Source organism: Peribacillus huizhouensis (assembly GCF_014138605.1).
In the GTDB taxonomy this organism is placed as follows: Bacteria; Bacillota; Bacilli; order Bacillales; family DSM-1321; genus Peribacillus; species Peribacillus huizhouensis.
The window spans coordinates 57,672-115,342 of the sequence record NZ_JACJHX010000012.1 but is presented as its reverse complement, the minus strand read 5'-3'; the positions used below and the strand labels follow the sequence as shown (position 1 = coordinate 115,342).

Below are 57,671 nucleotides of genomic sequence, written 5' to 3'. Positions count from 1 at the left end.
ACTCGAGAAATCATTGAGCTTACTTCAAAAGGAAAGTAATTGTATATTGGGGAGCTTTGAGGAGATTAAAAATCGATTTGTTCAAGTACAATCAAGTGCAGCTGGCTTTTATATGAATTGTTATTTATCTGAATACACAGCAAAGTATGAAGATATTTCAAGAAGTATTCAACACCTTTCCTTGATTCGTCACGGGGCTCTTATTGTTATTGAACGATCAATCGCTGTAGATCGTTTCATCCAAAAAGGAACGATGATTCGTGCTGAACTGACACCACAATTATTAGCTACCATCTTTTATCCTGGAAATCCGTTACATGATGGGGCTGTCCTTATTCGCGGTAATGAAATTTTCTCAGCTGCCAACATCCTTCCTTTAACTAAACAACAGGTTGGAGATAAGAAAATGGGTACAAGACATCGTGCCGCTTTAGGATTGTCCGAACAATGTGATGCAGTAATTCTTGTTGTATCTGAAGAAACAGGAAAAATTTCCTTCGCTCTCGATGGTGAGTTTTACCCGCTAAGTACGAGCATCATCTAATATAAGGCCTTATTCTATTTTTCCTTCTTCTTTTAGGACAGATTCCAATGCCTCTACGACATTGATATCATAATGGGTTCCGGTTAACCCTTTAATTTCTTCCATTGCAAATTGGGCAGAGAAAGCTTTACGATATGCGCGATCCTCTGTCATCGCATCAAACGTATCGGCAACACCAATAATTTTAGCTGGCAAAAGGATTTCATCTTCCTGAAGAGCGTTTGGATAGCCTGAGCCATTTAACCGTTCGTGATGCTGCTCAATGATATCGGCTAAATACTTATAACTTGTCTCACTGACTATGTCAGCACCATCTTTGGAATGCTTCTTTATAATATCAAATTCTTCCTTCGTCAGCTTGCCAGGTTTCTGTAAAATTTCAAGCGGGATATTGATCTTTCCTATGTCATGAAGTTCAGCAGCTAAATATAAATCCTTCATTTGATCTTTAGAAAAATTCAATTTACTAGCAATTTTCACAGAGTAATTTGCTACTCTTATTCCATGATTATATGTATATTTGTCTTTAGATTCCACATTTAAGACAAGTTTTCTTAAGTTTTCAATGTCTTCACTTATGTGATGAAATGTAGGCTCAGTTATAATCCATAAATAACTCACATCTGTTTTAGCTTCAAATAAAATAGGCTTTTTAATATTTTTTGCTGAAAAATAATCATTCTTTTTTAGATTCGTTTTTCTTCCATTTTCTACATACTCTATTTGCCCTGACAAAATGTAGATAAATTCAAATACTTTTGGATTATCACTTGGATAAAGATAAAATACGCGATCTTTAAAAACGGTTTGTAACATAACTTCAACATTACTATTACTCTCTAAAAGACTAATAATCGTGGAATTATTCGTCACTTGTCCGATATATGAGCCCTCTTTCATTAATCTAAGACCTTCCACAATTGTTCATCCTTTCAAAAACAAAAATAGAGGGTGTCCCCGTAAGAGTCTAACCTCGCACTCTAAATCAGTATGTTGTGTTTCGTATACTGTCTTTAGTTGTTGCGGGGTCTAACCCTTTACTTTTGGGACACCCACTTGTTTAATTTTACTCCACTACGAAGGATAAACTCAAGACAAATTTATGATCCAACCACTTGAATCGGATCAATCCATGCCCACTTATGAGCGAAATTTACATATTTCCAAACACATTCTGCTTTGACGCCTAATTCAGCGGCTTTTGCAATTCCTTCAGCAGATAGTTCTCTAGTCAGCACGTCGACATCATGGATAATTAAATTCAATGATTCGTTGTATGTAAGCGTGAGCTCTGCAAACTCTGATGATTGTTCACTAAGTACTGCCTCAAGACTAGTAACTTCAGCTGTTAATGTAGCTACTTGCTCTGAAAGACTAGCAATCTCACTTTCTTCCGTTGCTACTATCAGTGCCTTTTCAAGATTTATTAATTCACTTCTTAATGCAATAATCGCTTCTGTACCTTCTATTGATTGTATATCAGCGAAATATGCGTCTTGAAGTACTCCAGCAGAATTTTCCGCTTGGACAATTTCCGCATCGATTACCGCGTTCGTTTCATCAATGATACGCAATGCCTTTTCTACATTTTCATTATCTGTTTCTGCTGCAAAAACACTGGTTCCGACAGTTAATGATAATAAGAATAGCAATACGCTTACACTTCTTTTTAACATTTTTGTTCCCCCTGTTGAAATTTTTCATGACGAGCTTAACAATTGCTCTCGACATTTATTAGTATTAATTCCCATTATATCTGGTATTTGGACATTTTTCTACATTTTTATAGTAAGAGGAGAGGAACTATGATTATTTTTGAATGCTAGCGAAAATCAATAGATGAAGATAAGCCCCAGATCACTTACCTACTCACCTAGAACTCATTTTAATTACTGGATCATTGAAAAAGGATCGTATCAAGTAGACGGAAATCCACTTGATACGATCCTTTTTTCATTTGACTCTGTTTTCCTTAACGTTTGGTTTTTCGATATTTTTTGGTATTTCCAGCATATCAATCACAAAGATAAAGATTGGGATCCCAATGATCAATCCCCAAGCACCAAGGAAATGTTCAGATAAAAGCAATACGGCTAGAGTGAAAAATGTAGGTAAGTTTGTCTTGACTGACATGAACTTAGGATTAAGAACATAAGCTTCAATTGCATGAATTACAGCAATCATCACTAGAACCGCGATAACCTTTGAAAGGTCCCCAATGCTATAGGCGATCATGCAAAGAGGAATTAAGGAAATAATTACACCTGCTACCGGGATTAAACCAAGAAAGAATATCATAATTCCTAGCCCCAGTAACTGCGGAAAACCTAGAATCCATAAAAACAAAACAGACAGAACGGAATTCGTTATCGCAATCAAAAATTGTACTTCAATAACTTTTCCAAACGAATTCGTAAATTTTTTCCCAAAGTGTTCAAGATTTACGAAAAACTCGCCGAACTTCCCATACTTAAATTTTGAAGTGAAGCGAATTATTTTATCTTTTTCAAGCAATATAAATAAGCTTAAAATGATGGAGATAAGTACTTGAATGGCGAGTGAACCTATTCCAGATAAATAACCGTATAGGGCATTGAATTGCTTCGGAATATCAAAAGACGAGTCAGGACTATTAATGATATCTTTTATATAGCGAATCACTTGGTTATCTGGTGGGTGCTGATAAAAATGAAAAATTTGGCTAATTAATTCGGAAATTTGCATTGATATGACAGGCAGATATTTGTAAAGTACATAGGCGAGCGCAAGTACAAATAATGTGTATAATACGGCTAGAATCAGCTTAGGGTTTATTCTTACGTATTTATTTGCATAGGCTGACAAAAGGTTTTGAAGACGCCCCATAAGAAAAGTAAAGATAAACGTAAATAAGACGAGATTTACCATACTTCCCATACTATAGAGCACAATAATCAATATTAATAATGTTAAGAACCTGGTAAAACCTTTACTTTTTAAAAAATTCATTACTTCATTCACTTATCTATCTCCTTATCTCTACGGTGCTTACTAGTTTTTCCATTTTCAAATTTTTTACACATTTTATGGATATAGAACTGTATGTAGTACAATTCGTTTATATGTTAAAAGCTGATTTCCGTTTTACTTGTTTAGCAGCAGGCTTGTATTTTCGCATCGGCCCGCGTTTAAGTATTTCCTGCAAATATAAGTCACCGTAAGGATTCTGTTTTTTGATAAGTTCTAGTAAATATGTAATGTCATCCATTGCTCTATGAGATTGAAAGTCCGATATAGAGTGATGTTTCAATAATGTCAATAACTTACTGTTATACATGCCATAATCTTTCCAGGCGACACCTCTCATTGTGCAGTACCACTTCAGTTCATTAACATCCGGATACATTCGAACTAAAAAACTGCGATCAAACGATGCATTATGGGCAAAAACTGCATTTGCATGATTAAAGTATGTCTTAATCTTTACATCATAAAAACTTTTTCCACGGACCAGCTCGAACGGGATTCCGTGGACTTCATAAGCATGATCGTAGTTCCGCCTTGCACTCGTAGACATGGGCTCCCTAAGGAAGGTGTCTTCATCAATTACTTCCAAGACTTCCCCTGTTAACTCATTAAAAGAAAACAGCTTCATGGCAAGCTCAATCATTTCATCTTCATTTGGACTTAACCCAGTCGTCTCGACATCTAGAACCAAACCTACCTTTTTTTGAATGCTCAAACTAGACCCCCCTCGTATTTAATCTTCGTCCTTAATATCCAAATCCTCATGGATCGGTTCACTCAAATATTCCTCATACTGTTTTTTGTATGTCTCAAGCTGTTCGAAATGAGTCTTGAACTGATCCTTATATATTAAATATTGCTGACCGTCATGTACGGTTCGAATTTTATTTTGCGAAATCAAACTTTCAATATAAGATTCAGGCATTGATAAATATTCAGCTGTCTCTTTAATCGTTAAATACATGGCCTTCACCTCTTAATTTTCTATATTACTACTATACTAAAAATTATAGAGTAGGACTAAATATTTTGAACAAAAACTTTCTGGAAAATCGAAAACTCGCTATCTTTTATAGGTCATTTTATGCCCTCTCTTAGTTTAAGCAGACAAATGTAACTATTATTCTTTTTCAAAATAAGCATTGGCGTTCACCTCTGTTTTATTTTTCACCCTTCATGTAAACTAGCAAGTAGCTGCTTCAGCTCTTCGTTTGTTAGCTCACGATAGTCCCCGCGCTCTAATCCAGTTAATGTAAGATTCATAATTCGTATCCGTTCAAGCTTCGTTACTTTATATCCAAACGCCTTGGACATTCTCCGTATTTGCCGGTTAAGTCCTTGTGTAAGAATGATCTTAAACTCATAATCATTCATTCGTGTTACTTCACATGGCTTCGTCTTTACGCCTAGAATTTCGACACCACTAGCCATTTTCTTAATAAAATCGTTTGTAATAATCCGATCAACTCTGACCAAGTATTCCTTCTCATGGGCATGTTCCGAGCGCATCATCTTATTCACGATTCCGCCATCATTCGTTAAGAGAATCAAGCCTTCTGATGCCTTATCCAATCTTCCTACTGCAAAAATCCTTATCGGATGGTTGACGTATTCAATAATATTACCTGCTACATCGGGTGCAGCAGTACAAGTAATACCGATTGGTTTATTCAGCAAAAGATAGACCGGATCTTCTTTTTGAGGTATAGCCTTTCCATCAATCAACACGATATCACCTGGAGCTACCGTATCTCCTGGCTCACAAACTACATCGTTAATCGTAATTCTCTTTGCAGCAATTAATCGATCCGTTTCCCGTCTTGAACAGAAACCTGTTTCACTTATATATTTATTAATTCTCATTTCAGAGTAAATTCCCCCTAATCAGGACCTTTTTTACATATATCAGCCGTTTCTGAACATATATCGGCCGATTTTTTATTATATCAGGCATTTCACATAAATATCAGCCGTTTTACTATTATATCAGCCATTCTCATTGTTCAAATGATAAACCCTTCCTTCTGTTGGTCAACTGTTTTTCCTGACGCTGGATTTGTAGGAATGGATCTGGAAATGCGGTTTCCTTTTCATTATATGTTCGAATCATTTGTTGAAAATTTCCATCAAAATACAAGGTACCTGATATATTTTTAATTTCAAGTAAAAGGATAAAGTGATACTTCAATCAGTGGTTTTTTTTCATCCCCCACTGATTGTTAGTCCCGTTCTACTGTCGCTAAGATCTTCGCTTTCGCTTCGATCAATCGACAGTATGAACCTGATTGGTTCAACTAAACCGCTGAAGATCACAGCGGTAAGTTTCACTGTATCTCACCAATCGGGCTTATACGGGCAGTTTATCCCCCACCTACGCTTCTTCGATACCTCTAAGCATTGAGGTGGGGGTTTTACTGCCCGTTAATGCGGGATAAATGATTGCGTGAGAATAATGGTATCAAGTTGGAAATAGTGGGTGCGAGCCTTCAAGCGGAGATCATGTAAAATGAGGGATTGTTTTTTCGAAACTTCTGTTAAATGGTAATCAACAGCCTTTTCGCCACGATAACCTGCCAGTCGTTTCGCCAAATCCTTTTCTACTAGCGGTCTTTTCGGATGATTTTCTGGCAATCTTCTTACTAAAGCATCTAATTTTTGCACAATCAGCGGTAGTTGTCTTTTTTTTAAATCAATTGAACACGTCCATCTACATCAAATATTTGTTTTCCTGCTTTTAGAAATAATTCTCCAATATCATTTCCTTTTAAAAAAGCGAAACTTCAATTAATCGGAATGAAGATGTCCCCCACTGATTGAAGTTTCACTTTGTTTATCTTACCTGTTTCACCAAATTTATTAAACTATCTTTATACGGAGGATAAGCAATTCCTTTTTCGGTAACAATCCCAGTAATCAGTTCATGGTCGGTTACATCAAAGGCTGGATTGTATGCTTTCACATTTTTAGGTGCCATTGGCTTTTCATACCATGACTTTGTTATTTCATCTGGATTTCGAAGCTCGATCGGGATGTCGTCTCCCGTGTCACACTCGATATCAACTGTAGAGAGCGGGGCGCATACATAAAACGGAATCTGATAATGCTTAGCTAAAATCGCCAAGCCAGATGTACCTATTTTATTAGCTGTATCGCCGTTAGCGGCTACTCGATCACAGCCTACTAACACAGCCTGAACTTTTCCTTCCTTCATAACAATTGAAGCCATATTATCACAAATTAAAGTTACATCTACTCCCGCTTCTTGCAATTCCCATGCAGTTAATCGAGCACCTTGCAGGAGGGGTCTTGTTTCATCTGCAAAAACTTTGAACTCATACCCCTGCTCCTTTCCTAAATATATTGGAGCCAGCGCTGTACCATATTTGGCGGTCGCTATTGTTCCTGCATTGCAGTGGGTTAGAATTCCAAAGCCGGGTTTTAATAGAGAAAGAGCATGCTCGCCAATCGAACGACACACAAGCTCATCTTCCATTCGAATCTTTTCCGCTTCTTCCTTAAGTGCGTTTTTTATTTCCGTTATACTTTTTTCTGTTTCTTTTAGCAAACGTTCTTCCATTCGATTCAGTGCCCAAAATAAATTAACTGCTGTCGGACGGGAAGAAGCTAAATATTGTTTGTTTTTTTGAAAATCATCATATAACCCTGTAAATGTAACTGCCTTAGATTTTTTTGTTTCTAAATAAATTCCATATGCAGCGGCAATTCCTATTGCTGGTGCTCCCCGTACTTTTAAATGATAAATGGCATCCCAAATTTCTTTAATGGTGGAAAGATGTAAAAAAACTTTTTTATTTGGCAAGAGAGTTTGGTCTAAAAGAATCAGCTCATCTTCTTTATTGAGCTGCACCGATTGTATCGTTTCTACTGGTGATGTCATCGTTGTTGTTTGCCTCCTTAACTTTTTGAACACTTTCTAGCAAGACCTTAACGAAGTCTTCACCTGTTTTGATTTGGGACCGCTCGAGAATAAATGTCTTTCCTACTGTTAAGCAAATTTTTTCTGCTTGAACACGGTCGTTCGAATTCGATATGGATGTAATATCTTTAACATGAGCAATCCCAATAATTCTTCTGCATAGCTCAAGACCAGTAACGGCTGCTGCATCATTCATAATGGAATTTACATATGTCTCTTTAAAGCCTGGTACCATCGCTGTTTTTTCTGCTACTTTTTCATCCCACAACTGTAAAAACTTTTCTTGAAACAATCGAATAACATCCTCAATTGTTTGTTCCAAATAACCCAAATATTCTTCTCGTTTCGATTCATCTACGATTGTGAAACTAGCATTCACATAAGCAAAAATTAGATTAGCCACTACATTGCCGACATCATAGCCAGCTGGACCATAAAAGGCAAATTCAGGATCAATAATCTTCGTGGAATTTTCCTTGATAAAAATAGATCCGGTATGGAGATCACCATGAAGCAATGACTGGGTATTCGTCATAAACTCGAACTTCAACTTGGCCGTTTCTAGTCCTAGTTGTTTATCATTCCATATATGATCTCGAATAAATTCTTTTGTCCCTTCAAATACATCATTTTGCTCACAATCGTAGAATGGTTCTGTATAGACTAAATCCTCAGTTATTTCACACAACTCTGGATTAATAAATTTCTTCACTAATTCTTTCTTTTCCTTATGTCCCATTACAACATCCGATGTTAGCAATAATGTATTAGCTAAAAATGTACTAATATGCTCCGCAAATAACGGGAATTTTTTATAACTCAAAAGTGCTGTTCGCATAATTTCATGATCCGATAAGTCCTCCATTACACAGCAATTCATAATAGGATCATACGAATAGAAAATGGGAACAAAACCTGGAGCCAGTTCGTCATGAAGTTTCAATAGTTCACTTTCAATCCGATTGCGGTCAGGAGAAACTTTAAAACTATCAGAAATACGGGCTACCGGTCCCGCTTGTTTAATAATAATAGATCTACCACTCTTTGGCTCAACTACTCTAAACACATAATTTAAGTTCCCATCGCCAATTTCACGACATTCAAGCTCGGCATTATGTGCAAAGAAATCCAGTTTACTTTGCACATAATCTACGACATCTTGTTCATTCATCGTAAAATAGCTAGTCGTAAAGTCCTTCATATAAACCCCCTCCTAAACAGCCACACTCAATGAAAAATTATTTGAAACTAGTAATATGACTACTTTAAATATTATGATAATTTAACGTGCAGCTTCTTCCTCGTAAACAGGCACCCAACCTTCTGCTGTGACAAAAACTCGTATGGCAACTACTCTGCGATCGTCATCTAACGTGAAGTAATGACGAACCCCGACAGGAACAGAAATGAGGTCTCCAGGATGTAAGTGAACCTCAAAAAACGGGCCATTTTTTCCTTGAATAATAAAAACGCCATGCCCACTCACGATAAATCGTACTTCATCATCTGTATGGTGATGCTCACGCTGGAAATTCTTTAATAACTCGTCAAGATTTGGCGTATGCTCTGCAAGTGAAATAACGTCCCAAGCCTTGTAGCCTCTTCTGTTTGCGATATCCGTAATTTCAGGTTGGAAAACTGTTAATATCTCTTGTTTTTCTTCATCACTTAACACATACTTCTCTTGTAAGTGAACTGGTAATTTTGAAATATCCCATGATTCATAAATCACGCCTTGTTCTTGCAAAAATGCAATTACTTCCTCTTGGTTATCAATTACTTCATTAGTTCCTTGAATAACAATCGTTGTCATCATATTTCCTCCTAAAAATTTATTAGATAAATCGAACTTATTAGACTTTTCAAGTCAAGTGTCTTGCTCCATAAAGTCCGGCTTTTGCCTGAAGTAATGAGAGCTGATACTGAAATAAAAACTCACAGGCTTCGAGAATTTTTTTAGCTTCAAAGCCATCTTTCCCCCATGCAGTGATTCCGTGATTACGAATCAACACGGCTCCTTTATTTTCATTCGCAAAGGAAGCAAAGGTTGCTGCTAATCTAGGAATATCCGCATAGTTCCGGATGATTGGAATGATTAACTCTGCATTCTCATCCCACCGGTCAAATGCCTTTATTAGCTCCTGACCTTGAAAAACCACTTTCCCCACGTCGCCATACAATTCAGAAATCACATTGTTCGCTACTGTATGAACATGGAGACTGCAGCCGGCATCCGTTCTTTTGTATATTTCACAATGCAGCAGCGTCTCAAAAGAAGGCTTCACATTCGTGCTTCCGACAGGATTTCCATCACCATCCACAAGCAGAAAGTCTTCATTTGTTTTTTTTCGTTTATCTTTTCCGCTTGCCGTGACAAGAAATTGCAATGGATCATTTTGTACTTTAATCGCTAAATTACCGCTCGTGCCCATAAACCAATCTCTCTCGGCCAATTCAGCTTTTATCTCCATAAGCTCATGATGACGAGTAAGTAACACACTCATTTTCCAACCCCCTTCGTTTGACTACTTATTTGTAATTTCTCTAAAATGTCTATGCAATCATAAAACGTATCAAAAGGTTGAAATGGAATCGAAAGCTCTCCGCATTTTTCAGCTAAATAATCTCTTGCTATGACAGTATGAGAAATTTTCGCAGCTTCCAAATCTGTTACAGAATCGCCAATGACTATTGCATGCGTCTTGGCATTCGATAGTTGTCGGATTATCGCAGGTTTGCAACAGCCGCAATTTTGATTCGTACATGTCTGATCACAAGGATGTGGCCATTGTATTTGAATCGTTTCACCTAAGAAATCAGCCTGATTACAAAACACTCCGGCAATAGAGTCAAACGGGGCGAGAATTGGTCTAACAAAAAAATCCATCCCTCCACTTACGATATAAAGGGGGATCTGTTGCTTTTTCGTATATTGAACAAATTCGCTAAACCCTTCGCGAATCTCACTATTTTCTAAAACAAACTTAGTAATCTCCTGTTTTCGTGAAGTTGGAAGGAGACGAAACATGTTGCCTACCCCTTCTTGGATACTGACCGAACGAGATAAAACTTGATCCTTCCACATCTCCCATTCTGGTGGAGCAAATTGCTTCATTATACTAACAATATTGTCTTTCTTTGTTACCGTACCATCAAAGTCACAAAAAATGATTGGATTATTCACTTCGCAACCACATCCTTCCAGCCCCATAGCCGGACTGCCTCCTGAAGTTCAAATGCAGCAGTTTCTTCTGAAAACGAAGTCCCAGAAAGTACCAATTCAATTGCTTGATGAAACGCCTTTCCACCACCCTGCGCTCCTTGTGGGTGTCCATGAACGCCTCCACCTGCATTAATGACACAATCCTTTCCGAAATCTTGGATCAATAAAGGTACGAGACCTGGGTGAATCCCAGCTGATGGTACAGGAAATACCGATTTAATCTGTGTTTTCTTTATTAACTCCTCTTTTATCGCTATCACCTTATCTCTGTCCAAAGCTACACTGCCGTATGGTGAAGGAAACAAGGAAAAGTCCGCTCCTGCCAATCTTTCCAATTTCCCTAAGAGTAAGGCATGAGAAAGCCCATATTTTTCTGATGAAGTGAATGCACCGCTAACGGCAGGGTGAGCCATAATTGGAAGAGCAATTTCCTCATCTTCTCGTAAACTTTGTAAGACATCAAGACCATAAGCAAAAACGTTAAATAACAAAACATCCGCTCCTAAATCTCTTGCTTTTCTAGCTCGATCCCTTAATTCGAACGTTCTTCCTGTTAAATTCACGGCATATAACGTTCTATGACCAGTTTCTTCATACACTTGATCAAGTACTTTCTTTCCTTCTGTTACTCTTTTTTCAAGAGGAGTGAGAGGGTTTTCAAAGAGGATTTCATCGTCCTTCACTAGGTCAACACCACCCAATGCCTGTTCTCGTAATTGGTTGAGCAGATAATCTAAATCCCTCCCAATAACTCCCTTGAAAATACTCATAATTAAAGGACGATCAAAGACTTGAAGCTTTTCGCGAATGCCTGCAATTCCAAAACGAGGTCCTGGAAAATGGCTTAAAAGGTCTTGATCAAACTTTAAATCTACTAATTTAATTTCTCCATCTAGCGATAATTTTCCGAAAGTTGTCGTCAGGATAGCAGGAATATCTTTTGAAAAATTAGCCGCTGGAAAAGCAATGTGAAGTTCGCCAACGTTTTTTCCAGATACCTTCTCTTCATCCACTTCTTTGACCGTGACAACTCGACCTTTATGATTTTTTAATTGTTCTTGTTCGAGTAGCGGCAGGTTCGTCCAAGAACCAACCGTTAGACCAAGCGCTATTTCTTCGGCTTTTTGTTCCAAGCTTGATGAATCAGTTATTATGCTGTACACAGCTGTTACTTCGCTCATTTTTGCCACTTCTTCCTTTCAAAAAATATAAAAAACCCCTTCAATAAGAAGAGGTTTCCGAATAAAAAACAACTTCTTATCTATCAGCATTTCTGCTGCAAGAATTAGCACCGTGCTTAAAAATAAGTCGGTTGCCGGGTATCATCGGGCTTGTCCCTCCACCTGCTCTTGATAAGATTTTGTATATAAAAAATTTAAGTTTATTGTAATTTCGTATAAATTATGTCATTTTGATTGATTAATGTCAATGTATTATTAATTATTTTTATATTCAGATTTATACAAGAGTAAAACTTCAATCAGGCTTTACGGACAGTAGTCCCCCACCTATGCTTCTTCAATTCCTCTAAGCCTTGAGATGGGGACTTGACTTCCGTTAGTGCGCATAAAAGTGGTTAAAAACCTGCCTTCAGGATTTTAGTAAATAAATTCCCACTGCCTTATTCATCCGTCTATTACCTCACTAATAATCTTAAGCTGAAATATGGGAATGGACACTTTTTTGATTTTCCCACTTATGCAGCAATTTAAAAATCGGCGGCATCACGAGACAAACTACGATAATTCGGAGCACCTGCACAGCCACAACAAATGTGGAATCAGCATCTAGCACGACTGCTGTTGTCGCCATCTCTGCAACGCCACCCGGTGCGAACGCAAGAGCTGTGGTCATAAACGCCATTCCGGTGATTTCTGAAACAAAATAAGCACACACAAACATCGCCACGATTAACATGACCGTACTGATGAAGGCAACAACTAATGTTTGTTTTAAACCAATAAACATTTCTTTGCGAAAACGGGAGCCAATCGATACGGCAATTAAAATCTGCGATACGACCATGAAACTATGTGGCCAGAAGGCAATCATATCGTGTCCAGTAGTGGTAGATGTGATGGATTGAACAACGGCGACTCCAACCATGCTTCCAAGGAGCCACGGAGCCGGAAATTTCAAATATTTACCTACATGATATCCCCAATAGGCAACGACAGCAAGCACCAGGCTCCATAATAAGTGATGGATTTCAAAAACAGCGCCTGGCGATTGTACGATAACCGGTGCCGTCGGAATTACCACCATTAAGGACACGACAATCGGAATAATTAAAATAACAAGAAAAACACGCATCGTTTGGATAATGCTAACGACCGCTGTGTTGGCACCGACTTCCTCAGCCATTCCTGGCATAGCCGATAATCCACCCGGTGCCGTACCGAAAAAACTAGTCAGCATATTAGTTTCGCTAAATTTCCAAAGTGCCAAACCTGAAAGTAATGAAAACATAATTGAAAGCAGTAGCATGACTATAATAACCATCCAATGTTGCTGAAAGACTGTAAGAACTGATAGATTAATTTTTTGACCTAGTTCAATACCTAAAATACACTGCCCTATATTTAGCCAGTATTTCGGTAGACCTTTCGCCCCTAGAAAATTTGGTGATACGAAAGAAATGAGTGCAGCGAAGATTAATGTTCCAAGCATCCATCCGATCGACAGACCTGTCAATGAAAGTAAAAAACCACCTGCGCTACTTAGAACAATAAACATCCATATATTTTTATTCAATTTTACATCGTCCTTCTTTCCGCTCTCTATATGAATAATTATAATGAATGGACAGTTATAAATAAAATATAATTTTGATATGACTAACCATAAGTAAAGATTATATTAGCTCCGTAATTGTTTCGAACTTGCCAAAGCACTATTATCTTGAAGCACTCTCCAGTTTGAACAAGTACCAATAAAGTGGAACTTCAATCAATGGGGGTTTTTCTTCATCCTCCACTGATTGTAGTCCCGTTCTAGTGTCGCTAAAACCTCCACACAGTGTGGGTAAAGCGACACTACAAACCCGATTGAGCTTTTACGGGCAGATGTCCCCCACCTACGCTTTTTCAATTCCTCTAAGCCTTGAGGGGGAAGTCTTGACTTTCCGTTAAAGCAAGAGAAAGCATTTCGCAATAGACAAAAAGACGTGTATATACAGAAAACTTGATTTCTGTAAGATACACGTTAGGCACATCTGCAAAATTTAATAGTATGAAAAGTGTAAGCTACTGCACAAAAACTCCTAATAGTCCTCCCTTTCATATCTTTCGCGAGTTTAAAAAGGGATGATTCCTAATACAATAGCTACAATAATCATGACAGCTGTTGAACCACATGCCCACTTCAAGAAGGAACGCTGTAATGCTCCAAAATCTTCTCCAACCATCCCGACCAATAGATAGGTAGAAGGAACAAGAGGACTTAATAAATGAACAGGCAATCCTAAAAGAGAAGCTCTTCCAATCAAAGCTGGGTCGATTCCATAAGCAGCTCCAGCCTTAGCTAGTAATGGAAGTACTCCGTAGTAAAAGGCATCATTGGACATGAAGAACGTAAACGGCGCACTAATAACTGCCGTGATTACAGCAAAGTGCGAACCCATAACATCTGGAATATGCTGAATCATCGAATTTGCCATAGCATCCACCATTTCCGTTCCTGCAAGAATTCCAGTGAAAATTCCAGCGGCAAAAATCATCGAAACAACAGATAAAGCATTATCAGCATAATTTGCTACACGTTCTTTTTGGTCACTCAATTTCGGATAATTTATCGTTATGGCTATGGCAAAACCAATCATGAACAAAACGGCTGATGGCAGTAATTCCATGATTAGTGCTACTAATAAGGTAATCGTTAAAGCATAGTTAAATACAATTAATTTAGGGCGTTTTACATACAATTCCTCAGTTGTAGCCGCTTGTTGAGCTACTCCCTGATAGTCAAACTCTATGACACCAATTCTTTTTCTTTCTTTTTTCCCGAGACAATAAGCCATGAACAAAACGAATAGAACACCGCCAATCATAGAAGGAATAACAGGTGTGAATACGTCTGACATTTCAAGGTTCAATGCGGTCATCACCCTTGCTGTCGGCCCTCCCCAAGGTAGTAGATTCATAACGCCTGAAGCGGAAACAGCAATCCCTGCTAAGAGAAGTGGTCTCATGCCGATCCTTTTATAAAGGGGAAGCATTGCAGAAATTGTAATCATATATGTGGTCGTTCCATCTCCATCCAGTGAAATTAGCAGAGCCAAAATAGCTGTCCCTATGGCAATTTTTACAGGATCTCCTTTTACCAACTTAAGAATTGTCTTAATTATTGGGTCAAAAACTCCAGCATCAATCAAAACACCAAAGAATAAAATCGCAAATAATATCATGATTCCCGTTGGAGCAACACTTTTGATTCCCTCTAACGCCATTGGACCCATCTCACTCCCGAAACCACCTATGAGTGCAAATACAATTGGCACGACAATGAGAGCAATCATAGCTGAAAGTCTCCCTGTCATTATTAAAATCATAAATACAATTATCATCATATATCCAAGTAAAGCGAGCATATTTATCACTCCTAATCTTATATATAGATAAATTGTACTCTATGCTCTCTTTGTTGTAAGCGTTTGCAAATTAAAGTGTTTTAAAACAATTGTGATAATTTTGTTCATTTTGTTCACGAAAGGTTTTTGGCTTTCCGTGAATACTTAAGGATTCGTTCTTTTACACAAAACGAATCCAGCGTTAAACAGCACAATTTACCATGAAGGATATATCATGAAGCACGCTACACTCGCCTAATTACAATGATGACGGTGCGGAGTCGGAATTTTGGATGTTTTCTCGATAAAATCAGTATACCTGATAAAGTGAAACTTCAATCAGTGGGGGAGTACTTCTTCCGCCAGAGAAAGACCGAACTCTATCAATATTATTCAGCCCTTCTTAGAAACAAGATGGGATTTCCTCTAAATTTTACAATATCTTCGTTCTGGGCGCCCTACAACTCCGTATACCACTTCAGCTTTACATTCCCTGACAGATATCAAATATTCCAAATATCGCCTTGCGGTTGTTCTCGAAGCACCAATTTGAACACTCACTTGTTCCGCCGACAAACCCGTGTCACTCATTTCAAGAACAGTTCTCACTTTCGATAATGTGATTTCATCGACTCCTTTAGGTAATATAACACCGTTCTTTTCCTTGGTTGGGGATTTTTTTTGAAAAATAAGATCTACAAAATCTTGGTCTAAATCACGCTTAGTTTGCAAAAGCTGGGACTTATTAAGATATTCTTCAATCGTTTGATAAAAACGCTCCATTTTTACTGGTTTGATCAAATAGTACTCCACACCATAGCGAAGCGCATGTTCAAGTATTTCTTTATCGATTGCTGCCGTAATCATGATAATATCCACTTGCGGGAATTTTTGACGAATGATTGGTAGCAAATCGGAACCAAGTTTGTCTGGCAAATACACATCTAGGAGGAGCAAGTCAGGTTTTTTTTGCTCCAAAATTCGTATCATCTGTTTGGCATTTAGTGCTTTTCCTATTACATCGATTTCTGCAAATTTATTCAGAAACTTCTCATGAATATCTGCTACGCGAAAATCATCTTCTACAATAACCGCTCTTATTTTCCCCATACTTCTCCTCCTCTTTTTTCTTTAGGCAGATAAACGGTGAATACCGTGTTTTCTGCCTCGCTATGTACTTCGATTATGCCTCCAAGTTCCTTTACTGCACTATCAGCGTTGTATAGTCCGTATCCTCTTGGTTTTTCACTCGTCTTCGAAGTGAAACCACGTTCAAAAAGCACGACCATTTCTTCTTCCGTGATTCCTTTACCATTGTCGCTTACTTCAAAGATGATATCTTCTCCAATATCAGTCGCGAATAACTTTACAATCGGTTCCTCTATGTCATAAACCGCCTCAAAGGCATTATCTATTAAATTGCCAAGTACGAGTGTTATCTGGAACAATTTGATATGATCCGGAAGTTTGTCGATGTAGCTTTGCGAATCTATTTCAAATCTAACTTTTTTTTCAGATGCTTTACCTAATTTCCCTAACAAGATTGCCTGGACCTTTGTATCCTTTATTTGTTCGAATACAATCTGATTGAGAAATTGAAGCTCGGAACTTTCACTTTGAATCATGTTTATCGCTTCGTCATATTCGCCCAGTTGGATTAATCCGGATAGTACATATAATTTGTTCGTATATTCATGTGTTTGTGCTCTTAGATCTTCTGAATACATTTTTACTTCTGATATTGTGTTCACCATTTGCTCGATTTCCGTTTTATCACGAAATGAAGCAACTACACCACTTACTCCATCATCATCAAAAATCGGGGTGATGCTCACAATAATCGTTTGATGTTTCCAAGTCATTTCACGATCGATTTGCGGCTCGCCTGATTTAAGAACATCATATAATTGACTTGAAGGAAATAATCCATCTACCTTCAACCGGCGAACAGTTCCTTTAACGTTCAACAGTTTTTTTGCTGGTTTATTCATGGAATTAATCATGCCGTTTTTATCAACGGAGAGAATTCCTTCTTTCACAGAATGAAGCACGGCATTTTTTTCTTTATATAAATTAACGATTTCATATGGCTCTAATCCCATCGTATCTTTACGTATACTTCGTGCAAGCAAATAGCTGCCTATTATTGATATAACAAGAGCTAGGAAAGAAACAAACAACTCTTTGGACACATTTCTTACGATTTGTTCTTTAACATCCTCTACTAAATATCCTACCGAAACAACACCAATTATGTTTCCTTGCTTATCGAATATCGGCGATTTCCCTCTCATCGAAAGACCAAGGGAACCACGTGCTTCCGAAATATAATATTCACCATTTTGAATCGCCCGCTCGTTATCTCCACCTATCATCCGCTTTCCAATTTCTGATGGCAATGGGTGGGAATAACGAATACCATCCTTATTCCCTACTACAATAAATTCAGCACCCGTTTCATTCTTGATTTTTTCGATGATAGGTTGGATTTCCTCAGATGGATTTTCTAATTCAAATGCCTCGATAATAGATGGCATAAATGAAATGACTTTAGATATCTCTAAAGCAATAAGCCCTCTATCCTCTGCCATTTGCTTACCTTCCATATAGGTAAAGTAAGACGTTAATAAGATAATCAGAAATAAGCTTAATGTAAGTACTAACCCATGAATCTTTGTTTGTAGTGATACCCTTCTCATATTCAACAGCATCCTCAATTTTCGTTCACTTTTTCTTTAAGTTTATCGGAATATGAAAATTTTATCATCTCAAATTACTAAATAACATTATGAATAATGTTATTCGTTTATAGTTTTTTTGATATGAATACGAATATATCCAAAAAGCCACATCATAATTTAAACGAAAAAAGATCAGGCAACTTCCGACGTAATAGAAGCTACCTGACTTTGTATACACATATTATACTTTCTTAAAATAGGATTTTAGATAAGTAAACAACAATCGCAACAGTAATGCTACTAAAAATGGTTGTCACAAGAACGGCCTGAGAAGCATATTCAGGGTAATTATCGTATTCTAGCGCCAACATCGCGCTATTTCTTGATGTAGGAAATGAGCTTGCTATGAATAATGCCTGTGCGGACGTATCCGATATACCAAGTAAGAAGATGATCAGCAGAGCGACAATGGGAGAAATCAATAACCTGCCTATCACGATCAAAACAAGCGGCATAGAAATGTGGGCAACTTTTATATAAGCAACTTGGGCACCAAGTGTCACTAGTGCAACCGCCAAAAAAGCAGCAGATGTATTCTCAATCGGTTTCCATAGGAAAGACGGGATATCCACATGAAACAAGCGAAGTAAAAAAGCAAGAATGAGCGCATGAATGACCGGAAGCTGTATAATCTTTCGAAAAACTGTTAAACCACTGCTTTCTGCGGAAACATAATTATAGAACCCATATGTATAAGTAAGTAAACTTTGAAAAATAGAAACAATAATCTGAATAGACATGCCGACTGGATTCGTAGCAAATACAAGTTCACTCACTGGAAGTCCATAATTTCCTGAATTGCTCAATACCATGCTGTTTTTAAAGGTCGCTGACAGCTTTCGCTCAAATTTGCATACTTTGGCAATCAAGATACTAATTAAGATAAGCAAGAAATTGAACAGCACCAAAAATACTATCGTATGACCTACTAATTTGCCTGACATTTCACTTTGATAAATATTGGTAAAGCAAACTGCTGGTAATAAGAAGTTCATTGTAATTTTCGAAAGAGTAGATAAATCAAGTTGAACGAATCGTTGCAGTAGTGCACCTACTCCAATCAATAAAAATAACGGAATAATAATATTAAGCACTATCTGATAGAAAATGGCCAATTGAAAACCTTCTTTCAAAGAAAAGCGAAAACACTTTGTAAGCTAAATTCAGCTTTATCCCCAAAGGGGCTCTAACCCCTTCTTATTCTTCATCATTAATGACCACATTTCGTCCCATCCACTTAAGGATCAATGGAATAAGAATCCACAATACTCCAATTACTAAAAAGAACAGCGAAATTGGTCTTGTAACAAAAATCGAAAAATCTCCGTTTGAAGAAGTGAGTGCCCTGCGCATATTATTCTCAATCATCGGTCCTAGGACAAGGGCAAGTACCAATGGGGCGACCGGATAATCTTGTTTTGCAAAGAGATAGCCAAACACTCCACAGCCAACTAATAGCAGTAAATCAAACGTATTCATTTGAACAGCATATACACCGAAAATAGAAATGGCAATAATAATCGGCAGCAAATATTTAGCAGGTGTTTCAATAACCTTTGCAAAGACTTTAACGAGTGGCATATTTAAGATTAAAAGCATGACGTTGCCGATAAACATACTAGCAATGAGCCCCCATGCCACTTCAGGATGGTCATCAAACAAAAGCGGACCCGGCTGTACATTGTACATAATTAAAGCACCCATCAAAATAGCTGTTGTGCCGGAGCCTGGAATCCCCATTGTCAATAAAGGAATCATTGCTCCCCCTGATGCAGCATTATTGGCGGATTCTGGGGCAGCTACTCCCTCAATTGCACCTTTTCCGAATTTTCCTGGATTTTTACTTATCTTCTTTTCAGCAATATAAGAAAAGAAAGAAGCTAGTGTTGCTCCAGCACCTGGAAGAACCCCTATAAAAAAACCGAGAAGCGATCCACGAATAATTGGTTTCGTACTATCTTTCATATCTTGTTTTGTAGGTAAAATCCTACCTACTTTAGCTATTTTTCCATCACCATCATCTTTTTCCAATATACTCCTAAACACTTCACCTAAAGCAAACAATCCTACAGCAACAGTTAAAAATTCAAGCCCTGAATATAAGTAAATATTTCCATACGTAAAACGGGATACTCCTGACACATTATCGATCCCAATCGTTGCGAGCAGTAACCCTAAGACTGTCATGATAAGAGCCTTCGTAATTGATTTCCCTGCCAGTCCACTCACTGCACAAAGACCAAGTAACATTAGAGAGAAATACTCGGGCGGGCCAAACGATAGAGCCAGTGCTGACAACGGTTTTGCCAATAAAACCAGCCCTAATAATGAAACAATCCCTGCAACAAATGACCCGATAGCAGCAATCGATAAAGCAGCTCCTGCCCTGCCTTGCTTGGCCATTTGATAACCATCAAGCGCTGTCACAACCGAGGAGGATTCCCCTGGTGTATTTAATAAGATTGATGTAGTCGATCCGCCATACATCGCTCCGTAATAAACACCTGCAAGCAAGATAATCGAGCTCGCTGCTGCATTTTGCGCATCAAGGCCTGATGTTAAAGTAGCTGTTATCGGGATTAATAGCGCCACCCCACTCATCGGCCCAATGCCCGGAAGTACACCTACTGCCGTCCCGATTAAGACCCCGAAAAAAGCAAAAAGCAAATTTCGCCATTGCATCGCAACACCAAATCCATCTGAAAGAAATTGTAAAGTTTCCATTTATCCACCTCCTAAGTCAATTACATGGGGAATCCAGGCAAAGATCCTTGCAACACTTCGACAAACACATAATAAACACCGAAAGACAAAGCAGCAGCAATAATTATCGATTTCAACCAGCCACCACGTTCCATCACTTGAAAACTTGTTAATAAGAATGCAAATGTAGTAATTACATAGCCTAACGTCTCAAGAAGGAGCACATAAAGCACCGTTGCAATAAAAATCACCAAGAAGCCCTTGTAATCTGGTTTGCTCTCCTTTTTTCCTTGCTTATTGTATTTCAATGTTTCATACAACAGTCGAATACTTAAAAGGATCAAAACAACGCCAAGACCGATAGGAAAAATATCGGGCCCTACATTACTGCCATAGCTACTAGCAGAAATCCTTCTGCTCTCCATTATGAAAAAAACGCCAATTAATAGAAATACGATACCTGCATAACGATCAAACGTTTTATTCAATTCATCTACCTCCATATTTTTTTCGCCAACCGCATTATTGAAACCGCTTTCTTAAAAATTAGCAGAATTCTACTTTTATTAGAAGATTTAAGTTCATAACCAAAATACTTTTTATTTTTTACATTATTTTCATATTTCTCACATGTGTTTGTGAAAAATATGAAAAAAAGATAGATTAATCATCTTTATTTATTTAATATTTATTAACTGGTCACATCTATATAGACATGGTACGATTCACAAATGAAAGCGTTATCATTATTAAAGGGGGAAAAGTAATGAATTCTACATTCAGCTTCAAAAAGTGGGGATTGGTCTTTGCAACTGGTGCTTTAGCTCTTAGTCTTACAGCTTGCGGAGGTACAAATTCAACTTCAAAATCAGGTGATGTAAGTAAGAAATCTTCTGCTTATCCAGAAAAGCCGCTTGTTATCAATGCGCCATCTGGTGCTGGAGGTGGGCTTGATACAACAGCACGTGCTTTATCAAAAGTATTAAGTGACACAAAGTTAATGGAAAAGTCGATGACCGTTGAGAACAAGCCAGGTGGTGGGCAAGCAGTAGGTATTGCTGATTTTATCAGCCAGGATCCTAAAGATCCATATCGTTTGCTCCTCCCTTCTGTGCCATTAATTATTAACAACTTAAAAAAGGAAGGAAACAGTCAACATTCTTTTCGAGACATTACACCTTTGGCGCAATTAACAAAGGATTATGGAGCCATTGTGGTACCTGCTGATTCTAAATATCAAGATTTGAAATCTTTATTTGCAGATTTAAAGAAAGATCCTAGCAAACTTACATTGGCCGGTGGTTCAGCTCCCGGTTCACAGGACCATCTAGTCGCAATGCTACCTGCAGTAAAAGCTGGTGTGGATGCTACAAAAATAAAATTCATTTCCTATGATGGCGGCGGCGAAGCCATGACGGCCTTGATTGGAGGAAATGCTGACGTTCTTGCCACCGATATTTCTGGTACTGGAGAATATCTAAAAGCTGGAAAGGTACGTGTACTTGGTCTATCTTCTCCTGAAAGGTTAAAAGGCATATATGCAGACATCCCAACCTACAAAGAAGAAGGTATTGATGCAGAATTCACCATCTGGCGCGGACTTTTTGGACCAAAGGAAATGCCGGAATACGCAGTAGATTACTGGAATAAAACATTAGCCGAGATGGTTCAAACACCTGAGTGGAATAAAGTTCTTGAAACAAATGGCTGGGAAGATGGCTATAAAAACTCTGAAGACTTCCAAACATTTTTAGAAGAGCAAGAAAAGCTGGTACAAGAAATATTAGAATCATTGAATATGCAAAAATAACCTGTCATAGATATCACTAGGTTATTACTGTTATGAAAAGAGAAGATTATCTTCTCTTTTCTTTGGTAAATGAGGGGTGCTTCGCAAAATCAGCTCCGCACCGCCACTTTCATAAAATGGTAAAGTTTGAGATCCTGAGCCTTTTTCATCGTTTAATTGGGAACATACGCTCATCGATATTTTATATCTACTTTTAGAGGGGGAAGTGTTAAATGAAAGAACAAGCTAATTCCATCAAACAGAAAGTACAAGAACAATTCAGTAAGCATGCAGAAAAATATGTAACAAGTAGTACGCATGCGAAAGGTTCCGATCTTAGTCTCATCCCTGAATGGCTGGAACTCCAGCCAGAATACATCGCACTCGATATTGCTACAGGGGGTGGACATGTCGTTAAAGCAATCGCTCCACATGTTTCCTTTTGTTTTGCAACAGATTTAACGTATCAAATGCTTGAAACAGCGAAGCGACATTTAGATCCACTACACTCAAACATTTTATATGTAATAGCCGATGCAGAGTCTCTGCCGTTTTTAGAAAATACATTTGATGCTGTCACTTGTCGGATTGCACCACACCATTTCCCTCATCCCGAGAAATTTGTCAAAGAAGTAGCACGCGTATTAAAACCAGGCGGTAAATTTTTACTCATTGACAATATTGCTCCTGAAGAAAAACAATTGGATCTATTTGTAAATCGTCTGGAAAAGCTGCGTGATGAAAGTCATGTGCGAAGCTACTCTATAAACGAATGGAAAATATGGTTTAAGGAAGCCGGGTTAACGGTAATAAAAGCTGAGAACCGCAAAAAAATATTTACTTATCCAGAATGGGTTAAGCGCACAACAACATCTCAAGAACAGATCAGCAAAGTCGATACACTTCTACTATCCGCCAGTGAAGACATCAGAAATTATTTCTCGATTCAATCATCTGGTGATATGATTCATTCACTAACAATTGATGAATGGATGGCCCTTTCGGAAAAAAAATAAGCATCTAGCGATTCTAAACAAACCGATTGTCAGCAGATGTCTTCAGTCGCTGTCAGCCGGTTTGTTTAATAACCTTTTACTTCGTTATCGCCTTTTATTTACCACCTTTGTTACCTCTAGTTCCTTCTATTCCGATATCTGCGCTCAGGTCGACCGATTGTTCCGTACCTGATTTCTACTTCTATTTCATTGTTAGATACTAAGTATTCCAAGTATCGCCTAACAGTTGAATGACTTGCTCCAATCGTGCCTGCTAGTTCTTCCGCATTCTTGCTACCATTCGTTTCCTTCATTTGCCCTCTAACTTTCATTAACGTATGCTTATCTATCCCTTTTGGCAAGCTGCCTTTCTCTGCGGGAACTGGTTCTTCAACTGTTTTCATTCTGAAAAGGCTGTTCACATCTTTTTGTTCCACAGTTGTTAAATTAAATAATTTTGCTCTTGTCTCCTTATACTGCTCGAGTGTTTCAAGGAACTTATCTATCATAATTGGTTTCATTAAATAACTAAATGCACCACCTCTAATAGCTTCCCTTACTGTATCAACATCATTGGCAGCAGTTATCATGATTATATCGACACTTTTTAACTTCGTTCTAATTTTCCACAACAAATCTGTACCTTTCATATCTGGTAGAAACACATCGAGTAAGATCAGATCAGGGACGAATACATTAAACATCTCTAGTGCCTGCTTTCCTGTACTGGTAGATGCTACTACTTGAAACCCCTCTACCTTTTGAGTAAATTTTTCATAAATTTTTGTTGCTGTTTCATCATCTTCAATGATCATCACTTGAATGGATTGATTTGCCATTGTGATCCCCCCTTTCACACTACTTCTTTGGTATGGCAATCGTAAATCGTGCACCACCAAAATCACTAATTGATAAATAAATCTCACCTTGTAAAAAATCGATTGTGTTCTTTACGATAGCCAGTCCAAGTCCGTGATTCTCCCCATCCTTCGTAGTAAAACCTTCTGTGAAAATGACTTCTTGCCACTCTTTTGGAACACCTTTACCATTATCTTCGACATCAAAAATGATATCGCTTCCAAAATCAGTGAAAGATACTTTTACATACGCTTCTTCCCCCTTGAATTGGCTTGCTGCTTCCATTGCGTTATCAATAATATTTCCAAGAACTGTAACGAATAACTTTGTATTCAATGAAGATGGGACACGCTCCAAATTACTGTCCTTATCAATTTCAAGCTGGACCTTTAATTCTTTTGATCGGTTAATTTTCCCGATCAGGCAGGCTGCAATAAACGGGTCCTTCACAGAAGATGTTAAGAATACAACGATATCCTGACGTTCTTTCACTTCTTCGGTGATTAGCTCCCTTACTTCTTCATACTGCTCAAGAGTAATGAGTCCATATATAGTGTTTAATTTATTTAAATACTCATGATTTTGGGCGCGGATATTATCAGAAATACTTTTTATTTTTGAAATTTCTTCTGTTATTTGTTCTATTTCCGAAGTAGGACGAATTGTCAAAACAGCCCCACTTGTTTGCTGTTTCTGCATAATTGGTGCCGCATCTACCAAGTAGAGGTGATGACCAATCAGAAATTTTTGATTAATCAGACTTCGTTTTGTATAGATAACAGATTCAATCATCATGATAAGCCGCCGGTTGATGATTTTTCTTCCCTTTTCTATTTGATCATCTTTTAGTACTTCTCTTGCTCGTTTATTAATAGATGTGACTTCATACAGTTGATTGACCGCTACTGTCGCGTCCCTTATAGATTCGATCGTTGCTTCCTTTTCTTTAAATAAAAATGAAATTTCCTCAGGCTCCAGGTTAAAAATTAATTTTTTCACCCTTCTAGCAATAATAATTGCTCCTGTTATCCCAATTAAAATAACGAACACTGAAAATTTGAACAAACTCAAGCGATATTCATTCACCCTCTTTTCCGCTTCAATTGTTAAAAAACCTACAGATGACACACCAATCACCTTTCCGGACTTATTGTAAATCGGCGTTTTTGCTTTGATGGCTGGACCTGATATTCCAGTTCCCTCATATAAAATGGAAGCACCGTCTTCAAACACTTCTCTATTGCTCGTCCCCATCATTTTCCCAATATTCTTCTCAATCTGATGCGAATAACGAATACTTTCCAGATTACCAATTACCACATAGCCTGCACCTGTTGATTTGCGAATCTCTTCGGCAATTGGCTGGATTGTCAGCGCAGGATTGGGCTCCTCAAAGGCTTGGATAATTTTTTCCTTTTGTGCTGTCATCATTGCTACCGTCATCGCCTGATTCCCTAGTGACTCTTTGGTAATATCATCTATCATAGACGAAAAGATAACGCTTACAGAAACCACCATAAAAAAAACCACAATAGAAATAAACCCGATCATCTGCGTTAGTAATCTTGGTTGTTTTAACATTTTCCTCACTAACTTGCCCCACTTTCTCTACTCTCCTCTATTAATTAACTCTTATTCTACTTTCTACTGTCAACCTTTGTTTTATCATTTTGGTAGGTTTTCCTATAATTCGGATGAAATAGGAATATAAAACACCTGTTTTCTTGCACTTTTTAAAAACGCTTCATAAAAAGAACAGAACAATCCTGAATCTTAAAAAGAGGATTAACCTGTTCTCTCCATTCATATTTTGATTTACAAGTTAGGCCCAATTCTCCAAGTAAAATTTCTTCACCTCTGGGGCTCTTCAATAAAGCCCCTGTAGAAAACCACAGTTTCTTGCGGATGTAAATGTTTTTTGAAGGGAAGTAGTTCCATATTTCAGATGTTTTTTTCTAGTTTTTTGCAGGAACTCTTCATATGATCGCAGTTTTCTAGTTGTTATCATGGAAGGCATATTACTTCGCCCCTTCATATGCATCAATGGTTTGTAACACTGTTCTTGCTAAAATCTCTGCTCCTATATAGATGCAATCATGATTAAAAGTCATTTGTGGATGGTGTAGCCCTGGTTGTAAATCACAACCTAAGCCAAGCATTGTCGTTTTTATATGAGGCTTTTTTAGTGAATAAAAATGAAAATCTTCGCCTCCTGAAGAAACAATCGGCTCCTTTATATGCTTCGCTCCAATGCTTTCAACAATCGCTTTTTCCATATAGCTTCTTGCCTCATGATTCACAACTGCCGCTGCAACATGTCCCTTTGCTTCCAAATGGATTTTCACCCCATATAAATTTGCCAATGCGCTTGCTATTTTCTCAACTTTTTCAGTTAGCTCATCTAAAACTTCATTCGTTTGCGCCCGTAAATCTATGCAAAACGAAGCTTTCCCTGGAATTAGATTCCCAGAATCACCGCCCGCTATAAATTTAGTCATTTTCGCTGTATAAGGAACCATTGGATCGAGGTGAATACCTTTGATTTCTTGAATAAGGGAGGAACCGATTTCAATCGCATTCTGCCCAAGATGAGGACGTGCACCGTGAGCATCCTCTCCAATAATTTCTCCTTCAATAAACTTCGCGGCTCCGTGGTAAATCGCGGCAACCGCTTGACCGTTTCTTAACTCTTGAATGGGTCTTAAGTGAACACCATAAAGAAAATCAACATCGTCCACCACGTGTTTTTCAACCATCTTTAGTGCGCCAGTCCCTTTCTCTTCTGCAGGCTGAAAAATAAACTTGAATCTTCCTCTTTTAAAAGCGTTCATTTTTTTTAGTAGTAGCATGGCTCCTATCGTCATCGTCATATGTGCATCATGACCACAGCTATGATTGGCTTGGAATTTTCCATTCACTTCTTGCCAAAGCGCATCCATGTCTGTTCTCAAACCCACACAAAAATCACCGCTACCCATCTCTGCAAAAAGCCCTGTACAATCAACAAACATACGGACTGGAAAACCATGTGCTTCGAGTACTTGCTGAATATACGCAGTTGTTTCATATTCCTTCCAACTAACCTCTGGATTCTGATGCAAGTGCTGAAATATTCTATCAAGAGTCGGTTTAAGCTGTTCGATGTATTTTTTCACGTTGTTATACCTCCCTCTCCGAATTTATCTATTTACTAATATCATAACATCTTTCCATTCTGATCGTTTTGAAGCATATCATAAGAGAATTTTTCTTCTTACAGACCTAGTTCCCCGCACTGAACTTCATTAAAAGAACTACATCAGCCTAAATAAATTTTTCATTTTTTCCAATATATCCAATACCTCTTCATAAATCGATATGTTTAATCGGGATTATGTTAAAATTCAAAATAAATCAATTGAGGGGATTATAATGTTTGTACATAAAATTGATGAAGACGTTTGTTTACGAAGTGACAGAAACGTATCACGGTTTACGCTTATCAAAATTCTCTATATAGTGCTTATTTAACTTTTAGACACTTTCAGACAGTATAGTTGAAGAAGCAAATGTATTAATTATGCTATTTAGAGCACTTACATAATTAATGGGAGGATAATGAAGGTGAGCAAAAATTATTATTATGGTGAGGGTTTCTGGGATGAAAAGGACCCACCTGTAAGTGATGAAATAGTAAAAAATGCAGAATGCAAGTTAGGTATAAAGTTTCCAAAAGAATATATTGAATTGCTTAAAAAAAGTAACGGTGGAACATTACACTTTAAAAAAGTATACATAAATCGTTATGGAAAATGTGAAATCCCCTATTTACTAGGTATTGATTTAGAAAATGCAAATGAAGATGACAACGAAGGAATATTTTCATTTAGTGAAGACATAAAAGAATTTTCCCTACCTGAAAAGATTGTCATATTAGCTTGGGAAACATATCCTCATTCTTGTTTTGCATTGGATTACACGAATTGCACAGAAAATCCAGCCGTTGTTTATTTTTATGAAAATTATCCTGAAGATAATGTTCCTTATTCCAAAGCAATCGTTGCACCAACTTTTAAAGAGTTTTTGCCATTGTTGTATCATCAATCTACATTAAAACCTTCGCAACTTAAAACAAGTTGGAAAAGAAAAAGCTAATTTGTATATTAAGATAATCTGTTTTTTAGATATCGGGGCGCTAGTTGAAGAAGACGGGGAACCTCAACAAATGAAGGGTTCCCTAATTTTTATATAAAAATTAACATTTAATTTAACAGAGCCTATGTTTATTGTGAAATTATATCAGAATACTGATTTTTAATAGTGATGGTTTGTACGAAAAAGTAGGCTATGTTATATGAAGACATTGTATTTGCTAAAAATAGACAAAAAATAAAAATAGTCGAACCATTATTGTTTCATAAGAAACACCCGGTTCTACCCCACTATCATCCTACCTCTGAAGTAGTGAGCTTTCTCATTCAGGATAGTCTGTAAAAAAAAGCAGTAATTTGACCTAGTAATTGGCCAATACATGTAAATAGTTATAAGAAGATTCCTGTATCGGCAAAAAAACAGCCGCCTTTAATAGCGCAGCCAGTTACCCTTTTTATCCTTTTACTGGATCCAGCTTCTCTTTTGAAAAAAACCAGCCACCTAGTGCGATCAAAATCAGTACGACATAAAAGATTATCTTCCAAGCCGCTGAATGGGCAAACGATTCAGGCAATATGGCTAGCGCTGGATGTGATAACGTGTAAATAGCTAGTTTCACTCCGACCCATCCGACGATCATAAATGCAGCAATTTCCAAGCCAGGTCGGGTTTGCAGCAGCTTCACAAACACATTGGCCGCAAAGCGCATAATAATTAATCCGATTAATCCACCTGCGAAGATTACGATAAACTTCCCACCGTCTAAGCCGCCAATATTCGGTAAATTCGTATTAGGAAGCGCCATTGCCAAGGCTACGGCGGCAAGGATCGAGTCTACCGCAAATGCAATATCAGCTAGTTCAACTTTGAATACTGTCGCCCAAAAACCAGATTTCTTCGTTTCCTTTTCCTCAGAAACGTTTTCTCCACTCTTCTTTACAAGAAGCTTTCTAAATATATGGTTCAAAGCGATAAATATTAAATAAATAGCTCCTATCGCTTGAACCTGCCATACATCGACAAGATATGAAATCACAAATAGCGAACCAAAACGGAAAACAAACGCTCCTGCAAGACCATAGAATAACGCTTTTTTTCTTTCTTCTTCAGGTAAATGCCTCACCATAATCGCTAACACAAGCGCATTATCCGCAGCTAAAAGCCCTTCAAGTGCAACCAACACAAGTAGCACCCAACCATACTCAAGTAAAATTGAAAACTCCATATTTCCTAACTCCCCTTCTTTCCTTTTTAATAGGTTACCCCTTTAACTTGTGTCTTTCCTTAAGGGTTTCCGGTGAAAGCTGAATCAGCCAATTCACAACAATTCCAAAAATCATCACATCATCCACTATTCCAATGAGCGAGAAGAAATCTGGAATCAAATCAAATGGAAATACTGCATATCCAATCATGAATACTATACCCAACATTTTTTTATTAAACTGAACTTCGCGTGAAATGAAGAAATCCTTTAGAAACGGAAGAACCCTCCAGAACTTAAATATAAACAGGAATCGTTTAGCAAAATTACCGATAGAACTCACCTCACTTCTGTTGAAAGTTGAAAAAAATCAAACAAAAAACCTTTACCAAAATACGGCAAAGGTTTAAAATTCTATGGATATACCTTTACCCTTCTTCGGTAAAGGTCTTGCTAACAACATTATGCTGCCAACAAAGCCGAGAGATGATCCTCTGAAATGACGACTTAGTTGTAAAAGCTACTCCCCTTTAGGAGAATATTCAATTATTTAAAATTATTATACTATACGTATTGCAGTTTTGTCAATTAAAGCAAAACTTCTGTCAGTGGTTTTTTTCACTGATGGTTAGTCCCGTTCTAGTGTCGCTAAATCGCAAGCTAACGCTTCTATTAAGCGACACTACGAACCGATTGGTTTACTAAACCTCTGCTCACACATCGGTAAGTTTCACTGTATCTCACCAATTGGCGATTTACAGTCTGTTTATCCCGCACCTACTTTTATGTTGATTCTCCCACAAAAATTGAGGGCGGGAGTTATTACAGCCTGTTAAGCGGCGATAAAATAATCTTTAGAAACTTATTACAATACTACCGTTGAATTTAACATGATCTCAAGGGATGATAAGATAAAATGATATTCTGTTGCGTAAAATATAGAATGATTAGGGGCTGGATAATGAATAGTAAAAAATTGAATTATTTTAAAACACTTACAGAAGTCCTCTTCATTTCTACAAGACTTGGGCTTACCTCGTTTGGCGGACCTACCGCCCATTTAGGGTATTTTCGAAATGAATATGTAGAACAAAGAAAGTGGATCGATGAAAAAAGCTATGCGGACTTAGTTGCTTTATGTCAGTTCTTACCTGGACCTGCAAGCAGTCAGGTTGGCATTGGCATTGGGGTCATGCGAGCAGGTGTATTAGGTGGAATCCTAGCATTTTTAGGTTTTACTTTGCCCTCCGTTATCGTCATGATTCTATTGGCTATCTTACTTGATGGTTTTCACCTCGGAAATTCTGGATGGATTCATGGATTAAAAATTGTTGCTGTAGCAGTAGTCGCACATGCTATTTTAGGGATGGCAGAAAATTTAACACCAGACGTCAAACGAAAAGCCATCGCTTTATTTGCGTTAGTCGGAACAATCATCTGGCAGTCTGTGTTCAGCCAGATTGTCGTCATCCTCCTGTCTGGTCTATTTGGCTATTTCATTTACAAACAACATAAAGAGAGTGATGAACCCACTACATATTTTCCTATTTCTCGTAGGTGGGGTTTCGTCTGTTTAACTTTCTTTTTCGGCCTGCTTATTCTCCTCCCCGTCTTAAGGGAAGCAACTTCATTAAATTGGATTGCAATGTTTGACAGTTTTTATCGGTCAGGTTCTTTAGTATTTGGCGGCGGTCATGTTGTATTGCCATTACTGGAACGTGAATTTGTCACTGGAGGCTGGATGGATAAAGAAGCATTTCTCGCTGGCTACGGCGCTGCACAAGCAATGCCGGGTCCGTTATTTACATTTGCTCCGTATCTTGGTGCGGTTATTAATGGCTGGCAAGGCGGAATACTGGCTACTATTGCAATATTCATGCCCGCTTTTCTTCTGATTTTGGGAACGTTGCCTTTCTGGGATAACTTACGTCGTAATCCAAATATTAAAGGTGCTTTGCTTGGGGTAAATGCTGCAGTTGTCGGCCTTTTACTTACAGCATTTTATCAGCCAATCTGGACAAGTTCTATTTACACTCCCATGGATTTTGCTTTAGCAGCCCTATTATTTAGCATGCTTGCTTTTTGGAAGCTGCCTCCTTGGATCATTGTTGTGATCGGAGCAGTTGGCGGATACCTCATTTCACTTTTATAAAAGTATCTATATTATGCAAAACCTTCAGAAAAAAATTGAAACACAAAAGAAGCAGAACGCCCTGACACAATGGCGTTCTGCTTCTTTGTCGTTCAATATGTTTAATTAGTACCAAAGACTATTATATTAGCCCTCAGTAGAAGTTGCCGACTTACGCTCATTTCTTTTATGAATAACAATCGTAATTAGGAACGCAAGGATGATAATACCAAAAAATACTGTATGTGGAACATGGATGTTAAATACACTTAATAACATTTTTAATGCAATGATGCCAATTAAAATGAAAGCCGTATTTTCTAGTTCAGGAATTTTATCAATTAAAGTTAGAAATAATCGAGCTACTGTACGCATTAATAAAATTCCAATCATACCACCCAATAATAGTACCCAAACTTGATCCGAAATTGCAAATGCTGCAAGAATTGAATCAGCTGAGAAAGCAATATCCATTCCTTCTACCATAATAACTGTCGCCCAAAATGTTCCAAACGTACGGACTAACCAAGAATTTTTATTGAATTCTTTGACTTCATCTTCCTCGCCAGACTTTTTCCGAAAATGGCTGAAAGAGATCCATCCAAGATAAAGTGCACCTAATACTTTAATCCACCAGAAGTTAACTAAGTATACGCCAATACCAATGAAAATGAATCTAAAAACATAAGCACCTAATAAGCCATACATTAATGCTTTCTTTCGTTTTTCTTCAGGAAGATGTTTTACCATGACTGCCAGCACTAATGCGTTATCAGCTGATAGTAACCCTTCCATAATAATTAATGTCCCGATTAATCCCCAAGCAACAGGATCCGTTAATACTTCTCCCCACATTTTCCAGTCGAAAAATAAAGCGTAAGTACTAAACATTTGATTTAAAATTTCCAAAAAAAGATAACCTCCCTAAAATATTGGACTCTAAAATCAGCTTTAATATGGAAATGCAGGATCCTTCTTATTATCAAGAAGACTTCACAATCCACATTACATCCTCTAAAATCACGCCAACGTGATTTCTTATAGTCTAAATAATAACATGAGTAATGGAGTAGGACAATTATTAATTACTTTTTTACAAAAAAATAACTCTGCTTCCTCTAATTTGTGGTGTCACATTTAGCATTTTTCCAACGACAAAATTCATTATTTCTCAACATTAAAAACATTCAGATTCCTTTTATCACTCACATTCGGATAAAGTGAAACTTTACTCAGGAAGTCTTCATGTACCTATTAAGATTGCGGTGGGGGGGTTACTGCCCGTTAATGCAGGATAAAAATTCCCTCTTTACTTCCTATTATTACAACTTATAATAGGAAGTAATAGTCATATACTAAAAGCTGCAATGCAAGTTGGCGGCAGGTGGATTTTTCTTAAAGTTAACAACTTTACTTTTCGCCACCCATCCCTAAATTAGGGATGGGTGGCTTTATTGTTTTACAGGAGGTTTTTTTACAATGGGTATATGGAAATATGCGTTTCTAGTCTTTCTTGGCGGCTGTTCATACGGGGTTATATCGTCATTTGTTAAATTAGGCTATCGGGAAGGTTTTGGAATAGGTGAATTGTCAGGCAGCCAGTATTTGCTTGGAGCCATTATGTTATGGATCATTACGATCTTTGTTCCCAAAATTAAATTGAGTGTTAAGCAAAAGCTGATCTTATTGATAAGCGGGATGCCAATGGGGGTTACCGGGGTTTTGTATAATAAATCACTGGGGTATGTAGATGCTTCATTTGCTATTATCCTGCTATTGCAATTCACCTGGATTAGCATAATTTTACAATATGTTTTTGATAAGAAAATTCCAAACCGAAAGAGTATAATTGCAACAGCGATCATCCTTTGTGGCTCCGTTTTGGCTTCAGGCTTTTTGAGTAGTGAACTCTCCTTTTCAGTTGTTGGAATCGGTTGGGGACTACTTTCGGCATTGTCCTTTGCCACCTTTATTTATGTAAGCGGTCGTGCAAGTCTTCCGATTCACCCAATCTACAAAAGTGCAATCATGACAACCGGAGCGGCTCTACTCGTGTTTATTGTACTTCCACCAGTATTTCTCCTAAACGGAGCATTTGCAGATGGATTGCTTAAATACGGTCTGCTTATTGGCTTTTTCGGTTCACTTGTCCCTCCACTTTTATTTAATATCGCCATGCCAAAAGTAGGTAGCGGCCTGGGCACAATCTTAAGTGCATCAGAACTGCCAACAGCCGTTCTCATGTCCACACTTGTGCTGCACGAAGTCGTAACCTTCTCTCAGTGGAGCGGTGTTGCCGTAATTCTATTCGGGATTGCTTATCCTAATTTTCAGGGGCGAAAGGTCTCCTCTTATTCATAATATTGAGTCTATCTCATAACAATGGGTTCAGAACCACATCTACTACTTAGCGTTGTAAGGATGTGAGGTCTGACCCTTTTTCCAAATTTCATTTCATTTTTAAAATCCAGTCCATAAAATTATTCATGACTGTATCTAAAAATTGAATTGTCGGTTCATGGACTAACTCTCCAGATTCATCGATTTTTTCATGTACGGCTCCGATAAATACTTCGTTTCCAGGCAAAGTTAATGCAGCGACTCCAGGAGAGTTTAAGATTTGACGGAGTTGTATTTGAGCACGGACTGTTCCTAGTGCCCCAGGAGAACAGCCAACGATCATGACGGGCTTATTCACCATTACTTTGTCTCCTCTTGAAAACCAGTCAATTGCATTTTTCAAGAACCCCGATATGGAATGATTGTATTCTGGTGTTGTTATTAAAATTCCGTCACTATTGGCGATCTTTTTCTTAATGTCTATTACTACGGACGGCGGGTTTAATTCTTCGTCTTCATTGTACATAGGAAGATTTTCTAATGGCAATATTTCCATTTCAACCTTATCCGTATATCTTTTTTGCATAAAAGCAGTGATTTTTTTGTTATAAGATTCTTTGCGGTTACTTCCTACAACAGCTACTATTTTCACAATAAACTACCTCCCTATTTTAAGTGTTGGCTCTGTTAAACTTGCCAGTTGATTGGAACGTAAGGCGTTCGTTCCAATCAACATTGTGCCCAAAATCAATAATGAGCCTTAACATAGCCTAAATGTTAGCAATGCGAACGTAACGGTTAAAGCAATATCTCATTATTAGCTTGTCTCACATCTTCTAAATTAAATCATGTAAAAGACTAAGTTTTTAAACAGGTGGAAGTGTTGAAAAGAAACGAAAACGTCATCTTATTCGACATTAAACTTTATGTATGAAAGCAGTCAAAAAAATTGCTCTAGCCACATTTACACATCTTTTATATTGACTCTTTTCGTAAAGTTTGATGTTTTTAGCAAGTAACCAATTCGAGCAGTTGTTAATTGTAGTGGAAGGTGCGAGACTCTTGCTTAGAGAAGCTCGTTGTGGGAGACCGCCCGCGGGAAGCGAGTACCTGTAATGGAAATCAACTCAGGATAGTAGTGTAAATATAATTTAAAGCAACAAAGTATATGAAAACAGCCTTTATATTTGACAGTTTTGAATAACTCTTATTTCATGACACATACTATAGCCGAACGTCTTTTTCAAACAAAAAGGAGGAATGGGAAATGATGCAAAACCAACAAGGACCTATCCATCAAAATATGCATACAGGCGCAGTGCCTCAGCAACTAAATCATGGCGGTCATGAAATGTTTGATGTTCATGAAGTGTTATCAGGAACAATAGGTACACTTAATCAATATATGCTTTTACGGCAACATGTAAAAGATCCGGAACTTATGGATATATTGAATCGCCAATATCAATTTATCCAAGATGAATACAATATTACGGTTGATTGTTTCACAACTGGCCGGGATCCATCGAAGCGGACTCAAAGTTATAAAATGAAGCAAGGCAATGACTTCGTCTATGGGTTAACACCAACCCAACCGAAGAAACCGTTGCAGTCTGTTACAGAAATTACCGATGAGTGTATCTCCGGGTTAATGCTTGGTTCTGCAAAGTCTTCTGCAGCCATGAAAGCAATGGCTGCTTGTGAAGTTACAAATCCAGTAGTTCGTCGGGTACTAGCAGATTCAATTCCAAACTGCATTGAAATGGCTTATGAAATATCCATTTATCAAAATAAGCATCATTACTATCAAGTCCCACAATTGGCACAACAAGATATGCAACAAATGATAAATGCCTATGCACCTAGTCAAATCCCCCCGAATAATGGGATGGCTCATTGACCATTAATTAGATTGTTTTCCCTTTATCCCAGTAGGGTATTCCCTATTGGGATTTTTTATATTACACCTACCTTCCTTAAAACTTTATGAAGTACTTCTATTTAGCGTTAGTTGCCAATCGGTTTAGCCATTAATGAAGTCATGAAACCAATAATCATAATTGTTAAGCTAGAAAATAGAAATACTTCCAGACCCAATGCGTTAAAGGCAACAGCGACGATTAGGCCATCTATGATGAAAATAACAACCCCAATATTTAAAGAAAAAGCTTTCGCAATAAATTGAGCTAACAAGTCGGTTCCTCCCGTGCTTGTTTGGTATCTGAGCATAAGCCCAATTCCAATTCCGATGGATATTCCCCCCAATAGCACACTTGTAACAATAGACAGTGAAAATTGGTTCCGTAAAGGGGCTAACCAATCAATGAATATCGATGCGACAATTAATCCAAGAAAACTATTATAAAAATAGTTTCTTTCACAACACCAAGCATATATGCAAAGTGGAATACTTAACAACAACATGCAAAGTCCGGTCGGATATTCAAAGTAATAATGAAGAATGAGGGCAATCCCCGTAATTCCTCCATCCAACAAATGATAAGGTACTAAAAAGCCGTTAATTCCAATCGCTATCAATAAACTACCAATAAGAGTAGCTACTATTTTCTGAACAATACCAATCACCTTTTTTTGGATTATTTGACATTTAAAGATATGTCCAAGCTCGAAATTTCAGAATAAAAAAAGAGTGTGTCTCATTAATAAGTCAAACCCGCAACTACGATACAGTATTAAGCACGTGTTTATAACACGTAATACTACATGTAGAGGGATCTAACCCTTTAAAGACAAACTCTGATTAATTGATTTTTCCTATTCTTTTAATAAATAAGCTACTTTATCAATCGCTTCTTGTAGTTTTTCACTATTTAAACTATACATCTTCTTCGCTTCTTTATTTTCCGTTCCAAGAGCGAATAACTCAATGTCCGCTTGGCATTTTTTCATGGTTGCATATAATATCGGTTTTTCTTGAGGGGCTGGCACTTGAAGTTTATCATCATAAAGATCAACGGTTAATTGGCCATACATATCGACTTGTCCAAGAAATACGTTATCAAGGAGCACCCCGATTTTTTCCAGTTCCGTTTGTAACCATAATCTACTTTTACCCGCAGTAGACAATGGCTCATTCAGTATTTTTCCATCCATAATAACAGCCTGGGGTTCCTTAATCGGGGCAACAGCCATATGTAAATCTTTCGCAGTCAATGGGTGATTTTCTTTCTTCAACAATACACTTAAATCACCAGTGGCTTCTAATACAGCAAACTCTACATCTGCCACCTGAAAAACATTATCCTTTCGGAGAAGTTCTAACAACTCATCAATTGTATATCTTTCCTTTTTTAAATTTTCTTCCATAACCTTTCCATCTTTAATTAAAACGGTCCCTTTTCCTTCAATAAAGTCGCGAAAGCTTTTGCTTTTTAATGAAATTAAATTAGCTATGAAAGGGATAACTGCAAAAGTAAGGATGGATAATACTCCTAAATAAATGCTTTGTTCAAGTCCAGTAACGACTTCCGCTCCTATACTGCCTATCGTGATTCCAATCACGTATTCAAAGAAAGATAATTGGGATATTTGCTTTTTACCTAGCCATTTAGTTACTAAAAACAAAATAGCTAGAAATAGTAATGAACGCACAATGACATCTAACCAATCAGGCACTACTACACCTCCTAATTTGATGCTTAAAAACCTTTATATTGCGTTTCTTCCACTTCCAACTCTATAACTCGTTGTTGTAAATCTGCCACCACTCCATTCACAATGACCATTGTCTCGTGAAAGATGCGTTTCGATTCTTCATCCGGAGTTCGAATCTCTAAGCTGGATAAATTAGATTCAATCCCTTTAAGACTAGCGAGACATTGCTTCACTTCTGATCCGATAGTCACATGCATATCCTCCTATTTTATTGGCGTTAGTTACGTATTTGATTGTTATTCTTCATACTCAATCGACACGGCATGAGCAATACAAGGGATCGTTTCTTTTTGTTGATAAGTGAGAGGGGATAATAATGCACCAGTTGCGACCACCAGCAATCGTTTAATTTCTCCTTTTTTCATCCGATTTAACAGATGACCATAGACAACGGTAGCTGAACAGCCTGCACCACTAGCCCCCGCTAAGACTGGTTGTCCTTGCCGATAAATCATTAACCCACAATCCTGATACTGATCATTACGGATACGTATACCGTGCTGATCTAATAAATCCAGTGAAACTTCATGTCCAATTCGACCAAGATCTCCGGTCACGATCAAGTCATAATAAGCTGGATCGATGTTTCGTTCCCTTAAATGGGCTTCAATCGTATCAACGGCTGCTGGTGCCATAGCTCCTCCCATATTGAACGGATCTGCAATCCCCAGATCCATTACACGACCAATCGTAGCTGATGTGACTCTTGGACCAACTCCTGAATCACTTAACAGTGCTGTCCCAGCTCCAGTCACTGTCCATTGTGCTGTAGGGGGTTTTTGTCCGCCATATTCAGTTGGATAACGAAATTGTTTCTCAACAGCCGCATTATGACTGGAAGCTCCAGTTAATAAATATTTGGCTCCTTTAGAATTAACCAGAAAAGCACCTAATGCCAACCCTTCCATTGAAGTTGAACACGCTCCAAATAATCCAAGATACGGTGTCCCAATCGTTTTGCTCGCAAAGCTGGTTGGGGTAATTTGGTTGATTAAATCTCCAGCGAGAAGAAACTGAATTTGTTCCTTTTGTAACTCTGCTTTTTCTATAGCTTTTTGACAAGCCTCTTCTAAAAGTACTTTCTGCGCTTTCTCATAGGAATCTTGTTGTAACCATAAATCTGCATGAAGAAGATCAAAGTCGTTCGCAAGTTTTCCGTCTGCTTCAAATGGACCGCCAACAGTTCCTGTGGAAATAATGACTGGTTTTTGATCGAATACCCAAGTCCGCCTTCCTCTCAGCATAGAAAATCAATTCTCTGTATGAATGTCTGCTTCCGATAGTTTTTGTGTTTCTTTTTTTGATGTAACATGCCTGCAACACCTCTTTCCACGCTTTTGTTGCTTGTAATAAAACAGCTCTATTAAATTTGCCTGTTGATTGCAACGAGAGGCGTTCGCTTTCCGCGAGCGGTCAGGGAAGCCTTCTCGGCGCTGTGCGCCTGTGGTCTCCCTTTGACTCGTTTTTCCCGCAGGATTTTTACGCCTCCCGCTTCAATCAACAACGAGCTTTAACATAACCAATAACATAAAGATCGACCTCATACCATATAGAGAGTTGCATACTTAAATATAGTTGTGTTGTGAGGAATGAGGACCGACTCTTTACATTAGTTTACCTATTTTTCACATATCATTATTGTTTATATTGAGGCTCTTCTTGGATGATTTGTTGAACTCGAGGGGTAAGAGTGTCAACTATGGTTTGTGTTTGTTGTGCTGCTTGTTGATACATTTGTTTTGCCTGTTCATTATCCGTTGCCAATGCAAATGTTTCAAAACTAGCTTGAATACCTTTTAGACCCGATAACGTTTGTTGTACTTGATTAATTACAGTCATATAAAATTCCTCCTTAAGTTTAATTATTACAAATGTTAGAATGCATAAATAAAGATCATATTATGAATCCCAAATTTGCCCATAAAGTAAAACTTCAATCAGTGTGTGGGGTTCTTTGTCCCCCCTGATTGTTAGTCCAAGCGACAGTACGAACCCAATTCAACGAACTCAGACTAAGTACGCCGCGTACTCATATTGGGCGGGGACTGCCCATTAATACGGGATAAAATTAAATACATATAGGAAAGACTGAATCAAAGTTATCGTATACGTACGATTCCTGATCCAGCCTTATATGTTTAATGTGAATGATTTATTTTATTTTCAATTTCACTAATGACCTCATTTGCTGACATCCCGCTGGCCTCAATAACTGAACCTTTTGCGGAAACCTCTTGTATTCCCATCATATTTGAATCTAATCCTGTCACAACACAAAAGTCTACGTTTTGTGCGTCAGCTTCCTGTTTTAATTCAACGACATCATAGCCCTTTTCACGTAATGCTTCGGAAATATTCGTTAATGATCCTTCAACACCAATTTTTTGCATAGTTACACCTCCTACTTGCTAAGCTTTCCTTTTTTAAGCCGTTGTATGTATACATTTCTTTTCAAAATAAAAAGTGTGTCAGGCAAAGTTCCGCCGAATATCTTCTAAAAAAGTTTGAACCGAGGGAGCTAAATAACGGTTTTTCATAAATGTTAAATAAACAGTCCTTTTTAATGCTTTAGAATCAATAATTTTCCGGACAATTGAATCATCCTTTGGTCCAGACAAATAATGTTCGGGGATAATAGTAATACCCAGATTTTCTCTCACTAATGATAATGCTGTTTCAAAACGTTCAATTTCAAATTTTATTTTCGGAGCAGCTTGTTCGAGTTTAAAGGCTGTTAAAATATCTTCTCTCGTTTGAAATCCTTCCTTACTAATAATAAAAGGGTCTCCTTCCAACTCTTTCAAATGAATGAATTCTTTCTGAGCCAAATGATGATCCTTGTGCATCACAAGTACTAATCTTTCATCATACAAAGGGAACGATTCAAAATCGTCTTCACGAATATACTGGTTTGTAATGATTAAATGTGTATGATATTTTCTTAGCGAATCTTTCACAGCTTTTCCACTCAGCACTTCGATCAGCTTAATATTTATAGTCGGAAAACGACCTTGATAGTCATGGATCACTTTCGGAATCCAATGCTTTACTGACTCGATCATGCCAATGATAAGTTCTCCGTTGCCAGTCAGCTTTACTTCTTCCATTTCTTTTTTCAAAATGTTCATTTGGGAAAGAAGCAAGATCGATTTTTCATATAAAATTTTACCAGCATCCGTTAATTCGATTTTTCTTGTACTTCTTTCAAGCAGTGGCGAGCCAACCTCACGCTCCAAATTTTTTATGGCATTGCTTAAAGATGGTTGTGAAATATGCAGTTTTTGTGCGGCCTTAGAATAGCTTAGCTGATCGGAAATCGTTACAAAATAACGCAACTGCTTAATGTCCAAAACAATCTTCCTCTCTTATTTATAGCTTTAAACTATCGTTATATTTGAATTATATATTAGAAATAATAAGTGTGTCATTATATAATCAAAAAACAGAACTTATATCAGAAGGTTCAGAAAGGATGAGAAGAATGCCAAATAACGTTTCAGCAGATTTATGGACTGGCCGAACTGATCATACAGAAAGAAGAAGCAGTTTTCGCTACCATCAAATTGTGGAATTGATTGACTTGGATAAATTAAAAACTCCCTCAGACAACTCTTGTGCAATAATCGGATTTGAATGTGAGGAAGGAGTTAGACGTAACCAGGGAAGATTAGGTGCAGCAAAAGCCCCCAACTCTATAAGGAAAGCGCTTTCTAATATCCCTTGGAAGCTGCAGGAAAATAGTTGTATTTATGATGTGGGGAATGTTATTTGTGAAAACGACTACCTTGAAGAAGCCCAAGAATTATTAGGTAATATAATCTCTGACATCTTTTCAAAATCGGTAACGCCAATTATTTTAGGCGGAGGACACGAAACATTGTACGGACATTATTTAGGTGTCCGAAAACATATAGGAAAAGATGCTTCACTTGGAATCATCAATATTGATGCTCATTTCGACTTACGCTCATATGAAGATCAGCCATCATCAGGAACAATGTTCAGACAAATATTAGAACATGACAAAAATAGCCATTATTTTGTGCTTGGTATCCAGCGTTTCGGTAACACACAGGAATTATTTGATAAAGCGGACGAGCTCGGTACTCGCTATATGTACGAAGAAGATATGCATGAAGGAAATAAGGATGCAATAATTTCTGAATTAAATGAATTCATAGAAAAGCATGATCATGTTATGTTTACACTTTGTACAGATGTCTTGAATGCAGCATTTGCACCTGGAGTCAGTGCTCCGTCTCCTTTTGGCTTAACACCAATGATTGTCCGATCCATTATCCGCACAGTTGCATCTCACGAGAAAACTCTCTCGTTCGATATTTGTGAAGTGAATCCGGCTGTAGATGAAAACGGCAGAACAGTTAAATTAGGTGCTTATTTGATAAATGAAGCCATTATGGCATTTTTAGGAGGAACCAACAATGACATTAGCACTTGATCAAGTAACGACGATATTTTTGGCAGTAGCACTATTAGTAGTAGGAACAGTCATTGTAAAAAAAGCTGGTTTTCTGCAAAAATTTTGTATTCCAGCGCCAGTTGTTGGTGGGCTATTGTTTGCAATCATTGCAACGATTCTAAAGGCTACGGGTCTTTTGGAAATTACATTAGATACCTCACTACAAAGTCTCTTCATGATCACATTCTTCACAACTGTAGGCTTGGGAGCAAGCTTTAAACTCATTAAATTAGGTGGCAAGTTGCTCGTCATTTATTGGCTTGCCTGCGGATTCTTGGCTTTAGCACAAAATGCGATCGGTGTCTCCTTAGCTTCATTGTTCGACATTCATCCACTAATAGGAATGATGGCAGGGGCTGTTTCCATGGAAGGTGGTCATGGAGCAGCAGGCGCATTTGGTCAAACCCTTGAAGATATGGGAATTAATTCAGCATTGTCCATTGGGATCGCAGCAGCTACCTTTGGTCTCATAGCCGGTGGTTTAGTTGGCGGTCCGACTGTTAAATATTTAATTTCAAAATACGATCTAAAACCGACTGAAACAGAAGAAGATGTAACCAATGTCGAAGAAAAAGTTCAAGAGATTACGACAAATACCTTCTTCACCCAAGTCTTACTCATTACATTCTGTATGGCGTTAGGAACGTATTTAGGGGAACTGTTTTCGACAGCAACCGGCTTTGTCCTTCCTGGTTATGTAGGGTCCATGTTTGTGGCAGTCATTGTCCGCAATATCGTGGATAAACGCAATCCAAATGCAATAGACATGAAAAGCATTAACTTGATTGGTGATGTGACACTCGGTATCTTCCTGTCTATGGCACTCATGAGTATAAAATTATGGGAAGTAGCTGATCTTGCACTTCCAATGTTAGTAATTGTGTTTGTACAAGTTGTATTTATTGTTCTTTTCGGTATTTTCATTTTGTTCCGATTGCTCGGAAAAAATTATGACGCCGCAGTGATGGTAGCTGGTTTTACAGGTCACGGTCTTGGTGCTACACCAAATGCAATGGCTAATATGGCAGCAGTGACAGAGCGTTTTGGCCCTTCACGTAAAGCATACTTGGTCGTTCCAATTGTAGGTGCTTTTCTTATTGATGTATTTGCCATGCCGATCATTATTACGACAATAAATTTATTTAAATAAAGTGAAGCTCATTTAGTGAGCGATTATGGATTATTCCCATTAATCCAGGATCAAATAAAGAAAGGGCGTAATCTAAAAGGACAGATCCTATTAGATTACGCCCTTTCATATTCCTCCGACGCCTCTTGATAACATTCCATCTATTCTTATCGTATCATTTCGTAATTCCTTCATTTTTTCCCTTTACGGTTAACCCGCACTAACCTCATTACTTTTGAAACATCCTAATTTTATTAACATCCACTAAAAAATCAAGAAAAACTGCGAAATAATGAGATTAATGTAATTGACCCCGTTTTCATTAACTATGTTTCCGTTTTCTTCATCATTGTTACCGATTTCAATGACATTGTTAAAATATAGCTAATATCTGATAATAATACTATAAGTTATAAAGGAGATGACACATATGAATAAGTTTTTAAAATCATTTAAAGTAGGATTCGATTTATACGTAAAATCACATGAATTAATGTATAGAAGGTAATTGTAAAACCAAAAGTAAACATCCTATAAATTTGAAAGGGGAACATATAAATGAAAAAAATGCTAGAATCGCTAAAAGTTGGATTCGTATGGTACGCGAAATCATATGAATTAATGTGGAGAAGATAATTTTATTAATGATACTAAACACCCACGTAAACTTCACACTAAAAGTAAGGATGATTAGATGATCTCCACACAAAAATATCAAAGTGACCCAATAACCGATTCTAATAAGTAAAAATGAGAATTGGTTTTTATGATCAAGAAAAATGATTAACTTGATCCATTCACTTCCCTTCAGATAATACCAACCTTTTTTCTTCTATATTCTATGTTTTACATATACCCTTTTTTCTTTGGAACACCTATGGCGTCTTGGTATATTCACCAATCATCCATCACTCGATTTTAACCTTTCGAAACTCCGATGGAGAGAAACTAGTCATTCGTTTGAAAGTATTACTGAAATACGCTATATCAGAATAACCTAAGCGTTCAGCAATCTCTGAAATCCGCAAGTTGCTCGTCTTTAATATCTTTTTTGCTTCTTCCATGCGAAGTTCCGTTAAATAATCAACGAAATTTCGTTTTACTTGTTGTTTGAATAATTGACTCAAATAACTAGGATTGACATGTACTTTTTTGGCAGCCTCTTTAAGGCTAATTTCTCCAAGTGGAGTTGCCTCGATATATTGAAGAACTTTATCTATTGTGGAAAGCGGAAAGGATTCTTCAACATTTCTACTATCTACCTGAACTCCCTTCCCTTTTTTTAACCAGTTTTCTAAACATCTTTTTAAATCCTCATCATCTATCGGTTTTAATAAATAATCTGTCACTCCTTTTCGCATAGCATCCTGTATAAACGGAAATTCATCATGAACACTTATAACGATAATATCCACATGCAATTCTAAATCCCGCACTTGCTTTATAAATGTAAGTCCATCCATAATCGGCATTTGAATATCGGTTATGACTAAATCTACGTCATGTTGTTTAAGCCAATCAAGAGCTTCTAACCCGTTTTTGCATTCATGGGTAACATGTATTGGGAGATGCAACTTATTTATCGTCCACTTAAGTGCTGTACGAACCCATCTCTCATCATCAACCAATAAGATGTTTTTCACTCTATCATCCCTTCCTCATTTACTTTCATGATTGGCAAATGCATATCTACCGATGTTCCTATACCTTGTGTGCTTTGTATTGTAATCCCATACTCAGAGCCAAACAAGTAAGAAATCCTTTGATGAACATTAATGATTCCAATATTTAATCCGTTACTGGTTGTTGTTTTTTGTTCCATTTTTTTTATAATTCCATATAGAACATCACCCTGAATTCCAACACCTGTATCTAAAACGCGAATAACGATAGAAGATTCTGAAACTTGAGATACAGATAAGGTAATCTTCATTTTTCTATTAATCTGATCAAAACCGTGCTTAAAACAATTTTCTACTAAAGGCTGCATCGAAAACTTGACAACCTTAAGGTCCATTGCCCATTCTGGAATATCAAACATATACTCAAAACGGTCTTCAAAACGAAACTTTTGAATTTGCAAGTACATCTCACAAAACTTAATTTCTTCTCCTAAACTAACGGTAGGAGAGCTGTTTTTAAGATTATATCTTAAAAGCTTTCCGAGTGAAGAAGACATACTAGCAATGTCCTCCTGATTTTCTTCCAATGCCATTCCTCTAATTGTTTCAAGTGAATTATATAAAAAATGCGGATTAATTTGTGACTGCAGCATCTTTAATTCAACATCTTTTTGTTTGAGGCTCATCTCCGTTTCTTTCAACTTAGAAATATAGATTTCCTCCAGTAGATTGGATAGTTTTTCTACCGTATTATTAATGCCCATTGTCAATTGTCCAATTTCATCCGTAGACTCCACCTTCACCCTACCGTTTAGATTCCCGGTTTCCACTTCCTTCATAAAGTGTTGAAGACGACGAATTGGACGAATCATGCTATTTGCAAATCCGAATCCTATGAGATAAGCAAAGAAAAGTGCGATCAATATCGTCCAAGTGATAGCTTTTCCGATTTGCATGATGCCTTCCGTTAAATCTCGATAGGGTACTGCTGTAAAAAAACGCCAGCCGAGGTTTTGCGAAAGAGAATAGGTAATAAAATCTTTACGATCATTATCTAATATTCCAGATCCATCTTCTTCTGTTTTCAAGCCTGACAATTGGTCAAACTCAACCTTCTTTCCTAGTTTAGAATAATCGGAGTGGTATACATAATGCCCTTTTGCATCTAAAATAAAAAAATAGCCGTTCTTACTTATAGTGACCTTATTAGCTATTTCTTCAATCCTCCTGAAATTAATGTCCATGATCAACATTCCTACTGGCTGTAAAGTCTTTGGATTATATAAACGCCTCGCGAGCGATATCACAGGCTGCTCGTTATTATTTTTTAATTTTAACGTTCTGCTTACTAACATGACCATCCCGTTTCTCGGTACCGATGAATACCAATACTCATCTTTAATTTTGCTAGCAGGATAGTAGTTTTCTAAACCAAGTGTATCGATGACTTGATCATTATCTAATATAACGGTAATATTCGATATATCCGCTCTAGAATATTCGGCGTCCTTTAAGATAGCACGCGTTGCCTCAGTAAATTCTCGATTACTTCCATGTTCTTGAGTTTCTAGTTTTAAAAAGTTAGCAAAGTGAGGGGAGCTAATAATTTTTAAGCTAGCAATCTCAAAATCTTGTAAATAATACTCAATATGTGATTCTACCTGTTCAATAATTTGTTGGCTTGATTCTTTAAACTCCTCTTCTAATTTATCTGAAGAAAGTTTGTACGAAATAATTCCAACCGAAAGAACAGGAAAAATCACTAGTATACTAGACAATACGAAAAGCTTTATTAAAAGTGACTGATTGCTTAACAGTATGAATTTTCTGATAAAAATAGAAAGTTTTCTCCACTTCTTCTTCATAACTTATCATTCCTACTATTTTATAAAATGTTAACGTTTCCAAATTTAATTTTAACCGAAATAACCAGCTTGGTAAACTGATATGTTTACTAGGTAAACTTATTATTTTGCTATGTATGTGTTCGCCCAATTGTATCACGATTTCTTTAGGGGCTTTTCAATTCAGCCTATCACTATACTTGTACAATTCATATTATGCCTGGAATTGTCCTTCTCCATCAGAATATTGGCTGTTTTTCGGATACTTTGTTGCTTTAAAATGATATTTAAACTACTATACTGGGTTGATTTCAGTACATAGGTACTCGCTTTCCGCTGGCGGTATCCCTTAACACGCTTTTCTAAGCATAATAAGGCATCATGGACGTGGTTCCCGCTTCAATAGCTGCCTTGTAAGCTGGAAGGTGGTACTTATTAGGCTACCTTCTATTTTGTTTTGTCTCCATTAAATTCTGCTAGAAGAAATTCCACTTCACTTTAAGGCTGAAATTAAATAAATTCCAGGTCAAAGTTTGACCTGGAATTCACAAATTTATCACACTTTAATTATTTAGCTGCCTCGATTTCATCTAATAAGTCCTTATATTTGCTTTGATATTGATCGATAACAGGTTTAACTGCTTCTTTCCATGGAGTAAGATCTTCTACTTCAGTAAACGTTACACCAGCATCTTTTAATTTCTTTTCAGAATTTTGTTCCCACTTAGCCCATTCTTCTTTTTGAGTAGTGACGGAATCTAGAGCAGCCTGCTTAACTATTTTTTGGTCTTCTTCAGATAGTTTATTCCATGCCGTTTGACTGATTAATAATACTTCAGGTGTGCGTTGATGATGATCCAAGATAATATTCTTAGCTTCTTGATAATGGTTAGAAGAATCAAAACTAGGAAGATTGTTCTCAGCGCCGTCGATAATTCCAGTTTGGAGACCACTAAATACTTCACCATAAGGCATAGGAGTTGCACTTGCTCCAAGAGCTGAAACTAGATCGATATTGACTTTACTTTGTTGAACACGCAGCTTTTGTCCTTTTAGGTCAGCTAAACTTTTAACTGGCTTAGTCGTATAAAAACTACGAGAACCTGAACTGTAATAAGCTAGTCCTTTCATTTTTGATGCCTCAAGACCATCCAACAATTCTGTTCCTGTTTCACTTTCAAGGAAATTCCACAAATGTTCATCACTATCGAATACATACGGAAGACCAAGTACTGAGAAATTATCATTAAACTCGGCCAGCGGGCTAGCGTTAATTCTCGTAAACTCAATGGCTCCCAACTGAACTTGTTCAAGTACTGATTTTTCATCACCTAATTGCCCAGAAGGAAAGACTTCAATTTTAATTCGACCATCCGATCTTTCATTGACTAACTCGGCAAACTTTTTGTCCCCTATTACTGTCGGATAATCTACTGGATGATTATCTGCTAAGCGAAATGTAAACTCCGCTTTTTTTGATTTGGAATCACTGCTTGCTGGCGCAGTTTCATCTTTTCCACTACACCCCGCAAGTATTCCACCAACCATTAATGCAGTAGCTAATAAGCCTGTAATATGTTTTCTCTTCATTCCCATACACCCCTTATTATTTTTTAAAATCTATAATTTCACCCATGTCTCAAGTTATTTGACTAATAAACTCGGAAGCCATAATGTAACTTCAGGAATATAGGTGATAATTAACAGAACGATTAATAATGCATAGAAAAATGGAAGCATGGCTTTCGTACCTTGTTGAATGGAAACTTTTCCAATTGCGCAGCCAACAAACAAGACCGTTCCTACAGGTGGGGTTAATAATCCAATTCCTGCATTCAAGATAAGAACAATCCCAAAGTGGACCGGATCCATTCCAAAGCTTGTTACAACCGGTAAAAGAATAGGTGTCATGATTAAAATCATTGGCGCCATATCCATTGGCGCACCTAGAAGTAGCAATAAAATATTAATGATTAATAAAATGACAATTGGATTGTCCGAAAAATTCAAGAACAAATCAGTTACCATAGATGGAATTTGCAAGTAAGCAAGAATCCAGCCGAAGGACGCAGATGCTCCAATCAGGAAAAATACCATAGAAACCGTTTTTAATGTTCGTTTCAAAATATTCCAAACACTTGATATTGGAGCCTCTCTATAAACAACGAACGCTAGAATAAAAGAATATAAACAAGCTAGTGCACCAGATTCAGTTGCTGTGAACCAACCACTCATGATTCCGCCTAAGATAATAACTGCAGGGCTTAATGAAAGGAAACCGTGTAAAAGAATTCCGCCCCATTGTGATCTTGGTATAAGATCTGATTTTTCATACCCTCGTTTCCTTGCAATAATGTAAGCAGTAATCATAAGGGCAATCAACATTATTGCGCCTGGCACGATACCTGCCATAAATAAACTAGCGATGGATACTCCACCTGCTGCTAAAGAATATAATACTAGATTATGGCTCGGTGGTACTACTACCCCTTGGATAGCTGATGCAATGGTTACGCCTACTGCGTAATCGGCTTCATAGCCTTTCTTTTTCATCATCGGAATCATAACAGAACCGACAGAAGAGACATCCGCTACTGCAGAACCTGAGATATTACCGAAAAATAACGAAGCAACACTGTTTACCATGGCCAAACCGCCACGAATCCGACCAACCATTAAGCCTGCGAGATTTACAATGCGAGTAGCAAGTCCCCCTGCACTCATGATTTGTCCCGTCAAGATAAAAAATGGGATAGCAAGTAGTGAAAAAGAATTTAATCCTTGAACCATTTGCTGTCCAATAATTGGCATCGGTATGCCTAAATAAATAACTGTTATTAATGACGAGGCAACCAACGTTAGAGCAATGGGCATACGAAGTAATATTAATAGAACAAAGCTTGAAAGTAATATGATGACTGCAATCGTATTCGTTTCCAATTTACATTCCCTCCTCCAGATCTTTATACCTAGTTGTGTCTTTATTGAACAAATGTAGTAGGGAATACCCGCATATCATAATACCGGTAATTGGCATTGCAATATAAGTAATACTACTTGGAAGCTTTGTTGCTGGTAGAGTTGATTCCATCATCAATACAGTAAAATCCCAACCTTGAACAACAAGGTATAATCCAAAAGCAAAAATAGAGATACTAATAATTTTATCTAATACTTTGTTAAAGATTTTTGGAAAAAGATTCGTAAAAGAATCGATCCCTAAATGGATGTGCTCTCGAAATCCTATCGCAATCGCCATAAAAGCAAACCAACCAAGTAATAGCAAGGTCACTTCTTCTGACCAAAAGAAAACAAAGTTAAATAATTTTCTTGTCGCCACTTGAGTCGTAACGACTAGTACTAAGGCAATCAGTGATGTAAGGGCAAGTTTCTCAAAAATAGAATCAATGAAAATCCCCACTTTTTTGATTAGCTTCATGTGTTTCCCCCCTATTTTATTGATATTGCTTGTTCTCTTCTCATAGAAAACGTTTTCATGAACTAATACTACGAATAATTTGGATGTTTTTAAAGAGAGTTTTTTTAGAAGAATTTGTGTTTTTTTTAGGTGATAAGCTTTTATTTTCATAATAATTATAGGTATATATATCTATTTTGTTGTATAATCCAGGAATTCCACATTAAATATACGCTCTAAGTATGAAATTATTATCATACTGGCAGTAGAATTAGATCTAAATATATTTAATCTATTTAGTATTGTTTTTGGCTGTTTTCGTATACTTTGTTGCTTTTAAATAATATTTACACTACTATCCTAGGTTGAATTCCGTTACAGGTACTCCTTTCCGCGGGCGGTCTCAGGAGCCTCCTCAGTGCTACGCAATTGCGGGGTCTCCCTCAACACGCTTCTCTAAGCAGGAGTCTCGCACCTGTATCGAAGATCAACATCGCTATTTCTCGTGAAGCAAATGGTCCGCGTCCAAAACAACTAAATACAGTATGAGACAGCGCCAATTTAAACATAAAAAATCGTCTATCAGTATTCCATACCGATAGACGACAACTTAATCATTTTTATTCGTGCGAGCAAGGATCACCATACTAAAAGTAATAAATAAGAAAGCAACAAAAGCTAGTAAAGGGATTGTGATAAACCCTAGCCAGTTAATATATTCTCCTGAACACGGGACACCGCTCGTACACATTTCGAACTGTTGAAGTGCCGGGATTTTTTGAAGGCTGTAATGATAACCAGATACGAGAATCCCCAAAATGGATAGGGGGAGGATATACGCATAAATCTTACTGTTTCCTTCATAAAAAGCCCTTCCTAATAAAAACACCAATGGATACATGAGAATTCTCTGATACCAGCAAAGCGTGCAAGGTACAAAATGGAGATATTCACTAAAGAAAAGACTTCCTATTGTCGCAATGATGGAAATAATCCAGGAAAATAGCAATGGTTTATTCATGGTTTATTTCCCCTTTGCAGCTTCATCAACCATTTGTTCTAATTCTTCAAAAGTGTTCCCTGCAAACTTTTTACCGTTAACAAAAATAGATGGCGTACCAGTTACGTTCAACGTATTAGCAGTGGACATATCTTTTTTCCAATCTTTTTCAGAAGATTTCGCTTTAAACGCCTTAACGACTTTCGCTACATCAGAATCATCGACGATTTCTGCCAATGTTTCTTCTAAGAATTTATCGGTAAACACATCCATTTTCTCATACTTTAGATCATCAGGTTGTTTACTGTATAATAGCTTATGAAATTTCCAGAAGGCTTCATTTCCTAATTCTTTATAAACCGTCTCAGCAAATTTAGCTGAACGGATCGAATCCACATTGATAAATGAAAAATTCATGAAATAAAATTGAACTTTTCCAGTATCGATCAAATTCTCTTGAATGTGAGGGAAGAAGTTTTCCTCAAAATTCTTACATACCGGACATTTATAGTCACCAAATTGAACAATTTGTACAGGTGCAGATGAATCTCCTATTACGGGCTGCTCAGTATAGTCGAAGGCAGCTGCTTGATCTTTTCCGTTAGACAAAAATATTAAACCGATGATACAAACCGCGATTAAGCCAATCACCCAAAAGATAAATTTCGATGATTGCTTTTGTTTTTTGTACGTTTGCTTACTTGATTTTTTATTAGCCATTGTCTGACCTCCATACTCTAATTTTTCCTTATTTCACATTATCGGTTACTAATTATGCACTACATTACGTAGTGTGATTAAGTAAAAAAGGTAGTGACAATTACAACTAATTACGTAATCGTCACGAATATCATCCCCATTAGCAGAAGCAATACATAAATCGAAATGACCATCGAGGTCGTTTTCAACCTTACCGGGATGGATTTCTTTGGTTCTACTAATTGCTGTAATCTAAAATTGACCGATTCATCAGAAAAATGAACCAAAGTAGGGCTAGCGTTTCCTTTGTAATAATTGTTAATTAACTTAAACAAAGCACTGCTCAAGCCTAGCTCAGAACCCATTTTCTGGATCGCATATTCGTCAGCCAATAGTTCACTCATAATTTTATAATTCTGATAAGACCATTTAGTTAGGGGAATGAACCAAATAGATTGGGCGATTAGTTGTAGAATAAAAATCTTCAAGGAATCATCATTCTTTTGATGAAAAGTTTCATGTTCCACTACAGCCACCAATTCATCGCTATCCAATATCTCAATTAAACTACTAGAAAGAACGATGCTAGGACTTCTAAAACCAAAAGTAAATGCGAACGACTCACTATGATCAATGACGATAATATCTTGATGTTGACGCTCATATTTTCGATTTAAGAAACTGGTTAATCCTATATTTTGTTGAGCGAATATCACTTTTTTAAACTTTTTCAACAAGATAAATTGTTCAATAATCTTGATCAACGTGATTAAGATTGTATAGGCTATTAATACATTCAATATAATCGTAACCAAAAAATAATAAAATGAATATTCCTTAAACAAACTTACGCAAAACTTAAAGACATTCACGTGAAGGTTTACTCCAAATAGAATGTGAGCGATGTACATCCCCATCTGGCTCCATATCAAAACAGCAATCAAAAAACTCAATCCTATGACAAAAAGGGACCGTTTCCTCCACCACATCACGACTTATCCCCTTTAAGTTGTTTAATCTTTTGTTCCAATTTATCGAGCAAAGTTTGGTCCACTTCTTCCATTGCATCTAGCATATGATTGATGACGACGCCACCAAATTCATCAAGCAGATTCTCGGTAATTTTTTTCGACTGCTCTTTAATAAAATCTTCTTTGGACTGAACAGGATGAAACAACGAAACCCTGCCTTGTATTCTCTTTTTCAAGACACCTTTTCCCACCAACCGATTCATAACAGTCATGACCGTATTGAAATTGATTGGTTTATCTTGATCCAAACGCTGTTGAACTTCCTTTATGCTTCGTTCATTTTCCCAGAGGATTTCCAAGATTTTCGCCTCTAGGGGTCCAAAGAAGCGATTTAGCCCTACCTCATCGTATTTAAAATTATTGATATCCATAATCCTCCCCCTCACCATAATACACTACACATTGTAGTGTATTAACTTAGCCGATTCAAGTAATAATATTCGTTAATTGACGATTACAAGAGTTGATTATTGAAGCGCAACCCCTGTTTTCCGTAAAGAAATGATGTTTGTGAAAATCAATGAGTCTCAGTTAGGACTACTCAAAAATTCATTTAAACTTGTAAATAGAACGAAGGGACTCTACCATTTTATTAACTTATTAACCGCTAATATTCGAGCTTTTTGGTCATGGAACCATTGAGCTTCATTATCTAAATTTCCAAAAAAATCCGTTTGTTCGCCTTGACATTTCACCATTTGACTGTGAAAATACCTATAAACTACGGTTGTATCTTAATGTTGTAATTTGATTAAAAGTGGGTGAACATCTTCCTGATACTAGCAAATATATGGTTTCCGTGACTAATTTTTGAGTGTACGGAGAGTTATTTTCCGCCTACTTACCCTTTTAGAACTAGGCTAATCGTCTACTCAAGACTTCTCTATATGTGTTCGAAAATCAATGACTTAAATGGCCTAATACTATTCTCTTTAACTAATGACTCTTTCAATCAGTTCGTGTATCTACCTTTTTAGTCTAACGATTTCCTATCAATGGAGTCACTTAAAAATAGCGAATTTTTCGTTTTTTTCATTAAAATAAAGCCCCTTAGGAGAACACAAATCATGATCGTGTTATATAGCTTACTTATCATATCTTATTTTCTGAACCTATTTATTCATTCAACATTCCTTACCTATACCATTGGTATTCTAGCATTAATTTCTTTACTATTTTCCCTTAAATCAGCTAAAAACTTATTTAAAGTCGTCGGTAGTATTTTTTTTGTTGTTGGTTTTTTTATTTTTATCTACCAGCAAAGGTCATTTACTGAAGTTCCACTCTACATGACTACAACCGTGTCACTGCTTGCGGTGTTTTATGTTCTTCCGTTTATTAACAGCATCATCATTGTTGGACGGTATGATCAACAAGTAAATAAGTTATTAAGAGTGCGGATTCACCATTTGGGGCAATTATACTATCGCAGTTCATTTGCCGCCTTTTTATTGGGTGGTTTTCTAAATATCGCAACCCTTCCCTTGCTTAAAACGGTCGTTCAAAAAAATCTTGTGGGAGAAACTCAAAACATCAAAAATCGATTTATTTCACAATCATTGCTTAGAGGATATTCTTTAAGTCTGCTTATAAGCCCAATGGAGCTTCTCGTAGTCCTAAGTGTTGAGTATACTCACGTATCTTATCCTGTTTATCTTCCTTGGTTATTTTTGATCACAGTCCTCCTGTTTGTCCTTAATTGGGTAATCGGGTTTAAGTCTTTTAAGCGTTATGAATTGCCTAACGAAACAAGTGCTCACAAAACAGAGGCTCAATCTGCAACCGAGATAGGGATTAATACGCGCATGTCTCGAAAAATCTTCTCACTTTTTCTCTATTTAATTGGTTTCATGATGACAATTGTGCTATTCAATCACATCTTTGATATGGGTTTTCTTCAAACAGTCGCTTTGATTATTATTCCCTTTTCATTTGTCTGGGCTCTCTCCATTAGACGATTGAAATCATATATCGCCTATTGCCTACCGTTATGGCAGATCCGAACAGTAGGTCTGACCGATAATATGGTACTTTTTCTATCAGTTGGATTTTTTACAAGTAATTTAAATGATTCAATCTTTATGAACTACATCCAAAAACCTTTTGAATACTTAACAACTACACCTATTTTACTTTTTGTATTTATTCAAATTTTGTTTATTGGGCTTGCGATGATTGGGTTTCACCCTCTTGTAACGATAAGTATACTTGGTGGAGTACTTGAACCAATTATACATTCAATAAATCCAGTTAGTGTCGGTCTCGTTTTAATGACCTCAGGCTTATCGACTACAATTGCCGGACCTTTTAATCTTTCTGTATCGTTAACCGCTAATCTCCTATCTATCAATTCATACAAAGTTTCGTTTTGGAATTTAGGATATGCGTTGATCATGAGCAGCATTGGAACAATCATTGCCATCATTTTATTATAATCTTTCGCATTAATATTATTGAAATAGCAATCTTTTACGTTAACAATTCATCTATCGTAATAAGCAGTCTCAAAAAAAAAGAATATGCCCAAAACTAGGCATATTCTTGCTATTTATACATTTGCTGATAAGTTTGTCGCCGTTTTTTAAAGAACAGCCAATCGCTGTTCCCTTTTTGATTAACAGTTGTTATACCTACAGCTACAAGGATCAATGCAATAAAAATATTAATCGTTAAGAGTTCATCCTGAATGAACATAGCAGATAAAATGGTACCGGCAACCGGCACAACAAATTTATAAAGAGACACTTCTCCAGCTTTGTTGTACTTTAGCAATGCTGTCCATAATGTGAAAGATGCTGCGGATAGTAATACAGCATAAATTAGCAGCCACCAAGCTTTTACTGTAAAGGTTAGAGCATTCGCCTCGAGGCTCGGGGTCCCAATAAGAAGCATAAGAAGCGAACCTACAAACATTTGCCACCCAGTCAATGCAACTGGATGTATATCAGCGGATAGGCGCTTGGACAAAAAGGTTCCTAAAGCACCGGCTAATCCTGAAAGTAGCATAAAGCCTTCCCCAAAGAAAGATAAATTAAGTGAGGCATTCTGGCCCCAGTTCGCAAGTATAATCCCGACAAAGCCTGCAACCAAGCCAAATATTTTTCGCCAATCCAAGCGATCGTCTGAGTAAACAAAATGAGCTAGGAACACGACGAAAAATGTTTCGCTTGAATTTAAAATAGCTGCTTTCATTCCCGAGGTATGAGCTAATCCGTTATAAAAAAAGAAATACTGTAAACTTGTTGATAATAGCCCTAAGCCAATAATAGCTGGCAATTGACGCCATCTCAATTTCAGCGAATTTTTATTAATGAAGAACATGATCACAAGCAACAACAGAGACGCCATCATAAAACGCATTCCAGCAAAAACAATTTTTGCTGCTAAATCATCTTCTGCCATGCCAAGTTCTTCATAACTAAATTTCAGAACAGGAAAAGCACTTCCCCATAAGATTGAGCAAAATACCGCAATTGCGATGACCCAATATCTATTTGATAAGAAGCGATGCTTTTGTTGTCTCAAATAGGTCACCTCCAAACCTCTCCATCCATCTTCGCCATCCGATTATTCGTGAGCGTCTTTCGCTTTTGTTCTATCATCTAATAGTAAAAGAAAAACACTTGAAGTCCATGTAAAGGATGTGTCCACTAAACCTTTTCCAGTAAGCGGATCGAAGTTTTCAGCCATTCCCCCAACAAGGGTAAGATCTAGGAATTTATCTCTAATTCGATTCCCTACTTCTTGATAGCCAAAATTTTGCAAAGCATCTATAAAGAGATATGTAACAGGCGCCCAAATTGGGCCGAGCCAATATCCATTTTCTTTATAGTACTTACTATTTACACTTTCAGTTGCTAATCCATACTTCGTTTCAAAGTTCCCTTCAAGATCTGCTACTAATTGATCCATCATGCTTTTCTCTAATCGGTACCCAATAATAACTGGTAGTCTTAGTATTAAGCTTGTTCTAATATTTATTTTCCTACCCTCTTTGCCAACTCGCCCGTAAAAACCGTCCTCATCATAATGCCTCTCCATTAGAAGCTCAAAAAGGGCGTCTGCTCTTTCTTTAAATCTCAATGATTCGTCTTTTTCACCTAGAATTTCTGCAAAAGAGGACAGGACATCATAAGCTCGAATTAAAAAACTAGTAAGGTCTGGCGCTTCTACAGGCATGCCCATATGAAATAAAGATGCATTATCCCACCCTGAATCATTCCCATGCTTATAGTGTGGCAATCTTCCTTCAACTGTTCTATATTGGTCAAAATATTCCATTACTTTTTTAGTAGACTCATAAACAGTTCTTAATCTATGTTCATCCTTAAAGTAATCATTCATTTTCATTAGCTTTTCATAGACATAAGCAAAGATAGGGGGTTTAATGCAGTTATAAGATATGAATTTATCATTTACAAAATCCGGATATGCACCTGACTCGTCTTGAGTCTCCATGAATATTTTCAACTGTGCGTATGCGAGTTCAGGGTAGCTTTTTCCTAAATTCAACGCATTAAAACAATTATCCCATGACCAAATATTATACATCCAAAGCTTCGACATATACATGGCATACTCTTTTAATATCCCATGTGGATGAA

General features: G+C 37.2%; 56 protein-coding genes and 1 riboswitch (2 of these 57 cut by a window edge). Of the genes, 10 read left to right on the top strand and 46 right to left on the bottom strand.

The window, feature by feature from the left end:
• Window positions 1-544 carry the 3' portion of a sporulation-specific diadenylate cyclase CdaS gene (cdaS, locus tag HNP81_RS16970; RefSeq protein ID WP_182503378.1) on the top strand. Its footprint begins 68 nt before the window's first position, so only the last 544 of its 612 coding nucleotides appear in the window; its start codon lies off the left edge, out of view; its stop codon occupies window positions 542-544.
• 9 nt (window positions 545-553) lie between these two features.
• Here cdaS and HNP81_RS16965 read toward each other — a convergent pair whose 3' ends face one another.
• The 21 genes from HNP81_RS16965 to HNP81_RS16865 form a co-directional block, all read right to left on the bottom strand.
• Window positions 554-1,462, bottom strand: coding sequence for an HD domain-containing phosphohydrolase (locus HNP81_RS16965; RefSeq protein ID WP_182503377.1), 909 nt, complete (start codon window positions 1,460-1,462; stop codon window positions 554-556).
• 182 nt (window positions 1,463-1,644) lie between these two features.
• Window positions 1,645-2,220, bottom strand: a complete 576-nt coding sequence (locus tag HNP81_RS16960; protein ID WP_182503376.1) for a hypothetical protein — start codon at window positions 2,218-2,220, stop codon at window positions 1,645-1,647.
• A gap of 277 nt (window positions 2,221-2,497) precedes the next feature.
• Window positions 2,498-3,532 (bottom strand): AI-2E family transporter, encoded by a 1,035-nt coding sequence (locus tag HNP81_RS16955; RefSeq protein WP_034300435.1) that lies wholly within the window; start codon window positions 3,530-3,532, stop codon window positions 2,498-2,500.
• A 109-nt stretch (window positions 3,533-3,641) separates the two neighbouring features.
• Window positions 3,642-4,265: an exonuclease domain-containing protein gene (locus HNP81_RS16950; RefSeq protein ID WP_182503375.1), complete on the bottom strand. Its 624-nt coding sequence runs from the start codon at window positions 4,263-4,265 to the stop codon at window positions 3,642-3,644.
• 18 nt (window positions 4,266-4,283) lie between these two features.
• Entirely contained in the window at window positions 4,284-4,514 is a 231-nt protein-coding gene (locus HNP81_RS16945) for an excisionase family DNA-binding protein (protein WP_028390278.1), read from the bottom strand.
• Between the two features lie 203 nt (window positions 4,515-4,717).
• A complete protein-coding gene (locus HNP81_RS16940; RefSeq protein ID WP_182503374.1) occupies window positions 4,718-5,413 on the bottom strand; it encodes a pseudouridine synthase in 696 nt (231 codons plus the stop codon).
• A 133-nt stretch (window positions 5,414-5,546) separates the two neighbouring features.
• Entirely contained in the window at window positions 5,547-5,738 is a 192-nt protein-coding gene (locus tag HNP81_RS16935; protein WP_182503373.1) for a nuclease-related domain-containing protein, read from the bottom strand.
• A gap of 233 nt (window positions 5,739-5,971) precedes the next feature.
• A complete protein-coding gene (locus HNP81_RS16930) occupies window positions 5,972-6,211 on the bottom strand; it encodes a nuclease-related domain-containing protein (RefSeq protein ID WP_182503372.1) in 240 nt (79 codons plus the stop codon).
• A gap of 169 nt (window positions 6,212-6,380) precedes the next feature.
• A complete protein-coding gene (mtnA, locus tag HNP81_RS16925) occupies window positions 6,381-7,448 on the bottom strand; it encodes an S-methyl-5-thioribose-1-phosphate isomerase (RefSeq protein WP_182503371.1) in 1,068 nt (355 codons plus the stop codon).
• Window positions 7,405-8,688 carry an S-methyl-5-thioribose kinase gene (gene mtnK, locus HNP81_RS16920; protein ID WP_182503370.1) on the bottom strand — a complete coding sequence of 428 codons (1,284 nt, stop codon included), beginning with the start codon at window positions 8,686-8,688 and terminating at the stop codon, window positions 7,405-7,407. The genes mtnA and mtnK overlap by 44 nt, the downstream gene beginning before the upstream one ends.
• Before the next feature lie 81 nt (window positions 8,689-8,769).
• Complete coding sequence (gene mtnD, locus HNP81_RS16915) at window positions 8,770-9,300, bottom strand: acireductone dioxygenase (RefSeq protein ID WP_028390273.1); 531 nt, start codon at window positions 9,298-9,300, stop codon at window positions 8,770-8,772.
• A 49-nt stretch (window positions 9,301-9,349) separates the two neighbouring features.
• Window positions 9,350-9,991 (bottom strand): methylthioribulose 1-phosphate dehydratase, encoded by a 642-nt coding sequence (locus HNP81_RS16910; protein ID WP_182503369.1) that lies wholly within the window; start codon window positions 9,989-9,991, stop codon window positions 9,350-9,352.
• Window positions 9,988-10,698, bottom strand: coding sequence for a 2-hydroxy-3-keto-5-methylthiopentenyl-1-phosphate phosphatase (locus HNP81_RS16905; RefSeq protein ID WP_182503368.1), 711 nt, complete (start codon window positions 10,696-10,698; stop codon window positions 9,988-9,990). The genes HNP81_RS16910 and HNP81_RS16905 overlap by 4 nt, the downstream gene beginning before the upstream one ends.
• Window positions 10,668-11,891 (bottom strand): 2,3-diketo-5-methylthiopentyl-1-phosphate enolase, encoded by a 1,224-nt coding sequence (locus HNP81_RS16900; protein WP_182503367.1) that lies wholly within the window; start codon window positions 11,889-11,891, stop codon window positions 10,668-10,670. The genes HNP81_RS16905 and HNP81_RS16900 overlap by 31 nt, the downstream gene beginning before the upstream one ends.
• Window positions 11,892-11,964: 73 nt before the next feature.
• Window positions 11,965-12,069, bottom strand: a riboswitch (SAM riboswitch).
• 294 nt (window positions 12,070-12,363) lie between these two features.
• Complete coding sequence (locus tag HNP81_RS16895) at window positions 12,364-13,446, bottom strand: AbrB family protein (RefSeq protein ID WP_182503405.1); 1,083 nt, start codon at window positions 13,444-13,446, stop codon at window positions 12,364-12,366.
• 559 nt (window positions 13,447-14,005) lie between these two features.
• Window positions 14,006-15,298 carry a CitMHS family transporter gene (locus tag HNP81_RS16890; protein ID WP_028390268.1) on the bottom strand — a complete coding sequence of 431 codons (1,293 nt, stop codon included), beginning with the start codon at window positions 15,296-15,298 and terminating at the stop codon, window positions 14,006-14,008.
• Window positions 15,299-15,703: 405 nt separating this feature from the next.
• Window positions 15,704-16,387, bottom strand: a complete 684-nt coding sequence (locus tag HNP81_RS16885) for a response regulator (protein ID WP_182503366.1) — start codon at window positions 16,385-16,387, stop codon at window positions 15,704-15,706.
• A complete protein-coding gene (locus HNP81_RS16880) occupies window positions 16,375-17,976 on the bottom strand; it encodes an ATP-binding protein (RefSeq protein WP_182503365.1) in 1,602 nt (533 codons plus the stop codon). The genes HNP81_RS16885 and HNP81_RS16880 overlap by 13 nt, the downstream gene beginning before the upstream one ends.
• 233 nt (window positions 17,977-18,209) lie before the next feature.
• Entirely contained in the window at window positions 18,210-19,133 is a 924-nt protein-coding gene (locus tag HNP81_RS16875) for an AEC family transporter (RefSeq protein WP_182503364.1), read from the bottom strand.
• A gap of 82 nt (window positions 19,134-19,215) precedes the next feature.
• The gene (locus HNP81_RS16870; RefSeq protein WP_028390264.1) at window positions 19,216-20,742 is read right to left on the bottom strand and encodes a tripartite tricarboxylate transporter permease; all 1,527 of its coding nucleotides are present in this window, start codon (window positions 20,740-20,742) and stop codon (window positions 19,216-19,218) included.
• Between the two features lie 20 nt (window positions 20,743-20,762).
• Window positions 20,763-21,209, bottom strand: coding sequence for a tripartite tricarboxylate transporter TctB family protein (locus tag HNP81_RS16865; protein ID WP_182503363.1), 447 nt, complete (start codon window positions 21,207-21,209; stop codon window positions 20,763-20,765).
• A 278-nt stretch (window positions 21,210-21,487) separates the two neighbouring features.
• On the opposite strand from HNP81_RS16865, the gene HNP81_RS16860 reads away from it, so the two are divergent.
• Both HNP81_RS16860 and HNP81_RS16855 read left to right on the top strand, forming a co-directional pair.
• Window positions 21,488-22,531 (top strand): Bug family tripartite tricarboxylate transporter substrate binding protein, encoded by a 1,044-nt coding sequence (locus tag HNP81_RS16860; protein ID WP_182503362.1) that lies wholly within the window; start codon window positions 21,488-21,490, stop codon window positions 22,529-22,531.
• A 212-nt stretch (window positions 22,532-22,743) separates the two neighbouring features.
• A complete protein-coding gene (locus HNP81_RS16855; RefSeq protein ID WP_182503361.1) occupies window positions 22,744-23,526 on the top strand; it encodes a class I SAM-dependent methyltransferase in 783 nt (260 codons plus the stop codon).
• A gap of 116 nt (window positions 23,527-23,642) precedes the next feature.
• Here HNP81_RS16855 and HNP81_RS16850 read toward each other — a convergent pair whose 3' ends face one another.
• The 3 genes from HNP81_RS16850 to HNP81_RS16840 form a co-directional block, all read right to left on the bottom strand.
• Window positions 23,643-24,344, bottom strand: coding sequence for a response regulator (locus HNP81_RS16850; protein ID WP_028390260.1), 702 nt, complete (start codon window positions 24,342-24,344; stop codon window positions 23,643-23,645).
• A 19-nt stretch (window positions 24,345-24,363) separates the two neighbouring features.
• Window positions 24,364-25,944: a sensor histidine kinase gene (locus HNP81_RS16845; RefSeq protein ID WP_028390259.1), complete on the bottom strand. Its 1,581-nt coding sequence runs from the start codon at window positions 25,942-25,944 to the stop codon at window positions 24,364-24,366.
• Window positions 25,945-26,381: 437 nt separating this feature from the next.
• Window positions 26,382-27,518 (bottom strand): M20 peptidase aminoacylase family protein, encoded by a 1,137-nt coding sequence (locus tag HNP81_RS16840; protein WP_182503360.1) that lies wholly within the window; start codon window positions 27,516-27,518, stop codon window positions 26,382-26,384.
• Window positions 27,519-27,966: 448 nt separating this feature from the next.
• Between HNP81_RS16840 and HNP81_RS16835 the strand changes: the two genes are divergently transcribed.
• Window positions 27,967-28,497 (top strand): SMI1/KNR4 family protein, encoded by a 531-nt coding sequence (locus tag HNP81_RS16835; protein ID WP_028390257.1) that lies wholly within the window; start codon window positions 27,967-27,969, stop codon window positions 28,495-28,497.
• 451 nt (window positions 28,498-28,948) lie between these two features.
• On the opposite strand, the gene HNP81_RS16830 is transcribed toward HNP81_RS16835, so the two are convergent.
• Both HNP81_RS16830 and HNP81_RS16825 read right to left on the bottom strand, forming a co-directional pair.
• Window positions 28,949-29,719 (bottom strand): MeeY/MeeF family manganese export membrane protein, encoded by a 771-nt coding sequence (locus HNP81_RS16830; protein WP_182503359.1) that lies wholly within the window; start codon window positions 29,717-29,719, stop codon window positions 28,949-28,951.
• Window positions 29,720-29,753: 34 nt separating this feature from the next.
• Complete coding sequence (locus tag HNP81_RS16825; RefSeq protein ID WP_182503358.1) at window positions 29,754-29,927, bottom strand: YkvA family protein; 174 nt, start codon at window positions 29,925-29,927, stop codon at window positions 29,754-29,756.
• A 732-nt stretch (window positions 29,928-30,659) separates the two neighbouring features.
• Here HNP81_RS16825 and HNP81_RS16820 point away from each other — a divergent pair.
• Window positions 30,660-31,850 (top strand): chromate transporter, encoded by a 1,191-nt coding sequence (locus tag HNP81_RS16820; RefSeq protein WP_182503357.1) that lies wholly within the window; start codon window positions 30,660-30,662, stop codon window positions 31,848-31,850.
• A 126-nt stretch (window positions 31,851-31,976) separates the two neighbouring features.
• Here HNP81_RS16820 and HNP81_RS16815 read toward each other — a convergent pair whose 3' ends face one another.
• Entirely contained in the window at window positions 31,977-32,720 is a 744-nt protein-coding gene (locus tag HNP81_RS16815) for a MeeY/MeeF family manganese export membrane protein (RefSeq protein ID WP_376766761.1), read from the bottom strand.
• A gap of 588 nt (window positions 32,721-33,308) precedes the next feature.
• Between HNP81_RS16815 and HNP81_RS16810 the strand changes: the two genes are divergently transcribed.
• On the top strand, window positions 33,309-34,190 hold the full coding sequence (locus HNP81_RS16810; RefSeq protein WP_182503356.1) for an EamA family transporter: 882 nt from the start codon (window positions 33,309-33,311) through the stop codon (window positions 34,188-34,190).
• Window positions 34,191-34,278: 88 nt separating this feature from the next.
• Here HNP81_RS16810 and HNP81_RS16805 read toward each other — a convergent pair whose 3' ends face one another.
• The gene (locus tag HNP81_RS16805; RefSeq protein WP_182503355.1) at window positions 34,279-34,821 is read right to left on the bottom strand and encodes an NADPH-dependent FMN reductase; all 543 of its coding nucleotides are present in this window, start codon (window positions 34,819-34,821) and stop codon (window positions 34,279-34,281) included.
• Window positions 34,822-35,439: 618 nt separating this feature from the next.
• Here HNP81_RS16805 and HNP81_RS16800 point away from each other — a divergent pair.
• Complete coding sequence (locus tag HNP81_RS16800) at window positions 35,440-36,069, top strand: spore coat protein (protein ID WP_028390250.1); 630 nt, start codon at window positions 35,440-35,442, stop codon at window positions 36,067-36,069.
• 107 nt (window positions 36,070-36,176) lie between these two features.
• On the opposite strand, the gene HNP81_RS16795 is transcribed toward HNP81_RS16800, so the two are convergent.
• The 7 genes from HNP81_RS16795 to HNP81_RS16765 all read right to left on the bottom strand — a co-directional run bounded on the left by HNP81_RS16795 (window position 36,177) and on the right by HNP81_RS16765 (window position 41,194).
• Window positions 36,177-36,746: a YitT family protein gene (locus HNP81_RS16795; protein WP_376766760.1), complete on the bottom strand. Its 570-nt coding sequence runs from the start codon at window positions 36,744-36,746 to the stop codon at window positions 36,177-36,179.
• Window positions 36,747-36,944: 198 nt separating this feature from the next.
• Window positions 36,945-37,805, bottom strand: coding sequence for a DUF421 domain-containing protein (locus tag HNP81_RS16790; protein WP_182503354.1), 861 nt, complete (start codon window positions 37,803-37,805; stop codon window positions 36,945-36,947).
• A 23-nt stretch (window positions 37,806-37,828) separates the two neighbouring features.
• Entirely contained in the window at window positions 37,829-38,041 is a 213-nt protein-coding gene (locus tag HNP81_RS16785) for a DUF1657 domain-containing protein (protein WP_220478607.1), read from the bottom strand.
• 39 nt (window positions 38,042-38,080) lie between these two features.
• Complete coding sequence (gene spoVAD / locus HNP81_RS16780) at window positions 38,081-39,088, bottom strand: stage V sporulation protein AD (protein ID WP_182503353.1); 1,008 nt, start codon at window positions 39,086-39,088, stop codon at window positions 38,081-38,083.
• A 391-nt stretch (window positions 39,089-39,479) separates the two neighbouring features.
• Entirely contained in the window at window positions 39,480-39,683 is a 204-nt protein-coding gene (locus HNP81_RS16775) for a DUF1657 domain-containing protein (protein WP_028390245.1), read from the bottom strand.
• A gap of 299 nt (window positions 39,684-39,982) precedes the next feature.
• Entirely contained in the window at window positions 39,983-40,234 is a 252-nt protein-coding gene (locus HNP81_RS16770; protein WP_028390244.1) for a YkuS family protein, read from the bottom strand.
• Window positions 40,235-40,312: 78 nt separating this feature from the next.
• A complete protein-coding gene (locus tag HNP81_RS16765) occupies window positions 40,313-41,194 on the bottom strand; it encodes a LysR family transcriptional regulator (protein WP_028390243.1) in 882 nt (293 codons plus the stop codon).
• Between the two features lie 122 nt (window positions 41,195-41,316).
• Here HNP81_RS16765 and hutG point away from each other — a divergent pair, with 122 nt between their 5' ends.
• Window positions 41,317-42,303 carry a formimidoylglutamase gene (gene hutG / locus HNP81_RS16760; RefSeq protein ID WP_182503352.1) on the top strand — a complete coding sequence of 329 codons (987 nt, stop codon included), beginning with the start codon at window positions 41,317-41,319 and terminating at the stop codon, window positions 42,301-42,303.
• The gene (gene gltS / locus HNP81_RS16755) at window positions 42,287-43,474 is read left to right on the top strand and encodes a sodium/glutamate symporter (protein ID WP_182503351.1); all 1,188 of its coding nucleotides are present in this window, start codon (window positions 42,287-42,289) and stop codon (window positions 43,472-43,474) included. The genes hutG and gltS overlap by 17 nt, the downstream gene beginning before the upstream one ends.
• Before the next feature lie 887 nt (window positions 43,475-44,361).
• Here gltS and HNP81_RS16750 read toward each other — a convergent pair.
• The 9 genes from HNP81_RS16750 to HNP81_RS16710 all read right to left on the bottom strand — a co-directional run bounded on the left by HNP81_RS16750 (window position 44,362) and on the right by HNP81_RS16710 (window position 53,438).
• Entirely contained in the window at window positions 44,362-45,096 is a 735-nt protein-coding gene (locus HNP81_RS16750) for a response regulator transcription factor (RefSeq protein WP_028390240.1), read from the bottom strand.
• A complete protein-coding gene (locus HNP81_RS16745) occupies window positions 45,093-46,940 on the bottom strand; it encodes a sensor histidine kinase (RefSeq protein ID WP_034300264.1) in 1,848 nt (615 codons plus the stop codon). Before HNP81_RS16745 ends, HNP81_RS16750 begins: the two co-directional genes overlap by 4 nt.
• A gap of 546 nt (window positions 46,941-47,486) precedes the next feature.
• Window positions 47,487-48,509 (bottom strand): TRAP transporter substrate-binding protein, encoded by a 1,023-nt coding sequence (locus tag HNP81_RS16740; protein WP_246399398.1) that lies wholly within the window; start codon window positions 48,507-48,509, stop codon window positions 47,487-47,489.
• 54 nt (window positions 48,510-48,563) lie between these two features.
• Complete coding sequence (locus tag HNP81_RS16735; protein ID WP_028390238.1) at window positions 48,564-49,859, bottom strand: TRAP transporter large permease; 1,296 nt, start codon at window positions 49,857-49,859, stop codon at window positions 48,564-48,566.
• A gap of 1 nt (window position 49,860) precedes the next feature.
• On the bottom strand, window positions 49,861-50,358 hold the full coding sequence (locus HNP81_RS16730) for a TRAP transporter small permease (protein WP_028390237.1): 498 nt from the start codon (window positions 50,356-50,358) through the stop codon (window positions 49,861-49,863).
• 589 nt (window positions 50,359-50,947) lie between these two features.
• The gene (locus tag HNP81_RS16725; protein WP_028390236.1) at window positions 50,948-51,358 is read right to left on the bottom strand and encodes a disulfide oxidoreductase; all 411 of its coding nucleotides are present in this window, start codon (window positions 51,356-51,358) and stop codon (window positions 50,948-50,950) included.
• 3 nt (window positions 51,359-51,361) lie between these two features.
• Window positions 51,362-52,057 carry a DsbA family protein gene (locus HNP81_RS16720; RefSeq protein WP_182503349.1) on the bottom strand — a complete coding sequence of 232 codons (696 nt, stop codon included), beginning with the start codon at window positions 52,055-52,057 and terminating at the stop codon, window positions 51,362-51,364.
• Window positions 52,058-52,167: 110 nt separating this feature from the next.
• Window positions 52,168-53,025, bottom strand: a complete 858-nt coding sequence (locus HNP81_RS16715; protein WP_246399405.1) for a M56 family metallopeptidase — start codon at window positions 53,023-53,025, stop codon at window positions 52,168-52,170.
• Window positions 53,025-53,438: a BlaI/MecI/CopY family transcriptional regulator gene (locus HNP81_RS16710; protein WP_182503347.1), complete on the bottom strand. Its 414-nt coding sequence runs from the start codon at window positions 53,436-53,438 to the stop codon at window positions 53,025-53,027. The genes HNP81_RS16715 and HNP81_RS16710 overlap by 1 nt, the downstream gene beginning before the upstream one ends.
• A gap of 696 nt (window positions 53,439-54,134) precedes the next feature.
• On the opposite strand from HNP81_RS16710, the gene HNP81_RS16705 reads away from it, so the two are divergent.
• Window positions 54,135-55,502 (top strand): hypothetical protein, encoded by a 1,368-nt coding sequence (locus HNP81_RS16705; protein WP_182503346.1) that lies wholly within the window; start codon window positions 54,135-54,137, stop codon window positions 55,500-55,502.
• A 109-nt stretch (window positions 55,503-55,611) separates the two neighbouring features.
• Here the strand turns inward: HNP81_RS16705 and HNP81_RS16700 are convergent, their stop codons facing one another.
• Together HNP81_RS16700 and HNP81_RS16695 are read right to left on the bottom strand one after the other, a co-directional pair.
• Window positions 55,612-56,592, bottom strand: coding sequence for a DMT family transporter (locus HNP81_RS16700; RefSeq protein ID WP_182503345.1), 981 nt, complete (start codon window positions 56,590-56,592; stop codon window positions 55,612-55,614).
• Window positions 56,593-56,634: 42 nt separating this feature from the next.
• Window positions 56,635-57,671, bottom strand: partial view of an amylo-alpha-1,6-glucosidase gene (locus HNP81_RS16695; protein ID WP_182503344.1) — the 3' portion only. Its footprint extends 652 nt past the window's final position; 1,037 of the gene's 1,689 nt are visible here — the last part of the coding sequence; its start codon lies off the right edge, out of view; the stop codon is at window positions 56,635-56,637.

Coding starts and splice junctions, on each gene's coding strand:
- HNP81_RS16960 (WP_182503376.1), bottom strand. CDS start 2,220: ATGTTAAAAAGAAGTGTAAGCGTATTGCTATTCTTATTATCATTAACT.
- HNP81_RS16955 (WP_034300435.1), bottom strand. CDS start 3,532: ATGAATTTTTTAAAAAGTAAAGGTTTTACCAGGTTCTTAACATTATTA.
- HNP81_RS16945 (WP_028390278.1), bottom strand. CDS start 4,514: ATGTATTTAACGATTAAAGAGACAGCTGAATATTTATCAATGCCTGAA.
- HNP81_RS16940 (WP_182503374.1), bottom strand. CDS start 5,413: ATGAGAATTAATAAATATATAAGTGAAACAGGTTTCTGTTCAAGACGG.
- mtnA (WP_182503371.1), bottom strand. CDS start 7,448: ATGACATCACCAGTAGAAACGATACAATCGGTGCAGCTCAATAAAGAA.
- mtnK (WP_182503370.1), bottom strand. CDS start 8,688: ATGAAGGACTTTACGACTAGCTATTTTACGATGAATGAACAAGATGTC.
- mtnD (WP_028390273.1), bottom strand. CDS start 9,300: ATGACAACGATTGTTATTCAAGGAACTAATGAAGTAATTGATAACCAA.
- HNP81_RS16910 (WP_182503369.1), bottom strand. CDS start 9,991: ATGAGTGTGTTACTTACTCGTCATCATGAGCTTATGGAGATAAAAGCT.
- HNP81_RS16905 (WP_182503368.1), bottom strand. CDS start 10,698: ATGGGGCTGGAAGGATGTGGTTGCGAAGTGAATAATCCAATCATTTTT.
- HNP81_RS16900 (WP_182503367.1), bottom strand. CDS start 11,891: ATGAGCGAAGTAACAGCTGTGTACAGCATAATAACTGATTCATCAAGC.
- HNP81_RS16895 (WP_182503405.1), bottom strand. CDS start 13,446: ATGTTTATTGTTCTAAGTAGCGCAGGTGGTTTTTTACTTTCATTGACA.
- HNP81_RS16890 (WP_028390268.1), bottom strand. CDS start 15,298: ATGCTCGCTTTACTTGGATATATGATGATAATTGTATTTATGATTTTA.
- HNP81_RS16885 (WP_182503366.1), bottom strand. CDS start 16,387: ATGGGGAAAATAAGAGCGGTTATTGTAGAAGATGATTTTCGCGTAGCA.
- HNP81_RS16880 (WP_182503365.1), bottom strand. CDS start 17,976: ATGAGAAGGGTATCACTACAAACAAAGATTCATGGGTTAGTACTTACA.
- HNP81_RS16870 (WP_028390264.1), bottom strand. CDS start 20,742: ATGGAAACTTTACAATTTCTTTCAGATGGATTTGGTGTTGCGATGCAA.
- HNP81_RS16860 (WP_182503362.1), top strand. CDS start 21,488: ATGAATTCTACATTCAGCTTCAAAAAGTGGGGATTGGTCTTTGCAACT.
- HNP81_RS16855 (WP_182503361.1), top strand. CDS start 22,744: ATGAAAGAACAAGCTAATTCCATCAAACAGAAAGTACAAGAACAATTC.
- HNP81_RS16850 (WP_028390260.1), bottom strand. CDS start 24,344: ATGGCAAATCAATCCATTCAAGTGATGATCATTGAAGATGATGAAACA.
- HNP81_RS16845 (WP_028390259.1), bottom strand. CDS start 25,944: ATGTTAAAACAACCAAGATTACTAACGCAGATGATCGGGTTTATTTCT.
- HNP81_RS16830 (WP_182503359.1), bottom strand. CDS start 29,719: ATGGAGTTTTCAATTTTACTTGAGTATGGTTGGGTGCTACTTGTGTTG.
- HNP81_RS16825 (WP_182503358.1), bottom strand. CDS start 29,927: ATGTTGGGTATAGTATTCATGATTGGATATGCAGTATTTCCATTTGAT.
- HNP81_RS16820 (WP_182503357.1), top strand. CDS start 30,660: ATGAATAGTAAAAAATTGAATTATTTTAAAACACTTACAGAAGTCCTC.
- HNP81_RS16815 (WP_376766761.1), bottom strand. CDS start 32,720: ATGTTTAGTACTTACGCTTTATTTTTCGACTGGAAAATGTGGGGAGAA.
- HNP81_RS16810 (WP_182503356.1), top strand. CDS start 33,309: ATGGGTATATGGAAATATGCGTTTCTAGTCTTTCTTGGCGGCTGTTCA.
- HNP81_RS16800 (WP_028390250.1), top strand. CDS start 35,440: ATGCAAAACCAACAAGGACCTATCCATCAAAATATGCATACAGGCGCA.
- HNP81_RS16785 (WP_220478607.1), bottom strand. CDS start 38,041: ATGCATGTGACTATCGGATCAGAAGTGAAGCAATGTCTCGCTAGTCTT.
- spoVAD (WP_182503353.1), bottom strand. CDS start 39,088: ATGCTGAGAGGAAGGCGGACTTGGGTATTCGATCAAAAACCAGTCATT.
- HNP81_RS16775 (WP_028390245.1), bottom strand. CDS start 39,683: ATGACTGTAATTAATCAAGTACAACAAACGTTATCGGGTCTAAAAGGT.
- HNP81_RS16770 (WP_028390244.1), bottom strand. CDS start 40,234: ATGCAAAAAATTGGTGTTGAAGGATCATTAACGAATATTTCCGAAGCA.
- hutG (WP_182503352.1), top strand. CDS start 41,317: ATGAGAAGAATGCCAAATAACGTTTCAGCAGATTTATGGACTGGCCGA.
- gltS (WP_182503351.1), top strand. CDS start 42,287: ATGACATTAGCACTTGATCAAGTAACGACGATATTTTTGGCAGTAGCA.
- HNP81_RS16745 (WP_034300264.1), bottom strand. CDS start 46,940: ATGAAGAAGAAGTGGAGAAAACTTTCTATTTTTATCAGAAAATTCATA.
- HNP81_RS16740 (WP_246399398.1), bottom strand. CDS start 48,509: ATGAAGAGAAAACATATTACAGGCTTATTAGCTACTGCATTAATGGTT.
- HNP81_RS16730 (WP_028390237.1), bottom strand. CDS start 50,358: ATGAAGCTAATCAAAAAAGTGGGGATTTTCATTGATTCTATTTTTGAG.
- HNP81_RS16725 (WP_028390236.1), bottom strand. CDS start 51,358: ATGAATAAACCATTGCTATTTTCCTGGATTATTTCCATCATTGCGACA.
- HNP81_RS16720 (WP_182503349.1), bottom strand. CDS start 52,057: ATGGCTAATAAAAAATCAAGTAAGCAAACGTACAAAAAACAAAAGCAA.
- HNP81_RS16715 (WP_246399405.1), bottom strand. CDS start 53,025: ATGTGGTGGAGGAAACGGTCCCTTTTTGTCATAGGATTGAGTTTTTTG.
- HNP81_RS16710 (WP_182503347.1), bottom strand. CDS start 53,438: ATGGATATCAATAATTTTAAATACGATGAGGTAGGGCTAAATCGCTTC.
- HNP81_RS16705 (WP_182503346.1), top strand. CDS start 54,135: ATGATCGTGTTATATAGCTTACTTATCATATCTTATTTTCTGAACCTA.